The sequence below is a fragment of the Altererythrobacter sp. genome, from assembly GCF_050299635.1.
GTDB lineage: Bacteria > Pseudomonadota > Alphaproteobacteria > Sphingomonadales > Sphingomonadaceae > Erythrobacter.
Genome location: NZ_JBNKWF010000016.1, coordinates 1 through 57,671, shown reverse-complemented (window position 1 = coordinate 57,671; position 57,671 = coordinate 1). Strand labels below are relative to the sequence as shown.

General features: G+C 59.8%; 38 protein-coding genes and 2 pseudogenes (1 of these 40 running past the window's edge). 23 read left to right on the top strand and 17 right to left on the bottom strand.

Annotated features, from left to right (window positions below; all coding sequences use genetic code 11):
* The 5 genes from cobA to ACQY6C_RS09895 form a co-directional block, all read left to right on the top strand.
* A protein-coding gene (cobA, locus tag ACQY6C_RS09915; protein WP_427968292.1) for a uroporphyrinogen-III C-methyltransferase crosses the window boundary here: on the top strand, positions 1–88 show its 3' end. The gene continues 704 nt to the left of window position 1, outside the view; only the last 88 of its 792 coding nucleotides appear in the window; its start codon lies beyond the left edge, outside the window; the stop codon is at positions 86–88.
* A gap of 233 nt (positions 89–321) precedes the next feature.
* The gene (locus ACQY6C_RS09910; RefSeq protein WP_427968291.1) at positions 322–1,893 is read left to right on the top strand and encodes an aldehyde dehydrogenase (NADP(+)); all 1,572 of its coding nucleotides are present in this window, start codon (positions 322–324) and stop codon (positions 1,891–1,893) included.
* Between the two features lie 98 nt (positions 1,894–1,991).
* Positions 1,992–3,422: a sugar porter family MFS transporter gene (locus ACQY6C_RS09905; protein WP_427968289.1), complete on the top strand. Its 1,431-nt coding sequence runs from the start codon at positions 1,992–1,994 to the stop codon at positions 3,420–3,422.
* Between the two features lie 80 nt (positions 3,423–3,502).
* Positions 3,503–5,026, top strand: coding sequence for a tryptophan halogenase family protein (locus tag ACQY6C_RS09900; RefSeq protein WP_427968287.1), 1,524 nt, complete (start codon positions 3,503–3,505; stop codon positions 5,024–5,026).
* The gene (locus tag ACQY6C_RS09895; protein ID WP_427968285.1) at positions 5,023–6,489 is read left to right on the top strand and encodes a tryptophan 7-halogenase; all 1,467 of its coding nucleotides are present in this window, start codon (positions 5,023–5,025) and stop codon (positions 6,487–6,489) included. Before ACQY6C_RS09900 ends, ACQY6C_RS09895 begins: the two co-directional genes overlap by 4 nt.
* Positions 6,490–6,504: 15 nt before the next feature.
* On the opposite strand, the gene ACQY6C_RS09890 is transcribed toward ACQY6C_RS09895, so the two are convergent.
* Complete coding sequence (locus tag ACQY6C_RS09890; protein WP_427968284.1) at positions 6,505–8,037, bottom strand: tryptophan halogenase family protein; 1,533 nt, start codon at positions 8,035–8,037, stop codon at positions 6,505–6,507.
* Positions 8,034–9,590, bottom strand: coding sequence for a tryptophan halogenase family protein (locus ACQY6C_RS09885; protein WP_427968282.1), 1,557 nt, complete (start codon positions 9,588–9,590; stop codon positions 8,034–8,036). The genes ACQY6C_RS09890 and ACQY6C_RS09885 overlap by 4 nt, the downstream gene beginning before the upstream one ends.
* A gap of 199 nt (positions 9,591–9,789) precedes the next feature.
* Here ACQY6C_RS09885 and ACQY6C_RS09880 point away from each other — a divergent pair, with 199 nt between their 5' ends.
* Positions 9,790–13,092, top strand: a complete 3,303-nt coding sequence (locus ACQY6C_RS09880) for a TonB-dependent receptor (protein ID WP_427968280.1) — start codon at positions 9,790–9,792, stop codon at positions 13,090–13,092.
* A gap of 154 nt (positions 13,093–13,246) precedes the next feature.
* On the opposite strand, the gene ACQY6C_RS09875 is transcribed toward ACQY6C_RS09880, so the two are convergent.
* The 3 genes from ACQY6C_RS09875 to ACQY6C_RS09865 are packed head-to-tail and all read right to left on the bottom strand — an operon-like array spanning position 13,247 to position 19,238.
* On the bottom strand, positions 13,247–14,416 hold the full coding sequence (locus ACQY6C_RS09875; RefSeq protein WP_427968278.1) for an endo-1,4-beta-xylanase: 1,170 nt from the start codon (positions 14,414–14,416) through the stop codon (positions 13,247–13,249).
* Positions 14,413–16,827 (bottom strand): glycoside hydrolase family 3 N-terminal domain-containing protein, encoded by a 2,415-nt coding sequence (locus ACQY6C_RS09870; RefSeq protein WP_427968276.1) that lies wholly within the window; start codon positions 16,825–16,827, stop codon positions 14,413–14,415. The genes ACQY6C_RS09875 and ACQY6C_RS09870 overlap by 4 nt, the downstream gene beginning before the upstream one ends.
* Positions 16,824–19,238, bottom strand: a complete 2,415-nt coding sequence (locus ACQY6C_RS09865) for a glycoside hydrolase family 3 N-terminal domain-containing protein (protein ID WP_427968274.1) — start codon at positions 19,236–19,238, stop codon at positions 16,824–16,826. Before ACQY6C_RS09865 ends, ACQY6C_RS09870 begins: the two co-directional genes overlap by 4 nt.
* 57 nt (positions 19,239–19,295) lie before the next feature.
* Here ACQY6C_RS09865 and ACQY6C_RS09860 point away from each other — a divergent pair, with 57 nt between their 5' ends.
* Genes ACQY6C_RS09860 through ACQY6C_RS09850 form a run of 3 tightly spaced genes read left to right on the top strand, consistent with a single transcriptional unit; the run spans position 19,296 to position 24,333 of the window.
* On the top strand, positions 19,296–21,395 hold the full coding sequence (locus ACQY6C_RS09860) for an alpha-glucuronidase (protein ID WP_427968272.1): 2,100 nt from the start codon (positions 19,296–19,298) through the stop codon (positions 21,393–21,395).
* Positions 21,396–21,438: 43 nt separating this feature from the next.
* Positions 21,439–22,548: a LacI family DNA-binding transcriptional regulator gene (locus ACQY6C_RS09855; RefSeq protein ID WP_427968270.1), complete on the top strand. Its 1,110-nt coding sequence runs from the start codon at positions 21,439–21,441 to the stop codon at positions 22,546–22,548.
* Positions 22,549–22,554: 6 nt separating this feature from the next.
* Positions 22,555–24,333, top strand: a complete 1,779-nt coding sequence (locus ACQY6C_RS09850) for an IlvD/Edd family dehydratase (RefSeq protein ID WP_427968268.1) — start codon at positions 22,555–22,557, stop codon at positions 24,331–24,333.
* Positions 24,334–24,381: 48 nt separating this feature from the next.
* On the opposite strand, the gene ACQY6C_RS09845 is transcribed toward ACQY6C_RS09850, so the two are convergent.
* Genes ACQY6C_RS09845 through ACQY6C_RS09820 form a run of 6 tightly spaced genes read right to left on the bottom strand, consistent with a single transcriptional unit; the run spans position 24,382 to position 31,336 of the window.
* A complete protein-coding gene (locus tag ACQY6C_RS09845; protein ID WP_427968266.1) occupies positions 24,382–25,233 on the bottom strand; it encodes an aldose 1-epimerase in 852 nt (283 codons plus the stop codon).
* A 2-nt stretch (positions 25,234–25,235) separates the two neighbouring features.
* Positions 25,236–26,582, bottom strand: a complete 1,347-nt coding sequence (locus ACQY6C_RS09840) for a glycoside hydrolase 5 family protein (protein ID WP_427968264.1) — start codon at positions 26,580–26,582, stop codon at positions 25,236–25,238.
* Complete coding sequence (locus tag ACQY6C_RS09835; RefSeq protein ID WP_427968262.1) at positions 26,579–28,495, bottom strand: sialate O-acetylesterase; 1,917 nt, start codon at positions 28,493–28,495, stop codon at positions 26,579–26,581. The genes ACQY6C_RS09840 and ACQY6C_RS09835 overlap by 4 nt, the downstream gene beginning before the upstream one ends.
* Positions 28,492–29,370 carry an SMP-30/gluconolactonase/LRE family protein gene (locus ACQY6C_RS09830; RefSeq protein WP_427968260.1) on the bottom strand — a complete coding sequence of 293 codons (879 nt, stop codon included), beginning with the start codon at positions 29,368–29,370 and terminating at the stop codon, positions 28,492–28,494. Before ACQY6C_RS09830 ends, ACQY6C_RS09835 begins: the two co-directional genes overlap by 4 nt.
* Positions 29,367–30,152 (bottom strand): SDR family NAD(P)-dependent oxidoreductase, encoded by a 786-nt coding sequence (locus ACQY6C_RS09825; protein WP_427968259.1) that lies wholly within the window; start codon positions 30,150–30,152, stop codon positions 29,367–29,369. Before ACQY6C_RS09825 ends, ACQY6C_RS09830 begins: the two co-directional genes overlap by 4 nt.
* Positions 30,153–30,211: 59 nt before the next feature.
* Entirely contained in the window at positions 30,212–31,336 is a 1,125-nt protein-coding gene (locus ACQY6C_RS09820) for a fumarylacetoacetate hydrolase family protein (protein ID WP_427968258.1), read from the bottom strand.
* 89 nt (positions 31,337–31,425) lie between these two features.
* Between ACQY6C_RS09820 and ACQY6C_RS09815 the strand changes: the two genes are divergently transcribed.
* Positions 31,426–33,069: a glycoside hydrolase family 43 protein gene (locus tag ACQY6C_RS09815; protein ID WP_427968257.1), complete on the top strand. Its 1,644-nt coding sequence runs from the start codon at positions 31,426–31,428 to the stop codon at positions 33,067–33,069.
* Between the two features lie 28 nt (positions 33,070–33,097).
* Here ACQY6C_RS09815 and ACQY6C_RS09810 read toward each other — a convergent pair whose 3' ends face one another.
* On the bottom strand, positions 33,098–34,120 hold the full coding sequence (locus ACQY6C_RS09810) for a glycoside hydrolase family 5 protein (RefSeq protein ID WP_427968256.1): 1,023 nt from the start codon (positions 34,118–34,120) through the stop codon (positions 33,098–33,100).
* Between the two features lie 32 nt (positions 34,121–34,152).
* On the bottom strand, positions 34,153–36,672 hold the full coding sequence (locus ACQY6C_RS09805) for a glycoside hydrolase family 3 N-terminal domain-containing protein (RefSeq protein ID WP_427968255.1): 2,520 nt from the start codon (positions 36,670–36,672) through the stop codon (positions 34,153–34,155).
* A 376-nt stretch (positions 36,673–37,048) separates the two neighbouring features.
* On the opposite strand from ACQY6C_RS09805, the gene ACQY6C_RS09800 reads away from it, so the two are divergent.
* From ACQY6C_RS09800 to ACQY6C_RS09750, 11 genes and pseudogenes are all read left to right on the top strand, one after another.
* On the top strand, positions 37,049–38,356 hold the full coding sequence (locus ACQY6C_RS09800; RefSeq protein WP_427968254.1) for an MFS transporter: 1,308 nt from the start codon (positions 37,049–37,051) through the stop codon (positions 38,354–38,356).
* 242 nt (positions 38,357–38,598) lie between these two features.
* Positions 38,599–39,774 (top strand): tyrosine-type recombinase/integrase, encoded by a 1,176-nt coding sequence (locus ACQY6C_RS09795; protein ID WP_427968253.1) that lies wholly within the window; start codon positions 38,599–38,601, stop codon positions 39,772–39,774.
* 106 nt (positions 39,775–39,880) lie between these two features.
* Positions 39,881–40,039, top strand: a pseudogene (locus ACQY6C_RS09790) (ATP-binding protein); the annotation flags it as partial.
* 494 nt (positions 40,040–40,533) lie between these two features.
* Positions 40,534–41,667: an AraC family transcriptional regulator ligand-binding domain-containing protein gene (locus ACQY6C_RS09785; RefSeq protein WP_427968252.1), complete on the top strand. Its 1,134-nt coding sequence runs from the start codon at positions 40,534–40,536 to the stop codon at positions 41,665–41,667.
* A gap of 119 nt (positions 41,668–41,786) precedes the next feature.
* The gene (locus ACQY6C_RS09780) at positions 41,787–43,358 is read left to right on the top strand and encodes an AMP-binding protein (protein ID WP_427968251.1); all 1,572 of its coding nucleotides are present in this window, start codon (positions 41,787–41,789) and stop codon (positions 43,356–43,358) included.
* A gap of 160 nt (positions 43,359–43,518) precedes the next feature.
* Positions 43,519–45,741 carry a TonB-dependent receptor gene (locus tag ACQY6C_RS09775; RefSeq protein ID WP_427968250.1) on the top strand — a complete coding sequence of 741 codons (2,223 nt, stop codon included), beginning with the start codon at positions 43,519–43,521 and terminating at the stop codon, positions 45,739–45,741.
* Between the two features lie 542 nt (positions 45,742–46,283).
* A complete protein-coding gene (locus ACQY6C_RS09770) occupies positions 46,284–47,006 on the top strand; it encodes an alpha/beta hydrolase (RefSeq protein ID WP_427968249.1) in 723 nt (240 codons plus the stop codon).
* A 5-nt stretch (positions 47,007–47,011) separates the two neighbouring features.
* Entirely contained in the window at positions 47,012–48,652 is a 1,641-nt protein-coding gene (locus ACQY6C_RS09765; protein WP_427968248.1) for an MFS transporter, read from the top strand.
* A gap of 53 nt (positions 48,653–48,705) precedes the next feature.
* A complete protein-coding gene (locus ACQY6C_RS09760; protein WP_427968246.1) occupies positions 48,706–49,122 on the top strand; it encodes a cupin domain-containing protein in 417 nt (138 codons plus the stop codon).
* Between the two features lie 155 nt (positions 49,123–49,277).
* Positions 49,278–50,492, top strand: coding sequence for a serine hydrolase domain-containing protein (locus ACQY6C_RS09755; protein WP_427968243.1), 1,215 nt, complete (start codon positions 49,278–49,280; stop codon positions 50,490–50,492).
* 229 nt (positions 50,493–50,721) lie between these two features.
* Positions 50,722–51,141: a CoA transferase gene (locus ACQY6C_RS09750; RefSeq protein WP_427968241.1), complete on the top strand. Its 420-nt coding sequence runs from the start codon at positions 50,722–50,724 to the stop codon at positions 51,139–51,141.
* Between the two features lie 105 nt (positions 51,142–51,246).
* Here ACQY6C_RS09750 and ACQY6C_RS09745 read toward each other — a convergent pair whose 3' ends face one another.
* Genes ACQY6C_RS09745 through ACQY6C_RS09730 form a run of 4 tightly spaced genes read right to left on the bottom strand, consistent with a single transcriptional unit; the run spans position 51,247 to position 55,147 of the window.
* Positions 51,247–52,032, bottom strand: a complete 786-nt coding sequence (locus tag ACQY6C_RS09745; RefSeq protein ID WP_427968238.1) for an SDR family oxidoreductase — start codon at positions 52,030–52,032, stop codon at positions 51,247–51,249.
* A 24-nt stretch (positions 52,033–52,056) separates the two neighbouring features.
* A complete protein-coding gene (locus ACQY6C_RS09740) occupies positions 52,057–52,569 on the bottom strand; it encodes a MaoC family dehydratase (protein WP_427968235.1) in 513 nt (170 codons plus the stop codon).
* Between the two features lie 2 nt (positions 52,570–52,571).
* A complete protein-coding gene (locus ACQY6C_RS09735; protein WP_427968232.1) occupies positions 52,572–53,384 on the bottom strand; it encodes an enoyl-CoA hydratase/isomerase family protein in 813 nt (270 codons plus the stop codon).
* The gene (locus tag ACQY6C_RS09730) at positions 53,381–55,147 is read right to left on the bottom strand and encodes an acyclic terpene utilization AtuA family protein (protein WP_427968229.1); all 1,767 of its coding nucleotides are present in this window, start codon (positions 55,145–55,147) and stop codon (positions 53,381–53,383) included. The genes ACQY6C_RS09735 and ACQY6C_RS09730 overlap by 4 nt, the downstream gene beginning before the upstream one ends.
* 861 nt (positions 55,148–56,008) lie before the next feature.
* Between ACQY6C_RS09730 and ACQY6C_RS09725 the strand changes: the two genes are divergently transcribed.
* On the top strand, positions 56,009–56,944 hold the full coding sequence (locus ACQY6C_RS09725) for an SDR family NAD(P)-dependent oxidoreductase (protein WP_427968226.1): 936 nt from the start codon (positions 56,009–56,011) through the stop codon (positions 56,942–56,944).
* Positions 56,941–57,671, top strand: a pseudogene (locus ACQY6C_RS09720) (acetyl-CoA C-acyltransferase); the annotation flags it as partial. The gene ACQY6C_RS09725 and the pseudogene ACQY6C_RS09720, both read left to right, overlap by 4 nt.

Genomic DNA, 57,671 nt, shown 5'->3' with positions numbered 1-57,671 from the left:
GATTGGCGAGGCCCTGCGCGATCGTGGTGAAGTGGTGAACCGATATTCCGAAAATTCATTGACCCGTCGCGAGGGAAGCAGGACCTGACCTTTCGGCGCGCCGATCCGGGACAGGATCGTGGCCTGATATCTCCTTCAACGGGTTGAATTTTCTGCGCGGTTGAAGCGCGTGTACCACTTGTAGAAAATTCGCGGATTCGCCGGTCGATCTCGCCGGTTGACTTGCGTGGCTCGATGCGACCACATCGACCGGGCTTGACGCTATGTGATCGCGATGTGATGATAGCGCTACCAAAAAGCGATGGAGGTTTGGAAGTTCCCATGACATTCGACGGCAGCATCATTGTCGGTGCAGATTGTATCAAGACCGAAGCGACGTTTGCTGCGTTCGATCCGGCAGCCAATGCCGAGTTGCCAATTCGCTTTTCGGAGGCAAATACCGAGCATGTCGCACAGGCCTGTGCTCTCGCTGCCGAGGCCAGTGAACCGTTCGCGTCGCTGCAGCCGGGCGCGCGCGCCGATTTTCTCGAATCGGTAGCCGCAGCGATCGAATCGATCGGTGATCTGCTGATCGAGACGGCGATGAGCGAATCGGGCTTGCCGCAGGCGCGCCTGATGGGCGAGCGTGGCAGGACCTGTGGCCAACTGCGCCTGTTCGCCAGCGAAGTGCGCGCGGGCTACTGGCTGGATGTAACTATCGACGAAGCTTTGCCCGATCGCGAACCGCTTCCGCGGCCCGATGTGCGGCGTGCAAACAAGGCGCTTGGGCCGGTCGCTGTGTTCGGCGCATCGAATTTTCCGCTGGCGTTCTCGGTTGCAGGCGGTGACACCGCCAGCGCCCTCGCAGCGGGTTGCCCGGTTGTGGTGAAAGGCCATCCCGCGCACCCAGGCACGGGTGAACTGGTGGCCCGTGCGATTCAGTCCGCGGTCGAGTCCAGCGGGCTACCCGAAGGGGTGTTCTCCTATCTTCCCGGCACGACCAAGGAACTTGGCGGCGCGTTGGTCGCCGATCCGCGCATCAAGGCGGTTGGCTTCACAGGCTCGCGTGCGGGCGGTCTTGCGCTCGCCGAAATCGCGGCGAATCGCGAAGAACCGATCCCGGTCTATGCCGAGATGAGTGCAATCAATCCTGTCGTCCTGCTCCCCGGCGCTTTGGCGGATCGCGGAGCGGGCATCGGCAAGGATTTCATCGGATCGCTGACCATGGGCGCCGGGCAGTTCTGCACCAATCCTGGCCTGGTCGTCGCGATAGAAGGTGAGGGGCTGGACGAGTTCCTTGCGGCCGCGAGTGACGCGATTGCGGAAAGCGCTGCGCAGGTCATGCTGACGCCAGGCATCTGTGCTGCCTATGGCGCCGGAGTCGGCGCGTTGCAGGGCAATGCGTCGGTCCGCGAAGTGGGGCGGGGCAGCAGCGGCGGCGATAATAGCTGTCAGGCTGCGCTGTTCGAAGTCGATGCGGAAGCCTTCCTCGCTGACGCGAGCCTCGGCGCAGAGGTCTTCGGCAGCTCTTCGCTGGTCGTGCGCTGTGCAAGCGCAGGGGCTATGCGCCGCGTCATCCAGAGCCTCGAAGGGCAGCTGACCGGAACTATCCATATGACGGACGAGGATTCCGAATTGGCAGCCAGCGTCGTCGAGGCACTGAGCGCCAGGGTCGGGCGCGTGTTGGTGAACGGATGGCCGACCGGCGTCGAGGTTTGCCACGCAATGGTCCACGGTGGGCCGTTCCCTGCGACCAGCGATTCGCGGACAACATCTGTCGGCACGCTTGCCATGATGCGCTTCGTGCGGCCGGTCTGCTACCAGAACATGCCGGATCGCTTGCGGCCTGCGGCACTGCAAGACGCGAACCCATGGGGTCTGCCGCGCCGTGTCAATGGTGACTGGAAATCTTGAGGGAATCCGCAAAGGCACGGATGAAGTTGCCAGCCAGCGGTTTGGGGTATAGGTAGCGCTAACATTCTGGCGTGGCCGGGAATCGGGAGAGGGAAGAAATGGATACTTCGCGTAGCAGCGTGAACATGGCGCTGATCAGCGCGATCGTTGCCGTGGCGACGATCGGCGGGCTGCTGTTCGGTTATGACAGTGGCGCGGTGAACGGGACGCAGGGCGGCCTTGTCGAGGCCTTCGACCTAAGCCCGGCCAAGCTCGGCTTTACTGTCGGATCGCTGCTCATCGGTTGTGCGGTCGGTGCGTTCTTCGCCGGCAGGCTCGCCGACGTAATCGGGCGTAAACGCGTGATGATCGTGGCGGCGCTGCTGTTCGTGATCGGTGCGCTGATACAAGGCACGACCGGCGATCACACCTTCTTCGTACTCGCGCGATTCTCGGGCGGCATGGCGGTCGGCGCGGCGAGCGTGCTGTCCCCGCTCTACATTTCCGAAGTGGCACCGGCCCACATCCGCGGGCGCCTCACGACCGTTCAGCAGGTGATGATCATATCGGGCCTTACGGCCGCGTTCGTGGTCAACTATTTCGTGGCTCGCGCTGCGGGGGACTCGCTCGGCATAATCGCGGGCGTCAAGGCATGGCGCTGGATGTATCTGGCCCAGGCCGTGCCTGCCGCGGTCTTCCTGGTATCGCTGTTCTTCATTCCGGAGAGCCCGCGCTTCCTCGTAGCGAAGGGACGCATTGCAGAGGCCAAGGGTGTCCTGACGCGCCTGTTCGGGGAAGAGACGGCGACCCGCAAGATCGGCGAGATCGAAGCGAGCTTCTCGTCGGAACATCGTCCGCGCCTGTCCGACGTGACGGCGCCTGGCACGGGTTTCCGGCCCATCGTCTGGGCGGGCCTGCTGCTGGCCACGTTCCAGCAGTTCGTCGGCATTAACATCATCTTTTATTATGGCGAGACGCTGTGGAAGCTCGCAGGCGTTTCCGAATCGGTCGCGCTTGAACGCAACATCATCTCCGGCGTCGTATCGATCGCGGCGGTGTTCGTGACGATCATGGTGATCGACAAGATCGGGCGGAAGCCGCTCCTGATGATCGGTTCGGTCGGCATGGCGGTAACGCTTGGCGCGATGACCTGGGCCTTCAGCGGCGCAGGGCAGGATGCGGCGGGCAATCTGCAGCTTGCCGAAACACCAGGTTACGTCGCACTGGTGTCAGCCAATCTCTATGTCATCTTCTTCAACGTCAGTTGGGGGCCGGTGATGTGGGTGATGCTGGGCGAGATGTTCCCCAACCAGATCCGCGGATCCGCGCTGGCTGTGGCCGGTCTGGCCCAGTGGACAGCCAATTATGCGGTTGTGCAGAGCTTTCCCTGGATGGCGGAAAACCTTGGCCTTGCCAGCACCTATGCCTTCTACACGGCCAGTGCCGTTATCAGCTTCTTCCTGGTCAAGCGTTTCATCAATGAAACGAAGGGCAAGGAGCTGGAGGAAATGGAGGGCTGGGATGCCCCGTCTGCCAGCAACGCGGCGTGACTTCACGGCGCACGTAAGCTAGCCGTGACCGGGTAAGAAGGCGAACCAGCGCCATCCATGCCGGAGCTTGCGGGAATTGCATGAGTGATGATCTAGCCGATCCGATCCGTGTCGTCGTTCTTGGCGGCGGCACGGCGGGCTGGATGACCGCGGCTGCACTTGCCCGCAAACTGGCTGGTCAATGCACGGTTGAACTCGTTGAAAGCGAAGACATCGGGATCGTCGGCGTAGGCGAGGCGACGCTTCCGCACATACGCAGCTTCGTCGAGAGCCTCGGCATCGACGAGGCCGCTTTCATGAAGGCCACCCACGCGACCTACAAGCTGGGCATCGACTTCCGCGATTTCGGCCGGATCGGCGAAGGTTACATTCACCCCTTCGGCTCTTTCGGTGAAGAGGTCGCCGGGGTCGGCTTCCATCATTGGTGGCTCGAATTGCATCGCCAGGGCATGGTGAGTGGGCTGGGTGACTATTCGCTGGCAGTCGCCGCGGCCGTAGCGAACAAGTTTAAGCCGCCCGCAATGGATGACAGTCTCGCCTCCAGCTATGGCTATGCCTATCAGTTCGATGCGACCCTGTTCGGCCCCTTCATGCGCGAGTTCTCGCTCAAGGCAGGGGTAACGCGCACCGAAGGACTGGTTGTCTCTGTCGAGCGCGATCCCGAAAGCGGCAATGTCACGGCATTGTGCCTGAAGGGTGGCAGAAGGATTGAAGGCGACCTGTTCGTCGACTGTTCGGGCTTCCGCTCGTTGCTGCTTGGCGATGCGCTTGAGGAGGAATGGGAAGACTGGAGCCATTGGCTGCCATGCGACCGTGCCGCCGCGATGCCCTGCACCCATGCCAGCGCAGATCTGCGTCCTTACACTATAGCCACCGCCATGCCCGCCGGTTGGCGCTGGCAGATCCCGCTGCAGCACCGCATGGGCAATGGCTATGTCTTTTCCAGCGCCTTCCTTTCCGAAGACGAGGCTTGCGAAGCGATCCGCAATGCTGCCGAAGGCGAGCCGCTGGCCGATCCGCGCGTGTTGCGCTTCCGGGCCGGCCGCCGGAAGAAGAGCTGGCAGCGCAACGTCATCGCGATCGGGCTTTCGAGCGGGTTCCTCGAGCCGCTTGAATCGACTTCGATCTATCTGGCGCAAATGGCCGTCACCTATCTGCTGGAACTCTTCCCCGAAGCATCCGGCATCGATGCGCGGGACCGGGACGAGTTCAACCGGCTGGTCGATCTGGAATATGATCGCGTTCGCGATTTCCTGATCCTGCATTATCACGCCACCACGCGCGACGATTCGGACTTCTGGAATCATGCGCGGACGATGGAGATTCCCGATACGCTCGCCGGGAAGATGGAGCTCTGGCGCCAGACGGGCCGGGTCGAGAAATATTCGGAGGGCCTGTTCTACGATGCAAGCTGGATCGCAGTCTATGTGGGGCAGGGCGTCCTTCCCGAACGGCACGATCCCCGAACTGCCTTGCCTGAGCCGGAGCGGATTGCGCGGGCCATGGAAAATCTGCGTGGCGCCATAGATGCAGAGGTTGAGGCCATGCCCGGCCATGCGGACTTTCTCAACGCCGAAGCGGCCCGGCTGGCGGACCCAGTATGAGCGAGGCGCGCGCATCCGTTACCCGGATCGCCGTGCTGGGCGATGGGCAACTCGGTTCGCTGGCAGCGATTGCCCTGAAGCGCGCCGCGCCACGAGCCGATGTTGTGATCATCGGCCTGCCGCCCGATCCCGCCGCCTGGTGCGACCGCATCGGAGGCGCTTTGCCTTTCGGTAACCGGCTGCATGACCGGCTTGGAATATCGGAAGCAAATATTGTCGCGCGCGCATCGGGCAGCCACCGTCTCATCACGCGTTATATCGGCTGGGGCGAGCAGACGGGCGATGGTCGTCCGCCTGAAGGCATGGCGGCATATGGCGCTGCGGTCGATGCAACGCTGAAGACGGCTTTCGCGCGTGGTTGGGGCGGCGGTCCGCGCACAGACGCCAGCTCTGCGGTTCCCGGCTCGCTGGGCGAAGTGCTGGCGCTCGCAGGCCGCTTTTGCCCGCCTGACGAAGAAGCGCATTCGCCTCTGGCCGAGCTCGATTATGCGATGCGTTGGAATGTCCCCGCCTTTCACACGCTGTTGGTCGAGGCGGCGCAGAAACTCGGTATCTGCCACGCAGTTGCAGAGAATTGCGAACCGCAGCTTGGACATAGCGGCCTGGTGGAAGCGCTGCTGCTGCCTGGCGGTGAGCGGATCGAAGCGGATCTGTACGTCGATTGCAGCGGGAGCGGGGCGCGGCTCTGGTCGCGGATGCCCGGTGCGCGCCAGATCGACTGGAGCAATCGCCTGCCGATCCGGCAGATTTTCGTGCCGCCGCCCAACCAGCCGATCATCGCGCTGGAAGACCGCGTGACATTGCTGCCTTTTGGCTGGATCTGGCAGGCTGCGGGACGGGACGGATTGCAGCCGCTCTTCGCAACAGCGGGAAATCTTGAGGCGGCGCAGGCCGCGCAGGTGCTGCAGACACAGTCGCTCGACATCGTGCCGCTGGCACCGGGCAGGGCGGAGGAACCCTGGCGCGGCAATGTCGTGGCGCTGGGCGATGCGGCGGCACGTTTCGAGCCGCTTGGTCCGCTCAATCTCGATCTTGCCCAGCGTCAGCTCGACCTGCTCATCGAACTCCTGCCAGGCAAGGTGATCGATCCGCTTGAGCGGGCGGAGTTCAATCGCCGTGCCGGCCTGATGGCCGATCGCGCCTGCGACACGCTCGATGCGCATTATCTGAGTGCTTCCGGTCGTGGCGCATTTCCGGGAGTGGAACCGAGCGCGACGTTGGCTACCGCTCTCGACCAGTTCGAGCGGCGCGGGCGCTTGCCATTCTGGGAAGAGGCACCCCTGCTGGGGCAGGAGTTCAACTCCCTGCTGGTCGCATTGGGTTTCGAGCGTGGGGCCGGGGCGCTGGGCCGCGCTGCCGACCCGCAACAGGCTCAGGCCGCTGCCCAGGCATTCGAGCGCAAGGCGCGGGCCGCGCTCGACTATGCGCCGCCCTATGCCGATTGGTTGCGATCGGCGGGATAATGGGTGGCAGAGGCCTTACGCCCCTGCCTTTGCCATTTGCTCGATCGCGCTGCCCTGCTCTTGCAAGAACCTCTCCTGCTCGGGCATTTGCGATACCGCGCTGGCGACGACCTGGCGGATATGTTGCAACCGTTGCAGCACTTCATCATCGGGAAGAAGCTGTGCGGCTGGGTGGTAGCCACACGGCTCGACGCCTTGCCCGACCATCACCGATAGCCAACTCGTTTCCGTGAAAAGTTCGTTGTGTTCACGCAGGACGCGGCCCGATGAACGGAACATCTCCATCTTCTCGACCAGGCTGTCAGGCAGATCGAGGTTCCGGCAATAGCGCCAGAACTCGGTGTCCTCGCGTTCGGTGGCGGCGTAGTGCAGGATCAGGAAGTCGCGGATGTCCACATAGTCCTGCACGTGCTGGGCGTTGAACCGCGCAATCTCGCGCTCGCTGAAAGCACGCGTCGGGAAATAGGCCATCAAGCGGGCGATCCCTGCCTGGACGAGGTGGATCGCGGTCGATTCCAGCGGTTCGAGGAAGCCGTTCGCGAGTCCGAGCGCGATGACGTTCTTCTCCCACGCACGCGTGCGATGCCCACCGGTAAAGCGAATATGGTTGGGGTCGGCGAGCGGTTTGCCGTCCAGATTGGCGAGGAGGATGTCGGTCGCTTCGTCAGCGCTCATATGTGCGGACGAATAGACATGCCCGTTGCCGATGCGGTGTTGGAGTGGAATGCGCCATTGCCAGCCGGCGGGCCGCGCGGTCGAGCGAGTCAGCGGTTCGCGGTCGCCGCCGCTTTCGCATGGGATGGCGACGGCCCGGTCGCATGGCAACCAGCGGGTCCAGTCCTCGAACCCGACGCCGAGCGTCTGCCCGAGCAGCAGGGCGCGGAAGCCCGAGCAGTCGATGAAGAGATCACCTTCGATCGCCTCGCCGCTTTCGAGCCGGATGGAGGATATGAAGCCGCTTTCGCCATCCTGGATGACATCGACGACTTTGCCTTCCGTGCGTGTGACGCCCTGGGCTTCGGAACGTTTTCGCAGATATGCTGCGTAGCGCGATGCATCGAACTGGAAGGCATAACCCAGGCGGGACAGGGGAGATTTGGGATCCGGCTGGGGCCAGTAGAACTTGCCTGCCTTGCCCGACATGGCGGAAATCGAATAGGCGTCCAGCGGTGTCGTGTCGCCCAGCTTCTGGCCCCGCAGCCAGAAGTGGTGGAACTCGATGCCGAGCATGTCGATGCCGTAATGGCCGAAGGGATGGACATAGCGGCTGCCCGGCTTGCTCCAGTCGACGAACTCGATGCCGAGCTTGTAGGTCGCATGCGTCTCGCGCACGAACTCGTTTTCGTCGATCTCCAGCATCTGGTTGAACGCCGTGATCTGCGGGATCGTCGCTTCGCCTACGCCAACCGTTCCAATGGCTTCGCTTTCCACGAGCCGAATCGAGAGGCCCGGAAAACCCCCCATGATCTTCGACAGGGCCGCCGCCGCCATCCAGCCGGCCGTGCCGCCGCCTACAATGACGATCCGTTCGATTGCTTCCCCGTTCATGCTTGCGCCACCGTCACGAATTTTGCACCACCGCGCTCCGCAGCCCATGCGCCGGTTCGGCGGAGAAACTCCTCCTGTGTGGGCAATGCATCGGCAGTGGCGCGATAGCCTTCGCGCATCTGCTTCATCGCGATGGCGACCTTGTCTTCATCCAGAGTGTCGGCGATCGGATCATGACGCGCGGGCCATTTATTCTGCCCAAGCATCACGGCGACCCAGCTTGGCAGCGCGAAGAGCTCCGCGTTCTCGCGGAAGACCCGTCCATGAAGCTCCCACAATGCCATCTTGTGAGCGAGCGAATCCGGCACTTCCATTGCTGCCATCTCGCGCCAGAACGGCGTATCGTCGCGCTGGGTCGCCTTGTAGTGGAGGATGATGAAATCGCGCACATCCTCATAGGTGGCACGCATGCCGCGATTATATTCGTCTCGCTCCAATGGGCTGATCTGCCTGTCGGGAAATAGTGCTGAAAGCCGTGCGATTCCGTTCTGGATCAGGTGGATCGCCGTCGATTCGAGCGGCTCGATGAAGCCGGACGAGAGGCCCAGCGCAACGACGTTATGCGACCATGCGACGTCTCGCATTCCGGTCTTGAAGCGAATCAGGCGCGGGTCGGTCAGAACCTTGCCCGGGACGTTCTCGAGCAGGATTCGCTCGGCCTCATCGGCATCGCAAAATGCACTGCAGAAGACGTGACCGTTGCCGGTTCTGTGCTGCAGCGGGATGCGCCATTGCCAGCCTGCCCCATGCGCTGTCGAACGCGTGAATGGAGCAGGCGTCTCGGCATTTTCGGACTGCATGGCGACCGCCCCGTCCATCGGCAGCCAATGGCTCCAGTCTTCGACTCCGACGCCCAGGGCATCGCCGATCAGCAGCGCGCGAAATCCTGAGCAGTCGATGAAGAGGTCGCCCGCAATCTTCTCGCCGCTTTCGACTTCGACCGAGACGACATTGCCGCTCTCACTGTCCTGATGAACCTGGATGATCTTGCCTTCGCGCCGGATGGTTCCCTGCTTCTCGGCAAGGCGGCGCAGGAACTGGGCGTAGAGCCCGGCATCGAAGTGATAGGCATATCTGATCTGCGAGACAGCCGAACGGGCATCGGCGCGCGGTCGGCCGAATCGGGATCCAGCGGCCGCGACAGAACACATGGAATATTCGGAGATCGGTCCGGCATCAGGGTTGCGTGCCCGCTCGCGCAGGTAGAGCTGATGGAAGGCGATTCCATGCAAATCCTCGCCGAAGTCACCGAAAGGATGGAAATAGCGATCGCCAATGGCGCCCCAGTTCACAAATTCGATTCCGAGCTTGTAGGTGCCATTGGTCTCGCGCAGGAAAGTGTCTTCGTCGATGTCCAGCATACGGTTGAAGTTGGCGATCGGCGGAATGGTCGCTTCGCCCACGCCGATAGTCCCGATGGCATCCGATTCGACCAGCGTAATGCGCCTGCGCCCGTCGTTGAAATAGCGTGACAAGGCGGCGGCGCACATCCAGCCGGCGGTACCTCCACCAACGATCACAACATTTTCGATAGCGTTATCAGTATTCCGCATCTCGGAAAATTCCTCTCCTCGCGTCACTGCGCGATTTCACGTCCACGGTGCACTGAAACCACCCTCTTGCCAAGTGGTGGCGCGAACGATATGCATGGTCTCCTAAAAGGATTAAGCGCACGCAGTTATTTGGTAGCGCTAACATGGGGAGGATTGATCTGTGGTCAAACGCACAACGTATGTCTGCAAGGATTCATGTATGAGTCCGGCAAAACGGACGATGCTGCGAACTGGTGCTTCACTGCTAGCGCTTGGGGGCGTACTCGTATCGGCTCAGGCCCTTGCGCAGGATGATGCGGGGTCGGACGATTCCGCCGATACGCTCAATACAACCGAAAATGTCATTGTCGTTTCCGGCATCCGGCAGTCGCTGGAAAATGCGCAGAACATCAAGCGCGACTCTGACACGGTTGTTGACGCTATCACGGCTGAAGACATTGGCGCGCTGCCCGATCGGTCGGTGACTGAAGCGCTGCAGCGTGTACCAGGTGTCGCGATCAATCGCTTTGCAGGTTCGAACGATCCGGATCACTTCTCCAACGAAGGTTCGGGCGTTGTTGTTCGCGGCCTCAATTTTGTCCGCTCCGAGTTCAACGGTCGTACTGCTTTCGTTGCCGGTGTCGGCGGGCAGGCGCTCAATTTTGCAGACGTGCCTTCCGAACTGCTCGGCTCGGTCATTATTTCCAAGAACTCAACTGCAGACATGATCGAAGGCGGGTTGGCTGGTACGGTCAATCTCAACACCCGCAAGCCGTTCGACAAGCGTGGTTTCCACGTCGCATTTAGCGCTGAAGCCAATTACGGCGATTTCCGCAAGGAATGGTCGCCAACCTTCTCCGGCTTGATCAGCAACACATGGGATACGGATATCGGCACCTTCGGTCTGCTGGTCAGCGGGTCCTATTCGAAGCTCAAGAGCCGCGCCGATGGCCTGCATATCGCCAACTACCAGACGCGTGATAACACGGAAGTGATTGCCGCCAATACGTCGGACACGATCGTCTGCCGCAACTCGCTGCCATCCGACAGCGATACAATGACCCTTCCAGCAGGCGGTTCGGCTTGCGGTACGCCAGAGACTGCTGGAGCCGATGGATTTGCCGACTTTGCGAGTTCGCTTGTCGCACCGGTCGGCGGCCAGTTCCGCAGGCAGGAATATGATCGCAAGCGTGACGGTCTTGCCGTTTCCGCCCAGTTCGAATCGGTCGATCAGCGTACGCTGATCACGGCAGAGTTCATCCGTTCGCATGCCACCGCCGCTTGGGGAGAGCGCACTTTCGAAACCGGTCCTGACCTTGCCGAATACAACACTTTCCCGGTCGGATGCCTTCAGAACGATGCCGGTCCGGATGCTTCACCGATCGCTATGTGTCCGGTGGGTGACTTCGAGAATTACACCTACGACGCAAATGGCCTCTTCCAGTCAGGCTACATCGTGAACACCGGTAATGGCTGGCGTGGCGATCCCGGGGCATCCCCTTATGTTCCGATCGGTGGTATCCAGCAATCTCTGGCGCGCCGTCAGGTGAAGGACGAAACAACCAACGAAGATTACAGCCTTCATATGCGCAGTGAGCTGACCGACCGGCTTACGATCAATCTTGATGCGCAATATGCCAAATCGCGCAAACAGAACCTCGACTTCAGCGTCTTCGGTTCGACCTTTGCCGACAGCGAGCTCGACATCAGCGGGAAGTATCCTGAAGTCATCCCGCACAAACCGCAATATCTGGGATATACTTGGTCGACGCCTGACGCTGCTTTGGTCAATGCCACTGACGCCGAGTATTTCTCCGACCCACGGTTCCAGTTCTGGCGGGCAGCGATGGATCACATCGAGGATAGCACCGGAACGCAGTATGCCTTTGCTGGCGACCTCGATTACGAATTCGATGACGATTCTTTCATCCGGAAAATCAAAGTCGGCGCACGCTATCAGGACCGCTCGCAAACCGTCCGCTACACGACCTACAACTGGGGCATGTTGAGTGAGACATGGTCGGGCAGTCGGCCAGTCAATTTTGACGATACGTCGGGTGACGGCCTGCAATCGCGTTACGACTTTCCGAACTTCTTCCGCGGACAGGCAGCCGCTCCTCCGGGAGCCTATTATTACTCCGGCGACTTGATCAATGATTATGACGAGTCTGTCGCCTATTTCCAGTCGATCCAGAATCAGGCCATTGCGCTGGGCGCATCCCCGACCTGGAATCCGCTCGCTGCCCGTGGTGGCGCAATCAGCGGTACACCTTATCTGCCTGAAGACATCCAGCCGATCACCCAGCAGGACTGGGCAACCTATCTCAAATTGTCCTTCGGAAGCGACGATCTGTTTGGTGGTGTGCGTATGTCCGGCAATGTCGGATTGCGATACGTCAATTCCGACGTCACTTCCCAGGGCAGCATCGGTGTTCCCAGCCAGGGCGCGTTGAACATCACCGATACCTATGACGTTCGCTGCGCGCTGATTCCGCCTCCGGAGGGCGCGCCTCCTGGTACCCAGCCTAGTGCCCCTGGCGGTGTGTGTTTGCTCGGACAGGCGGGGTATGAAGCACTACAGACATGGGCCGGAGCCGGAGCGACCAACTATGATGTCGCGCGCAAGAGCTATCACTATCTCCTGCCTAGCATGAACCTCAAGTTCGGCCTGTCCGATGACCTGATCTTGCGCCTGGCTGCATCGAAGGTGCTCTCGCGCCCGGATAATGCCTATCTTCGCAACTTCCTGAATATCGGGTTGGGCGCTACGGGCGGCAATCTCACAGCTTCGGCTGGCAATCCGTTCCTCAATCCGGCGACGGCCTGGCAGTTTGACGCCAGCGCGGAATGGTATTTTGCACGGGTCGGTTCGTTGACCTTCAATGCCTTCTACAAGAGCGTGAAGGGCTTCTTCTATCAACAGGTTACCTCGCGCGACATTGTCAGCAACGGTGTAACCGAAACCGTGTCGATCCGCGGGCCGGCCAATTATGACGGTACCGGGAAGATCAAGGGGTTCGAGGTTGCTTATCAGCAGACATACGAGTTCCTGCCTCAGCCGTTCGATGGGCTGGGTCTCTCCGCCAACTACACCTATCTCAAGAGCAGCGGGCTTCCGAATACGTTCCTGAATGGTGGCGGTCTGCCGAACACATCGACCGTGCCTCCCGGCAATTTGCCGCTGGAGCAATTGTCCAAACACAATTTCAATGCGACGATCTTCTACGAGAAGGGCCCGATCTCGATGCGTGCCGCCTACAACTGGCGATCACGCTTCCTGCTGACGGCTTCGGACGTCATCTTCCCCTATTACTCGATCTTCAACGAGCCGACGGGGCAGCTTGACGCATCGCTCTTCTTCAACGTGATGGATGGGCTCAAGGTCGGTGTGCAGGGCGTGAACCTGCTCAACGAAGTGACCAAGACGACCCAGGCCTATACCGGGGATCCGAAAGATCTTGCCCCTAGGTCCTACTTCATGAACGACCGCAGATTCTCCTTCATCATCCGCGGCCAGTTCTAGATAACGGGACCTGAAGGGTCGCTGCCGCCGTCCCGGTTATCCGGGGCGGCGGTTTGGCGTTTGGGCCTGCTCACGGGCCTGATTCATGGGCCAGAATCGCGCGAGCGCAGCCCGGACAATGCCCGGACTGCGCTTGCTGGATTGTGAAGTGAGTTCAGGCAGCCGCGGTGAAGCTGGCGGCAAGTGCGTTCCGCATCGGCTTCGGCTCAAAGTCCGAGCCATAGGGGCATCCGCGTACTTCCAGCCCGTCGTCTCGAGGGGCGAAGCCCTGGAGCCAATTGTACTTGTCGACCATGCCCCAGGCGAGAATGTCGCCCAACTCGTCATAGTCGAGCATCAGGTCGAAATAGCGGCGCGTAAAGTCGGCCACCTTCGTGTCGCGCACACCGATGTCGCCTGGTAGCGCCTTGTCCTTCACGTCGAACTCGGTGATGACAAGCTTGTAGCCCATGGCGACGGCTTCATCGAGAAAGCGTTGCCATTCGCGTTCTGCATACGGGCCGACGCCGGTCGCGGGATCGATCGCGAACATCTCGATATGCGACTGGATGCCCAGGGCATCGACGGGCGTTCCCCGCTTGCGAAACCCTTCAAGGAGCCGCAGCACGTCGTTGCAGTGGGCTTTGTGCTGGGGTTCCCAGCTCATATAGTCATTGTAAACCAGCTGCTTGCCGGGCAGCGCTTCGCGAGCGGTATGGAATGCCAGGTCCAGCACCGCTTCCGGGCTTCCCATCGCGCGGCTGAGGCTGGTCTCCAGCGTTCCATGGCTATCGTGGTCGATCGCTTCGTTGACGACATCCCATGAGGAAATCTCGTCGCGATAGCGCGCAGCGACCGTGCGAATATGTTCGGTCACCAGCCGCTCCGCTTCCCGCACCGGGTTTGCCCCGAAATCATAGTCGTTCAGCCACTTGGGGAACCATTTCGGGCGGTGCCAGAGCAGCGTGTGCCCGCGCATCGCAAGGCCGTGCTGGCGCGCCCAGCGCACGATGCCATCCATGGCCTTGAAATCATAGACATCGGGAGCAGGGCGCAGGCGCTGCCACTTCATTTCGTTTTCGGGAACGACGATGCCGCATTCCGCCAGCACCAGCTCCGTATAAAGCGGGTTCTGGACCGATCCGGAATCCCGATTTCGGGTGTTCCATGAAATTGCACTGCCAAAGCGCCGACCGGTACCCTGCGCCAATGCGTCCAGGCTGGGGCCCTGCGTCAAGGCCGGGCTTGCGGGGATGGCCGAGCCGGCCGGTATGCAGCCTGCCAGCGGCGTGGCCGCAATGCCGCCAAGTAGAGTGCGGCGGCTGGCCCGCAGTTCGGTTGTCACAGATTGGACTCCATCATCGCGTCGACTGCTTCGTCGACGATTTCGAATTGAACGGAATTCAGGCTCGCGCTGCTGCTGCCGATATGAACCTCGACCGGTCCCGGTTCATTGGTCTCGCGCATCGTTCGATCCCATATTGCGAGATTGGCGGGCGTGAGGGTGAAGCGCAGTGTCTTCGATTCTCCCGGTTCAAGCGTCACCCGCTCGAATCCCTTGAGAAGCAGTACGGGCTGGCTCACGGAAACATCGGTGCGGGTGATGTAGAGTTGCACGACTTCGTCGCCCTTGCGGTTCCCCGTGTTGGACACCGAAGTGGTCACTTCGATGCTGTCATCCACACCGATCTTGCTTGCCGAAAGCACAGGCGCTGCGATGTCGAATGTGGTGTAGCTCAAGCCGAAGCCAAAGGGGAAAAGCGGGGTCTTGTCCGCAAACAGATAACCGCGCCTCGCGCTCGGCTTGTGATTGTAGAATAGCGGGACCTGCCCGGATTCGCGCACGACGCTGACAGGCAATTTTGCCCCGGGATTGTTGATGCCGAACAGCGTTTCCGCCACGGCGGTTCCGCCTTCCTGGCCGGGATACCAGCATTCGAGCAGCGCGTCGGCCTGTTCCACAACCAGCGGCCAGCTCGGCGGGCGACCATTGATTGCGCAGACCACCAATGGCTTGCCGAGCTTGCGGAGCGCAGAAAACAGCGCGTTCTGCTCGCCCACCAGATCCACATCGGTCCGGTCGCCCAGGTGATTGCGGGCAAAGCCTTCGCGGCTGGTTTGCTCGGTATCCCCGATCGCCAGAATGATAGTGTCGGCGGTCCTGGCTACCTCCACCGCTTCATCGATCAGCGAGAAGTTGCGATCGCGGGGCGCAAGTTCAACCTCATCGACGGACCGATCTTCGCTGGTGGTTATGAAGACGCCCTGTGCGGTCACGAAGTCCACCTGTGGCGCAACCGCGCGGAGCCCCTCTATCAGGCTGACGGCACGTTTGGGTACGCTTGAGTAGCCGCCCAGCCTCGCTATCGCATGGTTTGGACCGATCACCGCGACCCGGCCTGCCGACTTCGTGTCGAGCGGCAGCGCTCCGTTGTTCGTAAGCAGGCACATGCTGCGCCGCGCGGCGTCCAGCGCAAGCGCGCGCGCTTCGGCATTGCCGGTGATAGCCCGCGTCTTTTCCCAATCGCCGTAAGGATTCTCGAACAATCCTGCGCGGAACTTGAATGTCAGCATTCGCGCACAAGCCTGGTTGATCAGCTCGACGGGGATGGCTCCCGCTTTTACCTGTTCTGCCAGGTCCGCGAAGGTCCTGCCGTCGGGAAGCTCGCTATCGACGCCGGCTTCAAGTGCCTGACGCGCTGCATCGGCGCTGTCTGTGGCGACGTAATGGAGGCTGGCAAGCTCGCGCACCGCGCCATAATCGCTCGCAATAATCCCGTCGAAACCCCATTCGCCGCGCAGCACATCGGTCAGCAACCAGCGGTTGGCGTGGCTGGGGACGCCATCGATTTCGTTATAGCTCGGCATGACCGCGCCGACCGAGGTACGCCGCACGATCTCACGGAATGGCGGGAAGAAGTTTTCGCGCAGGTCGCGCTCGCCAAATTGCGCAGGCGCAATGTTATTGCCGGATTCGGGCTGCCCGTGGCCGGTCATATGCTTGAGCGTGGCGAAAACCTTGCCAGGGGCAAGGCGTTCGAACTTGCCGGGGCCTTGCAGCCCTTCGACGGCCGCGACGCCCATTTCCGCCACGAGATAGGGGTCTTCGCCCCAGGTTTCCTCGATCCGGCCCCAGCGCGGGTCACGGACGATGTCCACGACGGGTGAAAGGACATAGGGTACGCCGCGCGCGCGCACTTCGCGCGCAATGACCGACTGGACGCGACGCATCAGATCTGTGTCGAAACTGCCGGCAAGTGCGATGGCCTGCGGGAACATGGTCGCTTCGGTTGCCATGTAGCCGTGAAGCGATTCCTCATGGACCAGAACGGGGATGCCCAGCCTGGTCTCTTCCAAGGCCCACTTCTGCAGCGCATTGATGAAGGCGACGGTCTGCTCCGGCGTCCGCCAGCGGGCAGCGGTTCCGCCCGCAGCGCCCGTTATGCCCGGCACACCACGCTTGTCGGATGGGCGCGCAACATGGCCGATACCGTCTGGAAATGCTGCCGAGGCTTTGCGCGCGTTGAACGCTAGATCGTCGATCATTTCCGCTTTCTGCGCCCAGGCAGTGCGGATCTGTGCGACCTTCTCGTCCAGCGTCATGCGTGACATCAGGTCCTCGACGCGCGCAGCGATCGGGGCTGCAGGATCGCGGTAGATCGGACCCGACTTTGCGAAGGCAAGCGGTGACTGGGCCGTTGCCAGTGCTGCCAGGCTGCCTCCACCCAGCAAGCGCAAGGCGCCGCGCCGGTTCATGGCGCGACCGTAAGCGTTACGGACTGCACATCGCGCGAGTTGGGGCCAGCCATCAAGGTAAAGCTTCCCGGCTCGGTCACGAATTTCATGTCACGGTTCCAGAAGGAGAAAGCCTCGGGCCGGATATCGACTTCGACCATTCGCGTTTCGCCGGGCTTCAGTGTGACGCGTTTGAAACCGGCGAGTTCCTTCACTGGCCGCGTGACCGAGCTGATCTCGTCGCGGAGATAGACCTGCACGACCTCGTCACCCGTCATCTTGCCCTTGTTGCTGACCGGAACGCGCACGGTCACGCCGTCACCGGGACGGATCGTCTCGGCGGAAAGGGATGGAGCTCCAAAGTCGAAGCTGGTGTAGGAAAGGCCGTATCCAAACGGATAGAGCGGCGAGACATCGGAGAAGAGATAGCCCCGGTGCGCGCTCGGCTTGTAATTGTAGAACACCGGCAGTTGGCCAACTTCGCGCGCCACCGTTACCGGAAGTTTGCCGCCCGGATTGGTCCGCCCGAACAGGGCATCGGCTATGGCATTGCCCTGCTGTTCGCCGGCATACCAGGTTTCCAGCACTGCATCGGCGCCTTCGGCAATGGCAGGGTAACTCGGCGGGCGGCCATTCACCAGCACCGCTACGATCGGCTTGCCAAGCTGCTTCAATGCCTGGAACAACTCGTTCTGCTGACCGACCAGATCAAGGCTGTCGCGATCGCCTAGGTGGTTGTCGGCCCATCCTTCGCGGCTGGTCTGTTCGGTGTCGCCGATGAACAGCAGGATCGTGTCCGCGCCTTTTGCCGCTTCGACCGCTTCGGCGATCATCCGGCGGTTCTTGGCAGGATCGGCGAGTTCGACTTCGTCGACCCACCAATCGTCATCCAGTGTGATCTCCACGCCCGGCGAATAGACGAGATTGGCCTTGCTTCCGGCCAACGCGCGAATCCCTTCAAGCGGGCTGACGGTCTTGCGCGGGATTCCGTAATATCCGCCCAGTCGCGCAACCGCGGCATTGGGGCCAATCACGGCGATCGTCGGCTTCGTGCCATCAGCAGGCAGGTTCAGCGGCAGGACGCCTTCGTTCTTGAGCAGGATAAGCGATTGGTCGGCTGCCTTGCGCGCAAGCGCGATTCCGGCCGGTCCGTCAGACGAAAGGGCGGGGCCGAGATCAGTGACAAAGGGTTGCTCGAAAAGTCCGGCGTCGAATTTCATGGTCAGGACACGGCGCACTGCATCGTCGATGGCCGCCTGCGATACTTTGCCATCCTTCACTTGCTGCAGCAGAGTGGAAAAGGAAACGCCATCGGGGAAATCGATATCGATTCCGGCACGCAGGGCCATCCGTGCCGCTTCGGGGATGTCAGCGGCAATGCGGTGCCGCGAGACCATCTCCTCGATTGCGAAATAGTCTGAAACCAGCGCTCCCTTGTAGGCCCATTCGCCACGCAGAACGTCTTGCAGCAACCAGACGTTCGAATGGCTGGGGATGCCGTCGATCTCGTTATAGCTCGCCATGACCGATGCGATTGCTGTGCGGTCGACCACTTGCTTGAACGGCGGGAAGAACATTTCGCGCAGGGTGCGCTCGCCCAAAGGTGCCGGGCCGATATTGGTGCCGCTTTCGGGCTGGCCGTGGCCGGTCATATGCTTGAGCGTTGCCATGACCTGGCCTGCGCCCAGCTTCGGATCCTTGCCCTTGCCCTGCAAGCCTTCAACTGCCGCAACGCCCATTTCGCCGACAAGAAAGGGATCTTCGCCGAAGGTTTCCTCGATCCGCCCCCAGCGTGGGTCGCGAGCGACATCCACCACCGGGGAGAGCACATGGAACACGCCGCGCGAGCGCACTTCGCCAGCGATCAGATCGTTGATCTCGCGGACGAGGTCGGGATTCCAGGTCGAGGCGAGGCCGATCGGCATGGGGAAGCTCGTCGCGTCGCGCGCGGCCAGACCGTGCAGCGATTCCTCGTGGAACATGATCGGAATGCCAAGGCGCGTATTTTCGCGCGCCCATTTCTGCATTGCGTTCACATAGGCGACGCTTTCCTCGATCGAACGTGGCGCCAGTTCACGCGGGCTTCCGGGGCCCTTCTTATCCGATGGACGGGTGTAGAAACCGATGCCATTGGGGAACTTCGCCTGTGCCTTGGCCGGATCGAAGGTAAAATCGTCGCGCTGGATTTCGGGCTTCTCGTTCCAGATGCTGTTCATCTGGGCGATCTTCTCTTCCAGAGTCATGCGCGAGAGGAGGTCAGCTACCCGCTGCTCGACGGGCAGGTTTGCGTTCCAATAGGGTGCATCTGCCATCGGCCTTGCAGCCGTGACTTCGGAAGCGGGAACCGTTTGCGCGGCGACTTGCAGGCCCGGTGCGGCCATTGCCAGCATTGCTGCACCAGTGGCCAAAGCGAGGCTCAATCTTACCTTCATTTGTGACATCTCTCTCTCATGCGGCTTGACTGATCGCCGCTTTGTGGTAGCGCTACCATGATGAGAGAGAGGTGTCTTGTCAACCGGATTGCGGCAACGTGCTGTTTGCTGGTTTCGGCATTCTGGCTGACGCCTGCCGCAAGTGCCGAGGATGGCTATGATCTTTGGTTGCGCCACGCCCCGCTGACAGGAGAATCCGGGCAGGCGCTGCGGGATTTGGCCCCTGTAATCACTTCCGTTTCCGGCCAGAGCGATGGGCCGGGCGCAAAGCTCGCATATGCCGAATTGCAGCGAAGCCTTGCCTCACTCGGTGCAAGTGAGGCCAATGCGGGCGAGGCCACGCGGGCATCGATCGTCTTGCAATGCGGCCATTCCAATGGCGCGGATCGCGAGGCATTTCGAATCGTTCCCGAGCAGCGGGGCCTGCGCATCGTGTCACCGGGTCAGGCTGGCTGCCTCTATGGAGCCTTCGCGCTGCTGCGGGAAATTTCGCAAGGCAAGCCGCTCATGTCCGTCGCGCTTGACGAGCACCCGGCGATGCCGCTTCGCATGCTCAATCACTGGGATGATCCTGACGGTCATGTCGAGCGCGGCTACGCCGGTAGGTCGATCTTCGATTGGTGGCACCTGCCGGAACTGCTCGATCAGCGAATGATCGACTACGCGCGGGCCAATGCGTCGATCGGGATCAACGCGGTGGTCGTAAACAACGTCAACGCCAGCCCGCTCTTTCTCACCGATCGCTATTTGCCCAAGCTGAAGCGTCTGGCCGATGCCTGGCGGCCTTATGGTATCCGTCTGTTCGTTTCTGCACGCTTCAGTGCACCGCGCGATATTGGCGGGCTCGACACGGCCGATCCGCTCGATCCACACGTCCGGAACTGGTGGAAAGCCAGGGCTGATTCGATCTACGCTGAAATTCCGGACTTCGGGGGATTCCTGGTCAAGGCCAATTCCGAAGGACAGCCGGGACCGCAGGACTATGGCCGCACCCATGCCGACGGGGCGAACATGCTTGCCGCCGCCCTGAGTGACAGAGGGACGGTGATCTGGCGTGCCTTCGTCTATTCCGCCGAGGACGAAACCGACCGCGCCAAACAGGCCTATGCCGAATTCGAACCGCTCGATGGAAAGTTCGCGCCCAATGTCATCCTCCAGATCAAGAACGGGCCGTTAGATTTCCAGCCGCGCGAACCCTTCCATCCACTGTTTGGCGCGATGCCCGGCACCCGCAAGATGCTGGAGGTGCAGGCAACCAAGGAATATCTCGGCTTTGCGAGCCATCTCGCCTTCCTTGGCCCGATGTGGACAGAAGCCCTGCAAGCGGACACCGGTGCTCGAGGCAATGTTGCGGATTCCGTCGCCAGTGGCGGCATGGCCGGCGTCGCCAACATCGGATCTGACCGCAACTGGACCGGTTCGATCTTCGACCAGGCCAATTGGTATGCTTTCGGGCGGCTGGCATGGGATCCCGCCCTTGGAAGCGAAGAGATCGCACGCGAGTGGGCGGTACAGACGTTTTCGGTCGACCCGCAATTCCTTTCCGTCGTGGTTCCGATGATGCTTGAGAGCCGGCAAGCGGTCGTCGATTACATGACACCCATGGGTCTGGCGCATCTGATGGGCACGGACCATCACTATGGGCCTGCACCCTGGGTTTGTGACCTGGAACGGCCAGAGTGGAACCCGTGCTATTATCACCGCGCCGACAAGTCGGGGATCGGCTTCGACCGGACGGCAACGGGTAGCAATGCGCTCTCGCAATATGCTCCGGCAATTGCGAAAGCCTGGATCGATCCGCACGCGATGGACGAGGATTATCTGCTCTGGTTTCATCATGTCGCCTGGGACTTTGAAACGCAGTCGGGTCGAACACTCTGGCACGAATTGGTCAGTCGGTATGACCGCGGCGTGGCAGCTGCCGAGAAGTTGCGGGAAGAGTGGAATTCGCTTGAGCAATTTGTCGATCCTGAGCGTTTCGCGGCCGAACGGGCATTGCTCGCGATCCAGGTGAAGGAAGCGATCTGGTGGCGCGATGCGTCCATCGCATATTGGCAATCGATCAACGGATTGGATCTACCGGCGGGGGCCCGTCCACCCGCTCACGATCTTGCCTATTACAAGGCTTTGTCTTTCCCGGAGGCACCCGGCCAATGAGCGTACTTGTTACATTCCGGCAGGGTGGTCTATGGCGTTGAAGATGGGCAATACTCAGGGGAACGATATGGGCGCGCGGCGCAAAGGATCACGGAGGGGCAGTAGCGCCCCGACGATCACCGATGTCGCGCGCGAGGCCAATTGTTCGCCCATGACCGTCAGCCGCGTAATCAACGGCGAAGCGAACGTCCGCGAGCAGACGCGGGAAAACGTTCTCGAGGCCATTCGCAAGCTGAATTATTCACCCAACCGCGCGGCCCGCAGCCTGGCCGGCGGCGAGCAATTGCGCATTGCCCTGCTGTTCGAGAATCCTTCCGCTTCGTATCTGAGCGAGTTCTTGATGGGCGCGCTTGTGGAAGCCAACAAGGATGACGTCCAACTGGTGGTCCAGTCATGCGAAGGGCTCGACGATATTAGGCCGCTGATCCGGAGCCTTGCGACTGGCGGCATTCAGGGTTTTATCCTGCCGCCGCCGCTGTGTGACGATCAAAGCATACTCGACCTCATCAAGGAACTCGATGTCATTGCGATCGCCGTTGGCCCAGGCGTGGCGAGCGGCATCCATTCGTCCGTGCTGATTGACGACTATCAGGCGGCCTACGACATGACGAAGCACATCATCGGTCTCGGCCATGAGAGGATCGGCTTTATCATCGGTAATCCCGAACAGGTTTCGAGCGGCAAGCGCCTCGACGGCTATATGGCCGCGATGGAGGATGCAGGGTTGAAACCCGCCCCCGAACTGATCGTGCAAGGCCGCTTCTCCTATCGATCGGGCCTCCAGGCATCCGAACGTTTGCTCGCTCTCGACCCGCGTCCGACAGCCATCTTCGCCTCGAATGACGACATGGCGGCGGCAACCGTCGCCGTTGCGCACCGCCTCCAGCTGGATGTGCCTACCGATGTCTCGATCTGCGGATTCGACGATACCGATCTGGCAAGCTCCATCTGGCCCGAATTGACGACAATCCGGCAACCAATCCGTGAAATGACAGCTTGGGCTGTGTCGGCGATGGCGCGCGCGCTGCGCGGCAGAAAGAGCGGTAGCCGCGTCCAATCCGAAGACAAGACGCTGCCATACAAACTCATCCGTCGCGAATCCGACGCCGCACCTTCGCTGGCTCAACGCGGTTTGCGCACAAACAAGCCCTGAACACCGATGACAGAAAAAACTCCTCGCCTGCGCAGCCGCGACTGGTTCGACAATGTCGAGCGCATGGACATGACCGCGCTCTACCTTGAGCGGTTCATGAATTATGGCGTCACTCCGGAAGAACTGCGCAGCGGCAAGCCGATCATCGGCATTGCCCAGTCGGGAAGCGACCTCTCTCCCTGCAACCGGATCCATCTCGATCTCGCCAAGCGGGTGAGGGACGGCATTCGCGATGCCGGCGGCATTCCCATCGAATTCCCGGTCCATCCGATCTTCGAAAACTGCCGCCGCCCCACGGCCGCGCTCGATCGCAACTTGCTCTATATGGGGCTGGTTGAGCTCCTGAACGGTTATCCGATCGATGGCGTGGTCCTGACCACTGGATGCGACAAGACCACGCCGAGCCAGGTCATGGCGGCATCGACCGTCGACATACCTGCAATCGTCCTGTCCGGTGGCCCCATGCTGGACGGTTGGCACGAAGGCGAATTGGTCGGCTCGGGCACCGTCATCTGGCGCAGCCGCCGCAAACTTGCCGCAGGTGAAATCGACGAAGAAGAATTCCTCGACCGGGCCACGGGGAGCGCTCCTTCCGCAGGGCACTGCAATTCCATGGGCACTGCCAGCACGATGAATGCCGTTGCCGAAGCGCTCGGACTCAGCCTGACCGGCTGCGCGGCGATTCCGGCACCCTATCGCGAGCGCGGACAGATGGCTTATCGCACCGGCCAGCGTATCGTCGAAATGGCCCTGGAAGATATCAAGCCTTCTGACATCCTGACGCGCGAAGCATTTCTCAATGCGATCGCAACTGTCAGCGTGATTGGCGGTTCATCGAATGCCCAGCCGCATATCCAGGCGATGGCGGCCCATGCTGGCGTACCGCTCGAACTGTCTGTGTGGCAGGACCACGGATATGACCTGCCATTGCTGGTCAATATGCAGCCAGCGGGCAAATATCTGGGGGAACGGTTCCACCGCGCCGGTGGCGTTCCTGCGGCGATGTGGGAACTGCTCCAGGCAGGCAAGCTTCACGGCGATGTAACGACCTGTACCGGGCGCAGCATGGCAGAAAACCTGGCCGGCCGCGAAAGCCCCGATCGCGAGGTGATCCGCCCCTTTGCTGAGCCTTTAATGGAGCGGGCGGGTTTCCTCGTGCTGAGCGGGAACCTTTTCGATTTCGGCATCATGAAGACTTCGGTCATCAGCGACGACTTCCGCGAACAATTCCTCTCGCGTCCGGGGCACGAAGGTGTCTTCGAAGCGCGCGCAATCGTGTTCGATGGGTCGGACGATTACCACCACAGGATCAACGATCCTTCGCTGGAGATCGATGACGACTGTATCCTCGTTATCAGGGGCTCTGGCGTCATCGGATGGCCGGGCAGTGCGGAGGTGGTCAACATGCAGCCGCCTGACGCCATGATCCAGCAGGGCAAGCAATGGCTGCCGACGCTGGGTGACGGGCGCCAGTCAGGCACCAGCGACAGCCCGTCTATCCTCAATATCTCGCCCGAGAGTGCAGTGGGCGGCGGGCTCGCCTGGTTGCAGACGGGCGACACGATCCGCATCGACCTGAATGAGGGCACCTGCAACGCGCTGGTCGAAGATGCCGAGATTGCGCGGCGTTTGGCCGAATCGCCGCCTCCGCCGGTGCCGGAGTCCAATACGCCGTGGGAAGAGCTGTTTCGCGAGAAGACCGGCCAGTTGGCGGATGGCGGCGTTATGGATTTCGCGCTGAAATATCGCGGAACGTCGAAGAAGCTCCCGCGCCACAATCACTAGGGTCTTGACCCTACTTGAAGGTCGATACAGCCCGGCTTGAACAGTCGATCAGGTCGGGTCGCTCGCTTCGATCCGCATCGCGATACCTGCCACGCCGCCGGGCGGCAGCATCGTCATTGCACCCGGATCGCGGTTGAGCGCATCGGGCGTGTGGCTGACAGGCTCGACGCATAGCTCCTCGCCATCTGGTGGCGCGAAAACGTGGCAATGCGGCGCGCCGAAGCCGCGCAGGCTTATCGTACCGAGGCCATCGGTGATCGTCGCGCTGCCGCTCCATCCCGTGAAGCAATGATCGACCAGAACCTCGGGTGGTTTGGTTCCCTTGCTCCATGGAGCGAGAAGGTCGGCAGGGTGTCGGGTGTCATCGGGCAGGAACTCGTCGTCGATGCCCAGCATCGCGGTGGCCTCAAACTGCAGAGTGCTGTCTTCGCGGCGCCTGAAATAGGGGTGGAGACCCAGGCCCATGGGGGCCGGCTGGTCGGCACGGTTCTCGACCATCAAGCGCACCGTGCAGCCGGTCTCGTCCAGCGCCACATGTTGGTGCGCACGATAGGCCCAGGGCCAATCCCCATCGCCCTTATAGTCGTCTTCCAGCAGAGCGGATGCGCCATCGCTGCGCACCAATCGCCATTCCCGCAACCAGCCTGTGCCGTGCAGCGGATGGGGTTGCGGCGCGAAATTGGGCGCAATGGCGATATCGCGAGTGCCAAAGGCAAAGCGACCCTTCGCTATGCGGTTGGCATAGGGCACCAGCGGGAAGCACGCCGTCTCAAGCGGATGCACCGCGCCAGATGGCGTTTCGCGCAGTACAGCCACGCCCTTTCGCCGGAGCGCAGCAAGTGCGCCGCCGACGTCCGGTTTGAGTACGGCCTGCCAATCGCCCGCTGCAAGCGTGACCAAAGTTATCCCTCAGCCTTGCTGGCAAGCGATTGCGCAAGATCCGCATTCGCCTTGACCAGGGCCAGCATGTCCGCGTCGGTATCGAAATTGCCGTACCAGCCCTGCGGCTCATGCGGCGGATCGCCCATATAGGCACCGTCACCATTGACGAAGCGGAAGTCTTCGTGCTTGGCGCGCGCCTCGCCGTTCCAGGCCCAGAAATTGCTGCCGATCAGCGGACCGCCATCGGTCCAGCTCTTTTCGACTGCGCTGTAGATCTCGCCATAGAAGCGCTGGCGGAATGTAGTGGGCACATCGGGCGAGTATTTTTCGCCGTCGCGCGGGAAGCCGAATTCCTCGATGATCAGCGGCTTGTCAGCCTGAGTGGCAAGGCGCTGGTGCACGGCAATGTAATCGCGCGTGTTCTTTTCGCCGGTTGCCCAGGTCCCGGCAAGGTCGTCGCCTTTCACCCATCCCCAGTTCAACGGCCAGATATGCGCGGTGAGATAATCGGCATTGGCATGGGCGCGCAGCACGATCTCTTCATTACCATTGGCCGAGGTTGTTCCTTCCTGCCCCAGCGACACGAGATGGTTCGGATCGAGTGCACGGATGCGGGCGAAACTGGCATCGATCCAGTCGTAATATGCATCCTTCGTCTTCTCGATCATGGCATCGCTGCCACCTGGTCGCGGTTCGTTGGCGAGCTGCCAGCTCATCACTGCAGGATCATCCGCATAGCTCTTGCCCGTCACCGAATTGGTGCGGCCGACCATGGCATCGAGATGCTCATTGTAGAGCGCACGCGCAGCTTCATTGGTATAGAATTGCGCGGTGGCGTCGCCATATTCCGGCCAGGGGTGGTCGGGGTCGCCATTGTCCACATATTCGCCCGTAATGCGCCACAGCAACGTCTGCAGGCCGCCGGACCATTCCCAGAAGTTGGACAGGGCAAGCACCGCCGTCATGTCGCGCTTGGCAATTTCGGCCATGGCGAAATCGAGCCCTTCGAACAGGGCCTTGTTGGCTGTGCCATCCGCATGTGTGAAGCCCGGCTTGATCGAGTTCATGAGCGGGCCTTCCTCGGCAGAGGCCATGATCCGCAGATTGTTGATCCCGGTCGCTTTCAAGCGGTCGAGTTCGCGCATCAGCCGGGCGCGGTCGCCATATTCCGTATCGGCGCCCAGCCACGCGGCGTACCACATGTTCGCGCCGGTGATGCGGTAAGGTTCGTCCCCGCGGAGGAGCTTCGATCCCTGCCTGGTAATGAAACCGGACTTGTCTGCTTTCGAAGCGACACAGCCGGGGAGAACGAGCGCTGCGCCTCCGGCAAGCCCGGCGCCCAGAACAGATCTGCGTTTCCACATCATTGAGTCACCTCCAGTTCGAAGCCCGGTACTGGCAATCCACGGGCATCATAAAGATTGACGATCGGCGCATCGGACCATGCGTATCGCACGCGGGTGGGGGTCTCCCCGTCGGCAAGCGAGAAGGTCAGGGTATCACCATGAATGGTGGGCAGGGCGTATCGGCAACTCCCGGCAGCCTCACCGCAAAGTTCGAAGCCGATCGCAACCGGGCCGCCAAGAGCGGTGAGGCCGCCTTCGACGCCTTTGAAAGAAACAGTGAGCTTGCCATCCGCCAGCTTCGCCGATTGCGGCATGGGCATCGGCTTGCCTTCCGCCGCCCAGGCGAGGCGCTTGCCCAACAGGTTCTTGTTGGCAGGGTGGATATCGGTGGGTTCGCCGATGTCGATCGCGGTGACCAGCGCGGCGTTCCGATCCGCCTGGACACCCATGAGCTGTTCTTCGCGGAGCTGGGCCCAGCCCGATTCCACCGGCTTTGAGGTTCGCGCTCCGTAATCGGCGAGTTGCACCACCAGCATGCGCGCCTGCTCACCGAACTGGCGCCGCCAGCCAGCAAAGAGTTCGCGCAGCTTCACGTCGTAATGCGGCTGTCCGACGTCGGCTTCGCCCTGATACCAGGCGACTCCCGCCAGCCTCATCGGACCGATCGGAGCAATCATGTAATTGTGCATGACGCCGATGCCGGCGTTTGCATCCCAGGGCGCGCGAGGCGGGACGCCCGTGACCGTCCCGATCGAAAATTCCCAGTCAGAACCGAGCGGCACCGTGCCATTGGCTGAATCGAAAAACAGGCGGTCCGCACCCTGGAAGAAGCCGCCAGTGTCCCACATGTTGTTGACCGCGATCAGCACTTCGTTGCGGCCCGGCTTGAGATATTTCGCCGGCACCTTGTAGTGACGTTCGACGCCCCAGCCGAAGGTGTAGCCGACCGGATGCCCGTTGACCCAGGTAAGGTCGAGATCGTCGAGCGCACCAACAGACAGCGTTCCCCCCGCCTTGGCCTGCTCCGCAGTCAATTCGAAAGCCTGCTTCAGCCAGACATTGGCGTTGGGGTTCTTGTCCAGACCCGTTCCGGTCCAGTTGTTCCAGAAGCTTATGCTCGGGACAGGCTTCCAGTCGAGCATGGAAGGATCAGTCCAGGGTTCGCGGCCGTTGTCATTGGCACGCCACCAGTCATACCACCGAGGCACGAATGCCTGCGCTGCAGCGAGCGGATCGGCTTCATACATTTGAAGCTGGTCGAGAGCTTCCTGCCCGTAGAGCTCCCGCACGCTTTCCGGCGTGAGCCATGCGCGGGCCGCGCTGCCACCCCAGTTGGAGTGAATCAGGCCGACCGGCACGCCTTCTTGCTCGGCGCGCAGCTGCTTGCCCATATAGAAGCAGGCGGCGGAAAACTCGCTCACGGTTTCGCGGTTGGCCGGCGCCCAGCTTACAGGCGAGGCAAACTGCTTGCGAGGCAGTGCCGCAGTATCCTTGGGCACCATGACCAGCCGGATGCCGTCATCCTTTGCCAGTCGCAGCTCGTTCCACGTGTTGAGTGCGCGGGTGACCTGAAGTTCCATATTCGACTGGCCGGAACACAGCCAGACATCGCCGATCAGGATATCACTTGCAGTCACGCTGCCATCAGGATCGGAGACAGTGAGGCTGACCGGTTCTTCCGAAGCTTCACGTGCGGCGAAGCGGAGGAGGTAATTCCCGCTGGCGTCGGCTTTGGCCGTTGCTTTCTCCGAAGCGAGAACGCCCGTGACTGTCGAGCCCGGATTTGCAGTACCCGAAATCTCGATCGGAAGGCCCCGTTGGAGGACCATATGGTCGCCATAGGCTGCACCCAGCGTCGGTGCGGCGACACTGGGTGTCGCGAGAGCGGTGGCGATTGCCCCAACCGCGAATTGGATGGCCTTACAGAACCTCATGACAGTTTTGCTTGGGGCTGGGCAAAGCCTTTCACCGGACTCTGGAATGCGAACAGTCCGCCTGCGGCGGGATATTGCTGCATGTCCTGAGGCTCCATGTTTTTGGTGGCACTCGTGACATAGACCGTGTCGAGATCCGGTCCGCCGAATGCCATTTTGGTCACATCACGTGCCGGGATCGCCACGGTCGAAAGCAGTTCGCCAGCGGGCGAAAAACGCGCGACATGACTGCCAAGATAGAGCCCGGTCCAGACGCAGCCTTCGGCATCGACGACGGGACCGTCAGGATAAGCGTCAGGGAACAGCGCGCCCGTGTCGGCGAATAAGGTGGCTTCACCCACGCCATCCGCGCTGAGATCGGCGGCCATGATTATCTGCTTGCTGGTATCGGTGAAATAGATCCTGCTGCCCTCGGCATTCACTGCCGGGCCGTTGGTAATTGTGATGCCTGTTGGCCCGGCCTGCCTGATGTTTCCGCGATCGAAGACATAGAAACTGCCACTGGGCTGCTGCTCGTTATCATCCATGCTGCCAAACCAGACACGCCCCCAGGGATCAGTGCAGGCATCATTCAGGCGATTGTGCGCAGGCTCGCCGGGAACGCTGGACAGTTTTTCGAAGGCCTGCGTTTCCGGGTCGAACGTGTAGAGTCCGTCCTTCAATCCACACAGCAGAAGCCCGCCTTCAGCAGGCAGGGCCCAGCCGATTTGGCCGGGAGCCTCGCTACAGGAATTGCTCCCGCTGGCCGGATCGAGATGCCACAGCTGATGGCGCTTGATATCGACGAACCAGACAACCTGGCGGCTCGCATCCCAAAGCACCCCTTCGCCCAGCTTGGCGTGTAGGGGCAGGACAGTTTCGACTTTGGCCATCATCTCCATCCCGCATCCACCCAATAATTGTGCGCCGTGCAAAAACGGGCATCGTCCGACGCAAGGAATAGTGCCATTGCTGCGATGTCGACCGGCTGGATGCGTCCGTCGAGACACTGCGCCGCGACGATCTCGGCCTCGCCTTCAGGTGTATACCACTTCATCTGGCGAGGGGTCTGAACGTTGCCGGGAATGATCGCGTTGACGCGAATATTGTCGCGGCCGAGTTCGCGCGCGAGCGAACGGGTGAGCCCTTCAATTGCGGCCTTCGCCGTCTGATAGATCGTGAGGTCCTCCAGTCCGAGATGCCAGCTGATCGATCCAAGATTGATGATGCTTCCGCCGCCAGCGCTACGCATGCTCGGTATGACCGCTTGCGCGGCGAAGAACTGATGCTTCAGATTGACGGCCATGCCCGCGTCCCAGGATGCGGGAGTAACTTCACCGACCTGGTGCCGGTCATCATTGGCTGCATTGTTTATCAGGACATCGCAGCCGCCAAGCTGCCCGATCACATCGCCAATTGCCGCGCAATAGCGATCGGTATCGGTGATGTCGCAATGAACAAACAAGGGAGCGACGGCGCAGTCACTCAGCTGTTCGGCAACTTCACGGCCCGCTTCTTCCTGCACGTCGAGGAAAGCGACCGCGGCGCCCTGCTGTGCAAATGCCTGCACGATGCCCTTGCCGATGCCGGATCCGCCACCGCTGATAATGATCCGCTTGCCGTTCAGGCTGGGATAGACGGCCTGGCTTCCCGCTCCTTCGCCCTGGGTGGTATTCATCGTCCTGAGCTCCCTTGCAGAACGGTAGGTGCGGCTTGAAAGATTGTTTTCATGGCGGGTCAGATCCGTTCGATTAGGCCGCGTGCGGCCAGATTGCGCGCGAACTCGCCGAAGCCCATCGTCCAGGCTGGCGCGTCTCGTGACGTGGTGACAGTGTTGACGAGGCTTCCGAGCCGCTGCGAGCTGATGGTAACGACATCGCCGGGCTTGTGAGTGAACCCGGCACCGGGTTCGTCACGATCCTGGGTAGGCGCGAAGAGCGTGCCGCAGAACAGCACAAATCCATCGGGATAGTGATGCTCGGACAGTGTCTGGCGCACAAGGTCGAGTGGGTCGCGGCTGATTTCCGCCATCACATTCGTCCCTTCGAGCCGGTAACCGTCTTCCCCTTTGATCAGCAGGTCGACATTGGCCTGCCTGACATCGTCGACGGTAAATCCATCGTCGAGAAGCCGGATGAAAGGCCCGATGGAACAGGAAGCCGTGTTGTCCTTCGCCTTCGACAGCAAGAGCGCCGAACGGCCTTCGAAGTCGCGCAGGTTTACGTCATTGCCCAGCGTGGCGCCCACTACCTCGCCACGCGGATCGACGATCAGCACAATTTCAGGCTCAGGATTGTTCCACGAGGAATCCGACCGCACACCGATCGGCGCACCTGCTCCGACGGTGGAAAGAACAGGGGACTTGGAAAAGACCTCCGCGTCGGGCCCGATCGCCACTTCAAGATATTGCGACCACATCCCGTCTTCGATGAGCGCGGCTTTGAGTTGGGCTGCCTCGTCACTTCCGGGCACGACGGAACGAATTCCCGAACCGACCCGTTTTTCGAGAGAAGCGCGAATTTCGCTCGCAAGCGATGCGTCGCCTCTGGCGCGTTCCTCGATCACCCGTTCGATTGCGGAAAGTGCGAAGGTCACGCCACATGCTTTCACGCACTGAAGATCGATCGGGGAAAGGAGCGTCCAGCCAGTCGGAAGGCCGTCTGCAACCGGGCCGATGGCGCGGCCACCGTCAAATACCCGCCTGTCGATCGCACCAGCGACGCTGGCCGCACGATCGGTCAGATCGAACAGGGTTCCATTCTCAATTGTCAGCACATGTGGCCCGTCAGGAGCCTGCGCGCGCCCTATGAACCGGCCGGCCTTGTAGTCGCCCGGAAGATATTTTTCGATTTCGACGGACATTCGCCTTCTTGCCCTCTCCACTGATAGCGCTACCATAGGGGCGGAATTCTTGCGGGGCAAGCCCGTCGGAGCATGGTTTGGGAGATTCTATGCGTTTGGTAACAGCATCACTTCTCGCGATCGCGGCGCTTGCGCCGCTCAAGGCCCAGGCAGGGCCGTCTGCAGAGTTCGATTTTCTCGAGTATCGTGCGCAGGATCGAGTCGCTCCGCTCAAAGACGGAGAATATGCCAACCCCATATTGCCGGGCTTTCAGCCAGACCCTTCCATCGTGAAGGTGGGCGAGGATTTCTACCTTGTAAACTCGACATTCTCCTGGTTTCCCGGATTGCCGATCTATCACAGTCGCGACCTGGTTCATTGGCGGCAGATCGGCAATGCAATTGACAGGCCGGGCCAGATCGAACTGACCGGGCTTGGCACCAATCGCGGGTTGTTCGCGCCATCCATATTCCATCACGATGGCCGGTTTTGGATCGTAAACACCTGCATCGAGTGCCGCGGAAATTTCGTCATCACGGCCGAGGATCCGGCTGGCCCCTGGAGCGATCCGATTTGGCTCGATTTTGGCGGAATCGATCCATCGCTGTACTTCGGCGAGGATGGGAAGGCATGGATCGTCTATAATGACGCGCCTCCTGGTGAGCCGCTTTATGACGGGCACCGCGCCTTGTGGATGAAGCGCTTCGATCCGGAAGCGATGGCCGTGATCGGCGAAGCGATCCTGCTGGTGAATGGCGGAGTAGATCTCTCGACAAAGCCAGTCTGGGCGGAAGGGCCGCATATCTACCGTGTTGGCGACTGGTATTATCTGATGGCGGCAGAGGGCGGGACCGCCGAGCAGCATTCCGAAACCATCTATCGTTCCCGTTCGGTCGAAGGGCCATACGAACCCGGTCCCTACAATCCGATCCTGACGCAACGCGATCTGCCGTCAGACCGTCCCGACCGTGTCGAGGCGACGGGGCATGCCGATCTGGTGAGGCTGGACGACGGTAGCTGGTGGGGCGTGTTCCTTGCGACGCGCCCTTTTGCGGGGCAATCGACATTGCTTGGGCGGGAAAGCTTCCTGCTTCCCGTTAGCTGGCACGACGGTTGGCCGCGCTTTCTCGATCATGGCGAGCCTGTTCCCTTGGCAGGGAAGCGACCTGGATTGCCCCAATCCAAGGGAGACGATTGGCTCGCATGGCGTGACGATTTTGCCGAAACGGGGCTGGGCGCTCAGTGGCTACGGCTGCGTACTCCAGGTCCGGTACAGCAATGGGCCCTGGGGGATGGTCGCCTGCAACTCGCGGCCAGTTCGGATTCGGCGGGATCGCTTGGGCACCCTGCATTCGTCGGGCGGCGCTTGCGGCATCACGAAGCGGATTTCACGACCAGGCTCACTTTCGTCCCGAGTAGCGAAGGCGATTTCGCAGGCCTGCTCGCCTTCATGGACGAGACGCATTTTCTTGCGTTTGGCAAGGAGAAGGGGAAGCTGGTCGCCCGGCTGAGGGCAAGTCCGGATCAGACGGAACGGGGCGAGATCGTGGCGCAGCAAGATCTGGACCGGAAAGGCCCTATCGATCTCAAACTTAGCTTGCGAGGTGGCACGGCCAGGCTAGCCTGGCGCGCCGCTGGCACCACTGGCTGGCAGCAATTGGGCAAAGATATCGATGTAGAGCCGCTCTCAACCATACATGCGGGCCTGTTCACGGGCCTGGTTGTGGGTCCCTACGTCTATTCACCCGAATAGCTCACCCGGTGGGCGGCCTCGCCGCAGATTACTCCTCTAGGCCCAGTGCCTTGAGCATTCCCGGCTTCCACGCTCCGGCCTTGCGGTCGTAGAAGGGGAATGTGTTTGCATAGGCCCAGACGCATATGCCGATACCTGTCGGCTCGAATGCCTCGCGCACGACGCGATGGTATTGGGCACGATCCTTCGTCGAGATATGTTTGTCGTAAGCACCTACTTCGCCCATGAACGGCACTTTGCCGGTCCGTTCGATATAGGCTTCGATCTTTGCGACATCCTTGGCAAGTTGCGCCTTGTCTTCGTCTGTCGGGAAGTTCCGGCCAGGAGGGGGAATGTCGGGTGCGACCCAGCTTGCTCCCTGGTGCGTATAGGCAAACGGATCATAATAGTGGAACGTCGGATAGACATTCGGATCCTCGGGCAGCGGAAGTGTTGCGAGTGATTCCAGTCCGCTCCAATCCTCGCCGCCGATGATCACTGCACGGGTAGGATTGACCGCCCGCACCGCTTTCAGCGCCGGGGCGAGCGTTTCAAGAAGATTGGAATGGTCGAAATTTTCGTGGGGTTCGTTCTCCAGTTCAAACCAAAGGTGATCCTCGGGATAATCGGCAAATCGCTGGGCGATCTGGCTCCACACGGCGCCGTGCCGATCGGAGATGCCGAGCGGATCATCGTGGATCCCATCGAAATGATGGCTGTTCAGGATCACGTTGAGTTTGGCGGCCAGCGCCCAGTCGACAATTTGCTGGATGCGGTCCATCCAGGCCGGATCAACCGTGTAGGGCGGTTGATCGCTCGTCTTGTTGCTCCAGCGCACGGGAATGCGAACGGTCTTGAAGCCGGCTGCCGCGATCCGCTCGAAATCGGCCTGCTCGGCAGCTGCACCGCCCCAGGCGCCTTCGGTTTCCGGTTCGAGCGTGTTGCCGAGATTGATGCAGGTGCCGATCGGCAACGACTTCGCGGGGTGAGCCGAATCTTGCTGCGCATATGCGACCGGTGACTGGAATGTGAGCGCGGCTGCCAGGAACGCGGTTGCGAGCTTGCGTTTCATGTCTCTTTCCTTTTGCGATCGGGTGCTTGGCTTCAACTGCACGGTACAATCTGGTCCGCGTCCGTTCCGAGCCGTACTTCGCCAATGGCAAAGTCAGCCGATCCCTGTGTTTCCAATACGAATGGCTGAGTTAGATTGGTGACGTCAGCTCCCTTCGACCGCAGGCATTTCAGCGGAATGCCATAACGGATGTAATCTGAACTTACCGGCAAGTCGAAATCGGTAAATCCGCGGCTTTCGGGGCCAATCGCGCCCAGACGCGCCCTTTCCGGTGCGTCCCAGACTTTCAAGGTCACCAGCAGAAGTATGTCGGCGTTGGTTTCCCGATCGATATCGACCGCTTCGAAATTGCGGAGCTGAACGCTGGCTGTTCCACCCTTGATCGAAAACCGCCGTGCGCCTTCCTGAACCTTGAAGTTCTCTGCGGTCACTCGCACACGACCACCTAGTGCTTCTGCAGGAGCAGTGGTGATGCGGGTCTGTTCGCCGGTACCCTCTCCTTCGACCAGCAGCGACCAGCGCGATGCGGGCACACCGGCGCTGAACCAGAGGCGACTGTCGCCCGCGAGTGAGCTTGCGTCGAGCTCGGGCAGGGCGGCCCATGCCTTTGCCGGCGAATGGTAGTCGAGGCCGTATCCGAACTGGAAAAGCGTTCCTTCGCTCAGTTGTAGCGTAAGTGGCCAGTCGGTCGGCAGCTTGCCCTTGAAGTCATAACGCGGTTTACCCTGCGCATCGCCTATCAGCAGATCGGCTATACCCGCACCTTCGCTTCCGGGCAGCCAGGCCACCACGAAAGCATCGGACGCATTGAGAGCCGGATTTATATAGAGCGGCCGCCCGGTGATCATCACCGCGACGACGGGTATTCCCTCCGCCTTCAGTTTGCGCATGGTTTCGTAGGGGGCTGTCAGTTCGGAATCGAGCGCCAGCACTGCGCGGTCACCCTGGAACTCGGCGTAGGGAGTCTCGCCAAACACCACAACGGCAGCGTCAGGCCTTTCTTTGAAGCTGCCGTCGGGCGAAAGTTCTGCGCTACCGCCGCCTGCCTCGACAGCCTGTTTCAGTCCGCTCCAGATCGAAGTGGCCCCTGGGAACTGGCTGTTGTCGATTCCCGTGCCCTGCCAGGTGATCGTCCAACCGCCGGACTGGCGAGCGATATCGTCCGCTCCGTCGCCGGCGACCAGCAGGCGGCCGCCCGGCGCGATGGGCAATACGCCCTGGTTCTTGAGCATGACGAGCGATTCCCGCACTGCCTCTCGTGCAATCGCGCGATGCTCTGGTGAACCAAGCAGCTCGTAGCGCCCCGAATAGGGCCGATCGGAGGGCTTGCCCGCTTCGAACAGGCCGAGCCTTCCCTTGACCCGCAAGATGCGCGTTACGGCGTCGTCGATCCGCTCCATTGGGATCGCACCCTTCTTTGCGCGCCGAAGCAGGTCCTTGTAGATTGGTTTCCAGGTATCGGGTGCCATATACATGTCGACCCCGGCCACCAGCGCTTGCGGGCAGCTTTCGTTGGTGCAGCCTTCTACCTGGCCATGGGCGTTCCAGTCTGACACAACAAAGCCGCCGAAGTCCCAGCGATCCTTCAATACGCCAGTCAACAGGCTCTTGTTGCCTGTCATCTTGCGGCCCTGCCAGCTCGAGAAGCTCGCCATCACGGTTGCGACGCCTGCCTCGATTGCGGCCTCATAAGGCTTGCCGTGGATGTCGCGAAGTTCTTCCTCGGATATCTGGGCATCGCCCTGATCCACGCCGTTGTGCGTGCCGCCGTCGGCAAGGAAGTGCTTGGTTGAAGCGATCACCTTGTCCTGGGCCAGAAGGTTCTGATTGTCGGGGCCTCCCTGCAGGCCGCGGATCATCGCTCCAACATAAGACGCGACGAGATCGGGGTCAGATGAATAGCCTTCGTAGGCGCGGCCCCAGCGGAAATCCTGCGGCACGGCGACCGTCGGTGCGAAGGTCCATTCCTGGCCGGTGACACGGATCTCCCTGGCCGTCGCTGCGCCGATCTGTTCGATCAATGCCGGGTCGCGCGTCGCGCCGAGCCCGATATTGTGCGGGAAGATCGTGGCACCGATGATGTTCGAATGGCCGTGCACCGCATCGGTGCCCCAGATCACCGGGATGCCGACCCCGCCATCGGAGGTGTCGACCGAGGCAAGGTAGAATGCGTCGGCGGCGGCAAGCCAGTCTGCTGCCGGTGACAGATCATTGCCGTTCGGCCCGCTGTTGCCGCCGACCAGGATCGAGCCGATGTGGTATTTCTTCAGATCGTCTGGCGTCACGCAGCACAGGTCTGCCTGGACAAGCTGGCCGATCTTTTCCTCGATCGTCATGCGCGAAAGCAGGTCCGCGATCCGTGCTTCATCTTTGGCGTCGAGCGGAACGGGATATTCATAAGCGGGCCATATCGCGGGGTTCGCGATGCCGGCGTTGCTCTGTGGCACGCTGGTCTGAGTGACCGGAACGGGGGCGGATTCGACCGCCGCAGGGGTGCATCCGGTTAAGGATGCCGCAGCCAGAATCGAAAATCGAAAGCCGATACGGCCCATCAGATATCCTCCCTCCGTGTGGAAACGCCGCCAAATATTCAAGGCATGCGTTTCACGCTCTATTGTGAGCGCTATCATCCTGCTATGGAATGGTGGCCTCCGAGTCAATCGTGCATCGCGAGATTGTGAGTGGTCGGCACCCCTATGGGTTCACTTTTCCGCCCCTTACAGGGAACAATGCTTGCCTTGTGTGCCTTCGCGCCCTAGCCTCAAGCAGACTGGTGAAGGCAGACAGAATCTGCAGTGCCGGAATTTGGGGAGGGATATCGGAAATGTGGCATGAGCGATTGATAGCGCTACCAAGAAATTGCGTCTGGGTTTCGCTTCATTCTCCCGACAAGAACCGTGTCGCTGCGTGGCGTGTAGGGAGGGGCGCATGACAGCCCAATCATTGGCCAAGCCCATGGGCCGGTATCGTTGGGGCATTTGCGCCCTGTTGTTCTTCGTCATCACGATCAACTACATCGATCGCCAGGTCATCGGTGTGCTCAAGCCTGTGATCGAAAGCGAAATGGGCTGGAGCGAAGTCGACTACGGCAACATCGTAACAGCATTTCAGTTGAGCTACGGCGTTGGTCTGCTGCTTGTCGGGCGCTGGCTCGATGCTGTCGGCACGCGCAAGGGCATGGCGATTGCCATCGCGCTGTGGAGCCTTGCTGCGGCGCTCCATTCTGTGGCGCGGACCGTCTTCCAGTTTGTGCTGGTTCGCATGGCTCTGGGCGTTGCGGAAAGCGCTGGTTATCCCGGCGCCGTCAAGTCGATCGCCGAGTGGTTTCCGCGCCGCGAACGCGCGCTGGCCATGGGGTTCCTGAACGCCGGTGCCAATGTGGGCGTGGTGCTTACACCGATTATCGGGATTACCATCGCCGGAATCTATGGCTGGCAAGCCGCCTTTCTTGTAACCGGACTGCTCGGGCTGGTGCTTCTCGTGATTTGGCTGCGGTTCTTCCGTCAGCCAGCCGACCATGCCGGACTGACCGGCGAAGAACGGGACTGGATCGAGCAGGACGGTGAGCAGATGGCTCAAGAGCCGCTCAAATGGCGCGATGCACTCCGCCAGCGTCAGGCCTGGTATTTCATCTGCGGCAAGTTCTTTACCGACCCGGTCTGGTACCTGTTCCTGTTCTGGCTTCCCGATTTTCTCGCCAAGACGCAGGGCATGGAGCTGTTCCCGAAAGGCGATAGCGGGATCCTGGCGACGATCGGCCCGGCTCTGATCGGTGTCTATCTGCTTGCCGATATCGGTTCGATTGCCGGCGGCTGGCTCTCCTCGTCGCTCATCGCCCGGGGGTGGAGCGTCAATCGCGCGCGCAAGACGACCTTGTTTGCGGCCGCTTGCCTGGCCGTACCGCTGGTGACAGTGGCAAGTGTGCCGAGTTCGTTGGTTGCAGTTCTGCTCATCGGTCTCGGAACGGCGGCGCATCAGGCCTTCAGTTCGAATATCTTTACAATGATTGCGGATCTTTATCCTCGCAATGCAGTGGCCACGATTGCGGGGATGGGCGGGCTTGCTGGCTCGATCGGCGGGATATTGATCGCGCAGGCAACCGGATGGACGCTCGAGCTGACCGGTTCATATGTGCCGATCGTCATCTACGCCGGGATGGCCTATTTGATTGCCTTCCTCTGCATCCATCTGATTGTTCCGCGGATGGAGCCGGTGACGGTGAACGAAGGGGCCTAGGTAGGCGCGAGGTGCCACGCCAGGAGAATTCGTGAAGATGACGGTGAGGGAGCTGGTGGGCGCGGCAAGGATTGAACTTGCGACCCCACCCGTGTGAACGACGATGCTATGCACGCGTACGGACAGATACGGACTCATTAAGCACTTGAAAATAAGTCTTTTTCGTCTATAGCCATTCTTGGCAGTTCGCATAGGTTTTTCATATTTTTTTCATACTTTTTGCGATCTCAGGCAAGGCGATTATGGCACTGGTGGACCTTAGCAGGATTGGTTTCCGCGAAAGATTGAAACCGAGAGACGATAAGGAGCCCTATTGGCAGCGGCTCCAGGCTGGTTGGTATCTTGGCTATCGTCCATCCAAGCTTGGCAGCGCTGGGGCATGGTTTGCGCGAGCCTATGACGAGGACACGCAAAGGTACCGCCGAAAGAACCTTGGCCACTTCAAGGGTAAGATTGGCAACGAAGTGTTTGCGGCTGCCAGAAAGGAAGCGGAAGCTTTTGCGGAGCTGGTCGAAGCGGGCGGCATTCAGGCCGTAATGCTCGAAACCGTTGCAGATGCATGTCGTGCGTATCTGGACGAGAAACCGGGATCAATCGCAGAAGGTGTTTTCCGGCGCCATGTGTTCGACGACCCTTTGGCGAAGATCAAGCTTTCGAAATTGCGCAGGCGACACCTGGTAGAATGGCGAAAACGCCTTGAGCGTACTCCAGCGCTGATCAGCCGAAGCAAGAAAGGCGAAAAGCGCGTCAAAGTCCGCTCTGCGTCAACCGTCAATCGCGATATGGTCCCGTTACGAGCAGCGCTTTGGCGCATACTCCCGCCTGGAACACCGAAATCTGATGCTGCTTGGCAAGAGGCGTTGAAGCCGATCAAGGGTGCTGGTCGGAGACGGGACCTCTACCTTGATCGAAATGAACGCAGGAAGCTGCTTGCAGAACTTGAAGCGGACATAGAGCCGTTCGTTCGCGCTCTGTGCTTTCTTCCTTTGCGTCCAGGCGCGCTAGCCGCATTGAAGGTCAGCAACTTTGACAGGCGGACTAGAACTCTGACGATTGGTTCCGACAAGAACGGTGTGCCTCGACAGATCTTGGTCCCCCATAGCATTGCGGATTTCTTGAGTGAGCAATCGAAGAGCAAGTTGCCGTCTGCTTGGATTTTCACCCGAGGTGATGGAGTCCCTTGGGTTAAGGATACGTGGAAAGGGCCGATCAAGATGGCGGTGAAATCTGCCGGCCTTCCCGATCAAGCAACGGCATACACCATGCGCCACAGTGTCATTACTGACCTTGTCCGAGGAGGTCTCCCAATACTCACGGTCGCACAGATGTCGGATACAAGCGTGGCCATGATCGAGAAACACTATGGCCATTTGGTGCTCAATGATGCCGAGGAGGCGTTGGCCAAACTAGTTCTGTGAGTACGCGGTACTCTCTCCGCCCACGCTGGAACTTGCCAGCAAATAGGATCATGATGGCCGCCCTACACGGGTCTGCCAACCATGCTCGAACTGCTCAGGACCATGCGCCAGACCCACGTCGGCGTTGCTAGACCGACTGACCCATCATTGCCACATCCTCGAAACCGGAAACGACGGCTTCCGCTTCAAGGCATCCGCCGCCAGCGGCAAACAGAAAAAGGAGACCGAACAACACTTGACCAAAACCGAAACCGGGAGAACATAGCCCCCAGCAACCCGGGTCAGTTCTCGATGATAATCCCGGGTCACTTCTCAGCGGAAATCAACAGGTGGCCTGAAGGGCGGCCTAGTTCGCGTCACACTGGCGAGTCACTTTGCCGCCGCGATTATAGGATGTCCACACAAGACGGCACCCACACGGTAGTACACGGCTGGTTGGTACCCGATCCCGCTTGCCCAATTCATAGAGGACACGCGATTCAGACGTGAGAGGTGTGGTTGCTGCGTCCGCTCGTCGCCTTGGTGTTCAATTGGTCATCAGTTCCAAGCGAGACGGTCGATCTTCCCATTGCGGAAGGAAGGATTCTTCGACAATTTCCAGTTGGACGAACGCTGGGCACCTTCGTGACGGTCTGGTTCCCAGCGCAATTTGGGGGCAGGTATGATAGGATGAAGCAGCGGGGCAATGCGCCCGCGGCTTTGGAAATTCTGGCCGTATAGCTGTGACTCACATCATTCTGATGACCGGCTGTTAGGGAAATGAGGCGCGTGGAGGGTAAGGCCGTTCAAGGAGAGCGCATAACGAAAAGCCTGCCGCTGACATTGGGCAGCGATTTTGTTCGCGCCTTCCTCAAGGGCGCCGAGCTTCGCGGCTATGACCCTGAAGCCCTATTGAGGAAGGCGGGGATTGCGCCCGCAATCCTCATCGATCCCGATCTTCGACTTGACGGCAGGGATTTCCAGCATCTGACCTACACGATCCAGGGCGAAATGAACGACATCTTCATGGGGTTTATGGAGCAGCCCGGCAAACTTGGATTGGATCGCGAGCAGGGACGTGTCCGCTTCCAGTGCGCGACGCTCGGCGAGGCGCTGCGCTCATCGACGCAGTTTCGCGAGGTGATCCGCAATGACATCAGCTATGAATATGTGGATGACGCAAAGCGACGGGAGTTCACGCTTACTGTCAATTACCGAGTAATTCCGGAGGTCGACCGGGCATTGTTCCATTGGCACCGACTGACCCTCATTTACCGCTATTATAGCTGGCTTATCGGCCGGCGGATCGCGCTTCGGCGCGCCAGTTTCGAGGAGCCGGAGCCAGTTGAGCCTGATGCCCGCCGCCGCTATGGAATTTTCGATTGCGAGAGGCACTTTGATGCGTCCGCCTATTCTCTCACCTTTGACCGAAAATATTTATTGAGTCCTATCATCCGCAAGAGCGAGGCCGAGCATGTCGACTATGTCCTCGACAATCCCGACTGGTTCAGCATTCCGGGGCAAGGCGCAAGCTGGGCGCGACAAACCGAGCAGGTCATCATGCGCTTGCAGCAGCGCGGCGTCTGGTCGCCAAATATCGCCACGGTCGCCGCCATGCTTTCAGTGGGTGCCCGGACCTTGCGGCGCAACCTCGCGCGCGATAATGAGTCCTTCACCCGCATCAAGGCGCGCATGCGCTGCGATCTTGCGATCGCGTACCTGATCGCGACCGACCTTCCGATCACGGTGGTTGCCGAATATGTCGGCTTTTGCGAGCCGCCCGATTTCACCCATGCCTTTGTTGGCTGGACAGGGCTTAACCCCTCCGCCTATCGCGAGCGGCACGCGCACGACAAAGACCTCATTCCGGCCGCCTCCGCGCGCCTCGCCAGCCATAATCAGGCGGCGGTGTAGCGCCAAACCCGGCGCAACCATGTCATTTATTCCAATCATCAGTGCGCAAGGCTCCATGGCGGCCTTAGTCTGAATGCCTAACACTTCTCCCGGACAAAATGATGGGGAAATGCGAGGCAATGGCGTTGGACAGGCGCTCTTACGAGTTGATGGTGCAGGGGCGCGATCTGCCATGGATCTTGAGGCAATGGGTGACGCGCACCCCGGACAAAGATTTTCTGATCTGGGTACCGCACGAAGGCGCGCATCGACGCTGGAGCTATGCGCAGTTTGACGCGGATGTCCGCGCATGCGCTGGCGGTCTGCAGCGCCAGGGCATCGACAAGGGCAGCCGCGTGCTGCTCCATTTGGAGAATTGCCCCGAATTGCTGATCGCCTATTTCGCCTGTGCGGCGATCGGCGCTGTGGCGGTGCTCGACAATATGCGCTCAACCGAGGCCGAGATCGCTTGGTATCTCGAACTCGTCGCTCCAACCGCCATCATTACCCAGCCGTACCATCGCGAACTCTTCACCCGCATTGCCCCTGCTGGCTGTTCCCTGGTGGTGGCATCCCAGCCCTGCGGGCCTGACGGAGCGGAGCCGGGGGCGCTGTCGTTTGACGATCTGCTGGATGCGGAGCCGTTTTCCGACGATCGCCCACCGGAACCGATGCTTGACCTGCGCGTCCAGTTCACCAGCGGCACCACCTCGCGGCCCAAGGCGGTGCTCTCAACCCATGCCAACACGCTCTTTGCCGCGCAACAGACGGCCTACGCCTATGGCCTGCGTCAGGATGACATCTGTCAGCTGTTCGTGCCGCTGTTCCACAATAACGGCCTTGCGACGCTGGCGATGAGCACCTTGTGGTCGGGCGGCACGATCCTGCTTCAGCCCAAATTCTCTGCCTCCAACTTCTGGGGGCCAGCGCTGCGCTATGGCGCGACCTGGACGTCCTTGCCCAGCATCTTTTTCGTCAATGCGCTCGCCAGATATGATGTTCCGAAACACCATTTCCGTTTCTGGAGCTTCGCCGTCATGCCCGAGATCGAAAAGCGTTACGGAGTGAAGACGCGCGGCCATTGGGGGATGACCGAGATGATCACCCTGCCGCTGGTGGGCGATCCGTTCCACGTGGGCGGCCTGCTCAATATCGGCCGCCCGGCGCCGGGCAATGAAATCGCAATTCGCCGCCCCGACGGCAGCGATTGCAGCCCAGGCGAAACCGGGCATTTGTTCGTACGCGGTGTGCGCGGGATCACTATCTTCAAGGAATATCTGAACGACCCACAGGCGACCGCCGCCTGTTTCGACGAGGACGGCTGGTTCGACACCGGCGACCGGGTGCGGATCGACGAGAGAGGTGACATCTTCTTCGCCAGCCGCGCCAAGGACATGCTGCGCGTCGGCGGGGAGAATGTCGCGGCGGCCGAGATCGAGGCGGTGATCATGTCGAGCGGCTGGGTCGAGGAATGCGCGGTCGTCGGCAAGCCCGACGTCATGCTCGATGAAGTGCCCGTCGCCTTCGTCATTCCGGCCGACGGCGCGCCCGAAGACCTGCCCAATGCGCTGATCCGGCGCAGCGCGGGCCAGTTGGCGGACTTCAAGGCGTTACGGGAAGTGCATATTGTCAACGACTTGCCGCGATCGACGCTCAACAAGATCGCCAAGCGCAAACTGCGCGCGATGCTGGAATCGGGCGAGGTTGTGTAGTCCAAAATACGGTCAACTTTTCCAACAACTCCTGCTCCGGTCTCCATGGCTAGGCGCTCTGCGTCGGCGGTAGGATTGGTCCGGATTTAGAGAGAGCCGGGCATGGGGATGAGCAAGTCCCCTACCGGCGATGGCATCTGTTATATTGGGGAGAGGAAATATGATGTTTTCGAAAACAGGTCTTACTTGCTCGCGCGCTCTGCTTTTGGGGGCTTCGGGGCTGGCATTGGGCGCGGCCTTTGCGCCGGGCGCGAGTGCGCAGGAAGTGGCGGCGGAAAGCGAGGCGGCCGACGAAGCTGGACTAGGTGAAATCATCGTCACCGCGACTCGTCGCGAGGCGCGTCTGCAGGATATTCCGATGTCGATCAACGCCTTTGGCAGTGATCAATTAGAGGAAAGAGGGGTCGAGAGCGTCCACGATATGCAATTTCTTGCAGCGGGTCTGCAGATTGATAATTCCGTTGGAATCACGCGCATAACAATACGTGGCATTGGAAATAACCAGGTGAATGAAGGTTCAGAGTCGGGAGTTGCCGTGCATCGGGACGGGGTATTTCTTTCCGAGCGGCCGGAGCAGGGCACTTCCTTTTTCGATGTTGAGCGAGTCGAGATACTGCGTGGACCGCAGGGCACCCTCTATGGACGAAATGCGACAGGCGGATCCGTCAACATCATTACCAAAGCGCCAACGCGGTATTTTGAAGCCGGCGGCAGTCTCACATACGGCAATTACGACCTCGTTGAAACCGAAGGTTATGCCAGCGGGCCGTTGATCGGAGACGAGCTTATGGCACGTTTCGCCTTCAAGACCAGGACTCATGACGGCTTCACGCCCAACATTTTTGATGGGCGCAGGTTGGACAACGGCGATCTTGCGAGTGTGCGCGGCAAACTTCGCTATGAGCCGACATCCAGTTTTCGTCTGGACCTTGTCGCGGACTATAATCGTGATGACAGTTTTCGTGGTTTTGTCGCTGAAAGGAACAGTACTGGTCAACCTCTGGCGCATGAACTGGGCGCTGACGGTGTGTTGGGTACTGCAGACGACGGTGTATTGCCGTCTGGCCGCGCAGTTAACTTGAACGATGAGAACGTCACCGAACGGGAATGGTGGGGTTTAAGTGCCAAGGCGGAATGGGACCTTGGCGGTGTGACATTGGGGTCCACGACGGCGTATCGCAAAGCACACTACTTCCAGTCTGCGGATCTCGATGGAGGTGACTTGAGCCGCCTTTTGTCGGAGGCACTCACTTACGACGCAGAACAAATCTCCCAGGAAATAACTCTATCTTCATCTGGGGCTGGCGAACTGCAATGGGTTGTTGGTGCGTTTTATTTTCACGCTGACAGATCTCTCATTCTTCCTATTGTGTTGCCTCCTCTTGGAACAACCTTGCTTGGCGAAGTCGATGATCTGCCGATTGATACCTATGCAGTCTTTGGCGAGGCGAGCTATCCCGTTCTTGACCGGCTTACTCTGACCATTGGCGCCCGTTACAATTATGAGAAAAAGTCAATCGATCAGTCGTCAACAATCTTCGGCGTAACCAGTTCTGAGCAATTGGAAGATAGTTGGAACTCGTTCACGCCCAAGGCCGCGCTTACTTATGAATTCAGCGACGCGGTCACTGCCTATGCGACGGTCGGGAAAGGCTTCAAGGCTGGCGGTTTCAATACGGCTACGCTGCAAGGAAGAGCCTTTGAACCGGAAAAAGTGACCAATTACGAAGTAGGGCTCAAGTCCTTATTGCTTGATGGTCGATTGAGAAGCAGTATCTCCCTATTTCATATGGACTACCGCAATCTTCAAGTGGAGGTCAGAAGAGATAATGGTCAAGGTGCCGTACTGCTTTCTATAGATAATGCTGCGGCGGCTACGATTCGCGGTGCTGAGTTCGAGTTCGAGGCGCGGCCAGCTGAGTTTCTATCTTTCGATGGCAACGTTTCTTATCTCGACGCGACATTTGACGAATGGCCTGATGCGATCAACAATTTGGTTGGTAATACTCCGATAGATGTTTCTGGAAACCGTCTGCCAAACTCACCGCGATGGGCCGCTAATCTGGGCGCAGCCATTACTATTCCGATAGGAAGCTGGGGTTCAGCAACCCTGCGGGGGGAATATTCCTACAAGAGCCGCACATTCTTTCGACCATTTGAGGAAATGGATCTATCGCAAGAACCGTTTGGCTTATTCAACGCCCGCCTCACCTTTGAGGATGCAGATGGGCGATGGAACATCGCGAGCTGGGTAAAGAACTTGACTGACGAAGTGGCGGCGGCAGGAATGACCCAATTTGGTAGTTCCCTTTCAGGAAGGCCGAGAGCCGTCATACTGCATCCCCCGCGCACCTATGGTGTGACGGTTGGTTATAGGTTCTAGCCGGCACTCGTACGGCCCGGCGTTCGACAAAGGTAGACGTCGGGCCGCTACTGATACGAATCTGCGGTACCGTCGATCACATTCGAGGCGGCAACCGCTTGTTTTAAAGCGGGAATGCACGTGGAATATTCCACATCTTGGTTCTGGCAATTGAGAATGATGTTGAGGTCAGGAGGCGCACGTCACTCTCAACGAGGTCGAATGCCTTCATCGAGTCGTCCCTTTTTCCAGTCATTCCCGCAAATTTAGATCAATTGGACGTTCTCGTCGTTGAGGAATGTATGAGTAAGGCAATACACGTAGGCGATTCATTGGATCCTATGCTGTTCCGGCCGGGAGCTATCTCGTCCGAGACGGTCGCAGTCAATAGGGCCGTCGCGGAGGCCATCGCCGGGCTGCCTGACTGGTGGCAGGTTGGCGCAGCGGAAGCCAGGGCGCAGCGGGCAAGCGGCGGGGGTCCTTATCCTCTGCCTCCGAAGTCGGAAACGGCGCGGACAATCCGCATCAAGGGCAGAGGTGTTGACGTTCCCGTGCGGATCATCATGCCCGATAACCCGTCGGGAATCTATCTCCATATCCATGGTGGCGGCTGGGTGTTTGGCGCAGCAGACCAGCAGGACCCGATGCTGGAACGTGTCGCGACCAATACGGGGCTTGCCGTGGTCAGCGTCGACTATCGTCTTGCGCCGGAACATCCCTATCCCGCTGGTCCCGACGATTGCGAGAGCGCCGCGCTTTGGCTCGTCGAGAATGCACGGGCTAAGTTTGGCACCGAAATTCTTACCATTGGCGGGGAAACCGCCGGCGGGCATCTCGCTGCCGTAACGCTTTTACGGATGCGTGACCGCCATGCCTGCACCGGCTTCAAGGGAGCCAACCTTGTTTTTGGAGCATTCGATCTGGGTATGACTCCGAGTGCACGCCAGTTCGGCAACGAGCAGCGTCCCTTGCGCACCCTCGATATTGAAAAGTTTCGTGGTGCGTTCGTGCCTTCAGGCACCGACGTGAGGGGCCCCGATCTCTCGCCGCTTTATGCCGATCTCGCAGGGCTTCCACCGGCGTTGTTTACAATCGGTACGCGCGATGGGCTCCTCGACGACACGCTTTTTATGTATGCGCGCTGGATTGCCGCCGGCAATGGGGCCGAACTCGCTGTCTATCCGGGCGGGGCCCATGGCTTCGCCCACTTCTCCGGCGCGCTCGCGGCCCAAGCATACGCGAGGATGGACCAATTTCTTAGCACCTGTCAGCAGGGCCACGGATGAGCGTGATGGCGAATCAAGTTCTAAAAAGTGGTGTAGCGGCGATTGCGCCGCCTCAACATGTATCTGTCGCCTCTCGCACTAGAGTCAACGGCTGGTACGCCCGCTACGTGCTTGGCGTGCTAGTTCTCGTCTATGTGATCAACTTCATCGACCGGCAGATTTTAGCGATCTTGGCCGAAGATATTAAGGCTGATTTGGGCGTATCGGATGCGCAGCTCGGCTTTCTGTTTGGCACGGCTTTCGCTGTGTTCTATGCCACTTTCGGTGTCGCCTTCGGACGGCTCGCCGATGTTTGGAACCGCAAAAAGCTGATCACCGTCGGGCTTGGATTCTGGAGTCTAATGACGGTAGCGTCCGGCCTTACGCGCAGCTTTCTGCCGCTCGCTTTCTGCCGGTTCGGTGTAGGCATCGGCGAAGCGAGCGCCACCCCGGCCGCCTTTTCAATGCTATACGATTATTTTTCTCCCAAGGTGCGCACGACGGTGCTTTCCATTTACTCCGGGGGTGTCTACATCGGCATGGGCTTGGGACTATTCCTAGGAGGCTCGATCCTTGAAGCCTGGGCTGCGGCTTGGCCGCATCCAGCGCAGGCACCGTTTGGATTGAGGGGCTGGCAGGTAGCCTTTATGGTAGTAGGCCTGCCCGGTCTGATTATGGCACTTTGGGTGTCGACGCTGCGTGAGCCCGTTCGGGGGCACACCGACGGGATTATTAGCGATAATCATCCGCGTCCCCTTGGGGAAATGGGCGTCGTGCTCATAAGTATGCTTCCTGTAGCTAATTGGGTGTCGTTTTACAGGCAGTCAGGCCAGCACAATTTGGCAGTTAGCAATGCCGCCGCCGCTACCCTTATCGCGGTTATTTCTCTGGTGCTGGCCGAGCTGACAGGGGATATTCTTCAATGGATGGCGCTGGCTGTTGGCGTTTATGCCGCCGTTTCCTGGGCCCAGGGCCTCGCCCTGCGTGATCCCGTTGTATTCGGTATGATGTTCAGGTGTAGGACGTTGACGACCTTCATCTTTGCGGGCGCGAGTTGGACCTTCACTATTGTGGGAATTGGTTTCTGGGCTGTGCCATTTTTTCAGCGCTACCATAACGTGAGCGCTGGCGAAACGGGCGCAATTCTGGGGCTGGCGATGGCGACTATGGGCTTTGTGGGCATCATCGTCGGCGGAATACTAGCCGACAGGTTACGCCTATACACGCCCAAAGGAAAACTCATTGTCTGGTTGGGGAGCGTGTCCGCGGCGCTCGTTTCGTCCTTGCTGTTCTTGACGGCACAGGATGTACGCCTCGCCTATTTCGGGTTCTTTGTACTCTACTTGACTGGCACAATGGCGCATGGGCCGGCGGTATCAACGGTCAATGACCTGATGCTTCCGCGAGGACGAGCAACTGTTTCGGCATTTGCTTTTATGATTTCTACTTTCGGCGGAGCGGCTCTTGGGCCGTATGTCACAGGTCATATCAGCGACATCATTGCGGTGGGAGGCGCCAGCAGCGGCGAGGCGCTGCGACAGGCCATGCTTTGGACTCTCCTGCTTCCATTGACAGGCATTTTGTTTGTGAGCCGACTTCTGCGTCATATCGCAGATGATGAAGAGAGTTTAATCACGCGCGCGCGGGCACTGGGCGAAAAGATATAGGAAGCGAACGGAAAGACGTTGGATGTTTTCGTCAAAAGTGTGGAGTGAACGTTATGCATATAAAGCATGTAAACATTAGAGATCTTAATCCTCTACATAGATCCAGTCTTAAGATATGGCCAACATCATTACAAGAAAATAGTAAAGCCTTTGAGATTTTAAAACATGGGGATCTGGGTTGTCCCGACGATGCTAGTCTCAACGCAATTGAACTGAATCCTGGGGCTGTTTACCCAGCTCATGCTCACGATCAGCCTGAGTTCTACTACGTCCTCAAAGGACAAGCGAAAATGACGTGGGGAGATGACACGTTCATAGCGTCGTCCGGGTCCGCAATTTACACTCCGCCAGGCGTCGGGCATCGCGTCGAGGCTATAGGTGAGGAGCCCTTCGTTGCGTTGGTGTTCTGGTGGGCACCCGGCGGAGATAAGGAAGCTATCGGTCGGAATTACCGCTTTCTGGGCGATTAAATGGCGCGTTTGGAATGATTTTTGTGCAGGGACCTGATCGTATGAAGGACTTAAACGTGACACATGCTTTATGTGGCCACCAATATGGCTTGCCAGTCGTGGAGCCGGAAACGGTCGGCATGTGTAGTGAGAGACTTGCTCGTATCAAGCCTGTCATGATGAAGTTCGTTGACGAGGGGCAAGCACCGGGATTTGTCACCGCGATCGCGCGACGCGGCGAACTCGTCCACTACGAGGCAATGGGCTACATGGATGTAGCGAGCCGTAGACCAATGCTACCCGATGCGATTTTCCGACTGCACTCACAGACAAAGCCGGTCGTCGGCGTCGCAACAATGATGCTGTTCGAGGAAGGTCATTTCGGTCTTAACGACCCGATTGCTGCCTATCTGCCGGAATTCTCCGAAATGGAGATTCTGCAGGATGACGGCTCGCGTGTGAAGGCCCGTCCTATCACGATCAAGCATCTCATGACCCACACAGCTGGGCTTTCCTATTATCTTTATCCCGAAACGCCGGTTGGCAAGATGTACGTGGATGCCGGACTCGTCACCAATTCCGCAAGGCTAAATGGCACTACCTGCGAGCAGTACGTGAAGAAGATCGCGTCCCTGCCGCTAATCGCACAGCCTGGGACAATCTGGTCTTATAGCGAGGCTATGACGGTCTTGGGTCGGCTGATCGAGGTCATATCCGGCCGGTCCTTGGGAGAGTTTCTTAAGCAGCGCCTCTTCACGCCCCTGGGCATGGTCGACACGAACTTCTACGTACCGCCCGAGAAGATCGATAGGCTAGCTACGCAATACATGCAGGCGCCAGACGGTGGTCTGGTTGAGGTTCCCAAGGACGATATTTCCAAAGGGGACTACGCTTCTGTATCCAATGATTTCAGCCGCCCACCCTCTTACGAGGGGGGCGGCTCGGGCCTGGTCGGCACGGCTCCTGATTACTTACGCTTTGCCCAGATGCTGTTGAATGGAGGAGAACTCGACGGCGAGAGGTTCCTTAGTCCCCTGACAGTGGATTGCATGATGTCGAATCACTTGGGGCCGGAGTTTGGAGAGGCGCCACTGGCGGCGATGGGGAACTATGCTTGGTCAACCCCCGGCATCGGGTTTGGCTTCTGTGGTCTCGTGGTGACTGATATCGTGGCTTCCGGCTCGACTGGATCGAATGGGGAGTACAGCTGGGGTGGCGGCGCGAGCACCGATTTTTGGATCGATCGGCGGCAAAATTTGATTGGCTTGGTGATGACGCAGCTCTTGGTTACAGGTTGCATACCCTCGCGTGAACGGATGCACCAAATGACCTATCAGGGAATCGTTAACAGCGATTGGATAAGTTCGAGCCAGAATGAATGTGTTTATTAAAAGAATTCATAATATTCCAAATAGAACAATATGCATGTCACAATTATTTGTGAGATTGTTTTTCTAGATTTCACGGATATTCGATAAAAATCTAGAAATTCTATATTTTCTTAGTTTGATCTGAACGGCATGTTCGTAATTATCTGGGTGGTGTAAACGGCCGGCGGGGCGGGGGTGACCCCGTGTTTTCTTGTGACTTACATTCCGCTAGATGGGGTATCGTTCAATCATGGATAGGACATCGTTCAACTCGAAACCTTCTCAGCTTGAAGGGTCACTCTCGGGGATCAATGTCCTTGACTTCGGTCACTATTACCCTGGCCCGATGGCGGCCATGATGTTGGCTGACCAGGGTGCGAATGTCATTCGCGTGGTGAAGCCGGGCGATCTGGAACTGCCGAGTCAACAATATCGCCTGCTCAACCGGAACAAGAAGCTGCTGACACTTGACCTGAAGAGTGTCGAGGGAAAGGCCCAAGCACTGTCGCTGATCGAGCGTGCTGACGTGGTGATCGAGAACTTCCGCCCCTGCGTGATGCATCGGATGGGGCTGGATTATGCCAGCGTCAAGGCGCAAGGACGATCCCGACATTGGATCCGTCCCTTTTTGAATGCTCAATCTGGGCCTGGACCGGTTCTGCCGTGTTGATTGCCACTTTGACACTCATCTCTTCACCGCTCGATTGTACTATCTGGCTGGGCTTCACCCGGACAAGAATTCTCATCTCTATAACACAAACCGCAGATGTCGGTTTCAGGCGTTGGCAACCATTCCGCCATCCACCGGGATTGTAACACCAGTTATCCATGCGCTCGCTTTCGAAGCGAGAAAAATTGCGACGCCGGCAGCATCGTCAGCTGATCCGGCACGTCCGCGCGGGATATACTTGACGATCTCGGTTTCGTCAGCATGTGCCATCATCTTGGTCATTAACAAGCCGGGGGCAATTGCGTTGACGTTGATGTTTTCGGCGGCGAGGGCGGCAGCCAGGTGCCTGGTGAGCTGGATTACACCAGCCTTTGAGGCAGAATAGGCAAAATTGTCGGCATGCGGATTTGTAATGCCGTTGATCGATGCGATGTTGATTATGCGTGCAGGATCCTCAGCGCCAGAAGCTTGCCGCAAAAAGGGCGCCAACTTCTGCGTCAAAAAGAATGGTGACTTGAGATTGAGATCAACCACTTTGTCCCAACCGCTTTCGGGATAATCGTCGAACGGCGCTCCCCAGGTAGCTCCAGCGTTGTTGACAAGGATATCGAGCCTGCTTTCATGTTCGGCAAATGCCGAGACCAGTGCTTCGATCCCCTCGACAGTCGAAAGGTCGTACGGCAGTGCGAGACAGGATCCGAATTCGCTCAAGCGTCTCGCGGTTTCCTCGCAATCGCTGGCCTTGCGCGAAGTGATATAGGTCCTGACGCCTGCTTCCACATAGCCGCGCGCAAACATCTCACCGATTCCGCGTGAACCGCCAGTGACGATTGCTGTTTTTCCTTCAAGCCCAAAGAGATGCCTCAGTGGATCAATAGAATTGTTACTCAATAGTTCGGCCTCCGCTTAATTTCCTCATTGGCGCGCAAGTTCATCATGCTGCATCAAGATCGAACATGCGGTTGCATGGGATTCAAGCTCAAGCATGCACAGCCAGTGTGCGAAGAGCGCTGGCTTGTCGCTGCCCTCGATCTCGACAATGGTATCGTAACCCAGGAGCACGCGCGAAGGCGATTTCCAGTCGAGACTACCAAGCACCAACCGTCCCCTGATTCGTGATCTGGACGGCACTGGGCTCAACATGCGAACCTTGTCGAACCCGTAATTGATGGCGAGGCGCGTGCCCTTGACCTCGATCCCCGCCTCAAAGGCAAACTTGCTGAGCAGCGAGAGCGTGAGGAAACCATGCGCGATCGTACCGCCGAAGAACGACTCCCTGGCCTTGTCAGGATCGACATGGATGAATTGCCAATCCTCCGTGACCTGCGCGAAGGCATCGATGCGTTCCTGCGCAATCGTCGTCCAGCCCGAGACGCCAATCTCGCGGTCGATCCAATCATCGAGCTCGCTGGGCACAACAATTGGCATGCTCAGTCCTTCCATACTGGCGCGCGCTTCTCAAAAAAGGCAGCCATGCCCTCCTTGGCGTCATCGCTTGCGACGCAGGTGAAGAAACGCGATTTGAGATCCGGCAGGGCATCATCGAAGCTTGCCATTTCGACATCGCGCATGGCCTTGAGGCCCGCCTGCATTGTGGCCGGCGCATAGCTTGCGAGTTCCTGCGCGAGCTTTCCGACGCGTACAGACAGCAGTTCGTGCGGAACCGCTTCGTTGACAAGGCCGAGCTCGGCTGCGCGCCTGGCTGAAAGCATCTGGCCTCGCATGATGAAATCTGTCGCGTCGCGGCGCGGCAGGATACGGAAGAGGCCCGCCATGACCTGGAAGGGCCACAGGCCGCGCTTGATCTCAGGGGCCGAAAAGGTCGCGCGATCGCTCGCAATCGCGTGGGTCGCGTTGCACACCATGAGCAGCGCGCCAGCGAGCACCGGGCCTTGGATCCTGGCGATGACCGGTTTGTTGAGATGATAGAGCGCAATCACCATGTCATCGACTTCGCCAAGGTGAGGGATCGTCGACTGGCTCTTCGGCTGCGGCTCACCGCTCAGCGCCTTGAGATCGCCTCCGGCGCAAAACACATCGCCGCTCGCTGCAAGCACGACCACGCGCACAGCGCGGGTATGCTTGGCAAAGCTGAGAAGATGGAGCAGCTCATCGACCATCACGTCGTTGATCGCATTGCGGCGCTGTGGGCGGTTGAGCGTGACAGTGAGAATATGGTCCTCAAGCTGCGGGATTACGGCTTCAAAAGTTTCGCCTTCGAAATGGGTCAACGTTTCGCTCACAGCAACGCCTCCGGCACATCGATCAGCCTGGCGCGCAGATATTCGCCCAGCGACTTGGCCTGACCATCGGTACGGGTCGCGGCCGCAATCCCTTCTCCCAGCACACCACGGATGACGAAATTGAGGCTGAGAATATTGGGCAGCTCGAAGCGTTCGATGGGATATTGAGCCATGTCGGGAAGGAGTTCGGCCAGCTTCTGGGCGGTGAGGAAATGATAGAGGAAAGCATAGGCTTCCTCGGTCCTCGCCCAGACGCCAACATTGGCATTGCCGCCCTTGTCGCCCGAGCGAGCGCCGAAGAGTTGTCCCAGCGGCACGCGCGCCGTTGGACCATTGGGGACGGGCGGCGCATCATAGGGCGGACCATGATAACCGTCTTCAGGCAGATCGAGCTGACTTGTCGGCAGCACTTCGGTGACCTTGCCGTCAGAATGGACGCGCTCGACGATATGTTTGCTGTCGACCAGCGCGGGCCAGTGCTCGATCACCGGACCCGAGGAGGTGACGGCGGGCTTGCCGTAGAAGCCCGGAAAACTCGCCAGTGCCAGCTCGGTCACCTTGCGGCCGAAGCCTCGTCCGACCTTGGCCGGATCGGAGGAATGGACGATGAGTCGGAGCGTTGCGGTGGCTGCATCATTCGACTGCGGATCGTGCCTGTCGGTGCGCAGCAGCAACTCGTCAACCCGGTCGAACGTCTCGCGTCCGCCAAGGCTATCGAACAGCGCGTCGGTAAAGACCCTGGCCTTCGCTTCGACATCGAGCCCGGTCAGCGCGAGCTCGATGCTGATTCGATGGCCAGCTTCGAGGTTCATGCAGACCTTATGCGTTGGCGGCGGACTCGATCCCCTGACCCCAGTTACTCGCACGCGCTCGGGCCCGGCCGCCTGCATGCTGAAGCTGTCAAAGTGGCCGGTCACGTCGGGATTGAGATAGGCCGGTGAGCCGATCTCGTAGAGCGTCTGCGCGGTAAGTGTGCCCTTAGAAACCAGTCCTCCGGTACCGGGATGCTTGGTGATCGTGAAACTGCCGTCCGCCTCGATCTCGGCAATCGGAAAACCGACATTGCGTAATGACGGGACTTCATGAAAGAAGGCGTAGTTACCGCCCGTAACACTCGCCCCGCATTCGATCAGGTGGCCCGCCAGCAGCGCTCCGGCAAGTTGATCATAATCATCGCGGCTCCAGCCAAATTTCCAGGCAGCCGGCCCAATGACGATCGAAGCATCGGTGACGCGCGGGCAGATGACGATATCCGCGTCATCATCGAGCGCCTGCTTGATCCCCCATGCGCCGAGATAGGCATTGGCTGTAAGCACGCTGCGATTGGACTCGGCAATGGACTTGCCGCTATCGATATTGGCCAATCGCTCGCCTGCCTCGGTCAGTTCGCCGAGCCGCGGAACTAAATCGTCACCCTCGATCCAGGCAATCTTGGGGCGTACGTTCAATTGATCGCAGGCATGGCGCACGGCCTGGGCGCAGCCTTCAGGATCAAGCCCTCCAGCATTGGCCACGATCTTGATCCCGCGCGCCATGCACTGTTCGATCACTTCGATGACCTGGCGCACGAAGGTCGAGGCATAACCTGCGGCATCATTCTTGAGCCGCTTCTTGTAGAGGATCGCCATGGTAAGTTCGGCGAGGTAATCGCCGGTCAACACATCGATCGGGCCGCCGTCGACCATTTCGCGCGCGGCGGCGAAACGATCGCCATAGAAGCCCGAACAATTGGCGATGCGAAGCACGTCATGTCCTGCAATCAATCTTCATTCCCCCTAAGGCTTTGACGACACCGAGGGACCCGGGAGCCGTCCTGCTAGCGTCAGTTAAGAGTCTGACGCAGTACAAGAGTCTCGACAGTGCCTCAGGACCCGCGCAACGCCCATGGCAGGTTCGCCCTCATCAATTGGCAGATTCGACCACACATACGCCAATGCAGGTCAGCATGATGAGAAGCCGTCGCGTCTCTGCCTCGCCGCAGCCTGGCTCATGCGTCGCCATACTCATACGAGCCCCTGCAGGTCTTCTCATCATAGTTGCCGCGGAGTTGTCAGCGCCCAGAGCGCGAAAACCTGATCAGGGAAAGCAAGTCAGCGGACAAACATCAGGGCCAGTGGATCAGGTCCACGACCAAAAGGCCGAAGACATGACCGCACCCGAAGACGCTAACCACAATCTTCACCCATGATGACAGAGCGCTGTCCAGACATGACTGCGCCCCTACCAGGCAATCGTAGCGGAATGACAAGATAAGCCATCCTATTTTGACGTCTACGCGGTCAAAAATGCCAATTGATGCGGTCGTTTGCGCCATGGTCACATCGGTGGATCAATTTTAATTTCGCGTTACGTCTGGCCAGCCCTTCGGGTCGTAACGGCCAATAATCGATCCTGCCGAGTCACGGCATTGAGCCTCAGCTCGGCGGCGTTTCTAGTGTGAGTCGCGCAGAAAGAGGGACTGCTATGATTGTGGATCGGCCGATGCTCCCGAACATGGCCGGGTAGGGCGGGCGCACAATTCAAGGCCATCGAACATTTGACTGGAACTGAGGTTGGCGGGTCAACCGATGACCTGACTCGGGCCAGCCTTCTTCATTGTAGAACAAGTAAGGGTAAATGAGAAAATGACGATCAGTTTTGAAGGCAGGGTCGCGATCGTGACGGGTGGTGGCAACGGCCTGGGGCGCGAACATTGCCTGCAATTGGCTCAGCGCGGCGCGAAAGTGGTGGTGAACGATCTGGGCGGCTCGCTCGACGGCTCGGGTGCATCGGCTTCGGCGGCGGAAAGCGTGGCCGAAGAAATCCGCGCTGCCGGCGGTGAGGCGATCGCCAATGGCGCGGACATTACCGATCTCGAGCAGGTCGAAGCGATGGTTGCCGAGGCCAAGGCCAAATGGGGCCGGGTCGATATCCTGGTCAACAACGCCGGGATCCTGCGTGACAAGACCTTCGCCAAGATGACGATGGACGACTTCAAGAAGGTCGTCGACGTGCATCTCTTCGGAACCACCAATTGCTGCAAGGCGGTCTGGGAGACCATGCGCGAACAGAGCTACGGGCGTATTCTCGTGACCTCGTCCTCCTCGGGCATCTACGGGAATTTCGGCCAGTCGAACTACGGCGCGGCAAAGGCCGCGATGATCGGGCTGATGAACGTGCTGCATTATGAAGGCGCGAAGTATGATATCCGCGTCAATGCGCTGGCACCGACCGCGGCAACGCGCATGCTCGAGGACCTCATCGATTCCGAGAAGGTCAAGGAACTGATGTCGCCGGCCTCGGTCTCTCCGGGCGTGCTTTATCTCGTGAGCGAAGAGGCACCTTCGCGGGTGATCCTGGGGGCAGGGGCGGGCTCGTTTGCGGTCTCGCGCATCTATGAGAGCCCGGGCGTCTTCCTCGGCTCCGACGCCACCGTCGACGATGTTGCGGCGAACTGGGAGGCGATTGCCGATCCAGCAGGCCAGGTCGCGCTCGCCAATGGCGGCGAACAGACGGGCAAGTTCGTCGAGATGGCAGCTACTGCCCTCGGTATCGACCTCAAGCAGGAGCAGGCAGCATGAGGGAAGCAGTTATCGTCTCCACCGCGCGCACGCCGATCGGCAAGGCCTATCGCGGCGCGTTCAACAATACGCCGGCGCCAACGCTGGGTGGTCATGCGATCCAGCATGCCGTCGAACGCGCAAAGGTCGATCCGGCCGAAATCGAGGACGTCACCATGGGCTGCGCTCTGCAGCATGGCACGGCGTTCATGAATGTCGCACGCCAAAGTCTGATCCGCGCAGGTCTGCCGGTCACGGTCTCGGGCCAGACGCTCGACCGGCAATGTTCGTCGGGCATGATGGCAATCGCGATCGCCGCCAAGCAGATCGTGTGCGACGGGATGGATGTGGCGATCGGTGCGGGTCTGGAATCGATCTCGACCAACCAGGTGCCGCAGGCCTTCGTCTCTCCCGATCCTTCGCTCATCGAGAGCAAGCCCTCGCTCTACATGTCGATGCTCGAGACCGCCGAGATCGTCTCGGAGCGCTACGGGGTGAGCCGCGAAGCGCAGGACGAATACGCACTGCAATCACAGCAGCGCACGGCAGCCGCACAAGGGGCGGGCAAGTTCGACGATGAAATCGTCTCCATGGCCGCTACCATGAAGGTCATGGACAAGGAGACCAAGGAGGTCTCCGAGCACGAAGTCACGCTGGCAGGCGATGAAGGCAATCGCCCGCAGACCACGCTCGAGAACCTGCAGAACCTGAAGCCGGTCTTTGCGGACGGGCAGGTGCTCAAGGAAGG

Excerpts from the sequence above, each read along its gene's own strand:
- ACQY6C_RS09865 (WP_427968274.1), bottom strand. The coding sequence starts at position 19,238 with ATGAAGGTAAGATTGAGCCTCGCTTTGGCCACTGGTGCAGCAATGCTG.
- ACQY6C_RS09755 (WP_427968243.1), top strand. The coding sequence starts at position 49,278 with ATGATGAAGTTCGTTGACGAGGGGCAAGCACCGGGATTTGTCACCGCG.
- ACQY6C_RS09810 (WP_427968256.1), bottom strand. The coding sequence starts at position 34,120 with ATGAAACGCAAGCTCGCAACCGCGTTCCTGGCAGCCGCGCTCACATTC.
- ACQY6C_RS09835 (WP_427968262.1), bottom strand. The coding sequence starts at position 28,495 with ATGAGGTTCTGTAAGGCCATCCAATTCGCGGTTGGGGCAATCGCCACC.
- ACQY6C_RS09895 (WP_427968285.1), top strand. The coding sequence starts at position 5,023 with ATGAGCGAGGCGCGCGCATCCGTTACCCGGATCGCCGTGCTGGGCGAT.
- ACQY6C_RS09775 (WP_427968250.1), top strand. The coding sequence starts at position 43,519 with ATGATGTTTTCGAAAACAGGTCTTACTTGCTCGCGCGCTCTGCTTTTG.
- ACQY6C_RS09885 (WP_427968282.1), bottom strand. The coding sequence starts at position 9,590 with ATGCGGAATACTGATAACGCTATCGAAAATGTTGTGATCGTTGGTGGA.
- ACQY6C_RS09855 (WP_427968270.1), top strand. The coding sequence starts at position 21,439 with ATGGGCAATACTCAGGGGAACGATATGGGCGCGCGGCGCAAAGGATCA.
- ACQY6C_RS09740 (WP_427968235.1), bottom strand. The coding sequence starts at position 52,569 with ATGCCAATTGTTGTGCCCAGCGAGCTCGATGATTGGATCGACCGCGAG.
- ACQY6C_RS09825 (WP_427968259.1), bottom strand. The coding sequence starts at position 30,152 with ATGAATACCACCCAGGGCGAAGGAGCGGGAAGCCAGGCCGTCTATCCC.
- ACQY6C_RS09795 (WP_427968253.1), top strand. The coding sequence starts at position 38,599 with ATGGCACTGGTGGACCTTAGCAGGATTGGTTTCCGCGAAAGATTGAAA.
- ACQY6C_RS09870 (WP_427968276.1), bottom strand. The coding sequence starts at position 16,827 with ATGAACCGGCGCGGCGCCTTGCGCTTGCTGGGTGGAGGCAGCCTGGCA.
- ACQY6C_RS09800 (WP_427968254.1), top strand. The coding sequence starts at position 37,049 with ATGACAGCCCAATCATTGGCCAAGCCCATGGGCCGGTATCGTTGGGGC.
- ACQY6C_RS09780 (WP_427968251.1), top strand. The coding sequence starts at position 41,787 with ATGGCGTTGGACAGGCGCTCTTACGAGTTGATGGTGCAGGGGCGCGAT.
- ACQY6C_RS09890 (WP_427968284.1), bottom strand. The coding sequence starts at position 8,037 with ATGAACGGGGAAGCAATCGAACGGATCGTCATTGTAGGCGGCGGCACG.
- ACQY6C_RS09880 (WP_427968280.1), top strand. The coding sequence starts at position 9,790 with ATGAGTCCGGCAAAACGGACGATGCTGCGAACTGGTGCTTCACTGCTA.
- ACQY6C_RS09805 (WP_427968255.1), bottom strand. The coding sequence starts at position 36,672 with ATGGGCCGTATCGGCTTTCGATTTTCGATTCTGGCTGCGGCATCCTTA.
- ACQY6C_RS09770 (WP_427968249.1), top strand. The coding sequence starts at position 46,284 with ATGCCCGATAACCCGTCGGGAATCTATCTCCATATCCATGGTGGCGGC.
- ACQY6C_RS09900 (WP_427968287.1), top strand. The coding sequence starts at position 3,503 with ATGAGTGATGATCTAGCCGATCCGATCCGTGTCGTCGTTCTTGGCGGC.
- ACQY6C_RS09725 (WP_427968226.1), top strand. The coding sequence starts at position 56,009 with ATGACGATCAGTTTTGAAGGCAGGGTCGCGATCGTGACGGGTGGTGGC.
- ACQY6C_RS09820 (WP_427968258.1), bottom strand. The coding sequence starts at position 31,336 with ATGTCCGTCGAAATCGAAAAATATCTTCCGGGCGACTACAAGGCCGGC.
- ACQY6C_RS09830 (WP_427968260.1), bottom strand. The coding sequence starts at position 29,370 with ATGATGGCCAAAGTCGAAACTGTCCTGCCCCTACACGCCAAGCTGGGC.
- ACQY6C_RS09750 (WP_427968241.1), top strand. The coding sequence starts at position 50,722 with ATGGATAGGACATCGTTCAACTCGAAACCTTCTCAGCTTGAAGGGTCA.
- ACQY6C_RS09760 (WP_427968246.1), top strand. The coding sequence starts at position 48,706 with ATGCATATAAAGCATGTAAACATTAGAGATCTTAATCCTCTACATAGA.
- ACQY6C_RS09910 (WP_427968291.1), top strand. The coding sequence starts at position 322 with ATGACATTCGACGGCAGCATCATTGTCGGTGCAGATTGTATCAAGACC.
- ACQY6C_RS09785 (WP_427968252.1), top strand. The coding sequence starts at position 40,534 with ATGAGGCGCGTGGAGGGTAAGGCCGTTCAAGGAGAGCGCATAACGAAA.
- ACQY6C_RS09905 (WP_427968289.1), top strand. The coding sequence starts at position 1,992 with ATGGATACTTCGCGTAGCAGCGTGAACATGGCGCTGATCAGCGCGATC.
- ACQY6C_RS09850 (WP_427968268.1), top strand. The coding sequence starts at position 22,555 with ATGACAGAAAAAACTCCTCGCCTGCGCAGCCGCGACTGGTTCGACAAT.
- ACQY6C_RS09840 (WP_427968264.1), bottom strand. The coding sequence starts at position 26,582 with ATGATGTGGAAACGCAGATCTGTTCTGGGCGCCGGGCTTGCCGGAGGC.
- ACQY6C_RS09815 (WP_427968257.1), top strand. The coding sequence starts at position 31,426 with ATGCGTTTGGTAACAGCATCACTTCTCGCGATCGCGGCGCTTGCGCCG.
- ACQY6C_RS09765 (WP_427968248.1), top strand. The coding sequence starts at position 47,012 with ATGGCGAATCAAGTTCTAAAAAGTGGTGTAGCGGCGATTGCGCCGCCT.
- ACQY6C_RS09860 (WP_427968272.1), top strand. The coding sequence starts at position 19,296 with ATGATGAGAGAGAGGTGTCTTGTCAACCGGATTGCGGCAACGTGCTGT.